We start from the raw sequence: 56,568 nt of genomic DNA, 5'->3' as shown, positions 1-56,568 counted from the left end.
GAAGCTGCTGGGACGGCGGGCGGGGGCATCGACGGGAACGGGCCTGTGGGCGGCGTTCCGGATCATCTCCGAGATGCGTGAGCGCGGCGAGCGCGGCAGCGTCGTCGGGCTGCTGTGCGATCCGGGCGAGCGTTACGTGGAGAAGTACTACGCGGACGCGTGGCTGCTGAAGCAGGGCCTGGATATCGGGCCGTATCTGGAGTGTCTGGAGCGGTTCCTGGCCACCGGGCGGCTGGAGGGGCCGTAAGACGGGTAGCTCCGGTTGGACCGCACCGCCCTCTTCTGCTTGCTGTACTGGTCTCCTTCGTCGTCTGGTGATCCGGAGGCAGCGTTCGCCGGTTCCTGAGTGTGGGCCGGACCTGCCTCAGACCCCGGTGGCGCTAAGGAGCGTGCCAACGGCGTAGGTGACGGCCATCGCGATGACGCCGCCTGCGACGTTACGGACGACGGCTGGGCGTACCGGGGCGTTGCCGAGAAGGGCGCTGATCCTGCCGCATGTGACGAGCGCGACGAGTACGGACACGACGGTGACAGCCAGGCGCCAGCCGTGGGGTGGCAGCACGATGGCGAGCAGCGGCAGCAAGGCGCCGGCCGTGAAGGAGACGAAGCTCGCCCAGGCGGCGTGCCAGGGGTTGGCGAGTTCGTTCGGGTCGATGCCGAGCTCGACACGGGCGTGGGCGCCCAGGGCGTCGCGGGCGGTGAGTTGCTTGGCGACCTCATGGGCGAGTTCGCGGGTGATGCCTTGTTCTTCGAGCAGGCCGGTGAGTTCGGCGAGTTCGGCTTGGGGGGTGGCGGCGAGTTCTTCGCGTTCGACGGCGAGCGCGGCCTGCTCGGAGTCGCGCTGAGTGCTGACGGAGACGTACTCGCCGGCGGCCATCGACAGGGAGCCGGCGAGCAGTCCTGCCAGGCCGGCGGTGAGGAGCGCGGAGCGGGAGTCGGTGGCTCCGGCGACGCCGACGACGATGCCGGCGGTGGAGACCACGCCGTCGTTGGCGCCGAGGACGGCGGCACGCAGCCAGTTCAGGCGGGCGCCGAGGCCGTTGTGGTGCGGCTCGTCGGGGCGTTCCCTGGGGTGGTTCGCCAGGTCCGGTGCGTCGGGTCTGTCGCTGTTGCCGGCGCGGTCGTCGCTCATGCCAGGCAGCGTCTCATTCCGCGCCCTGCAGGCGGTGGCAGGACAGGCCGAACCCCGGCGCGGGGGGGATGCACCGGGGCTCGGGTCTTGGGGGCCACGGGTTGCGTGGCGGTGGGTTATGCCGCTTCGTAGTCCAGGCCGGTGGCGCGGGCCATGCGCTTGAGGTCGGCGAGCGCGTGCTTTTCGATCTGGCGGATGCGTTCGCGAGTGAGGCCGTGTTCCTTGCCGACCTCGGTAAGGGTGCGTTCGCGGCCGTCCACGATGCCGTAGCGGGCCCGGATGATGGACGCGGTGCGGTCGTCGAGGCGGTCGATGAGGCCGTCGAGTTCCTCGCGGCGCAGCATGACGAGGACCGAGTCCTCCGGGGAGGGTGCGGCGCCGTCTTCGACGAGGTCACCGAATTCCGTCTCGCCTTCGGCGTCGACCGACATGTTGAGCGAGACCGGGTCACGGGCCCAGTCCAGGACGTCGGAGACGCGCTCGGGGGTGGAGCCGAGTTCGGTGGCGATCTCGGAGGGTTCGGCGTCTCGGCCGTTCTCACGGTTGAATTCGCGCTGGACACGGCGAATCCTGCCGAGTTCCTCGACGAGGTGGACGGGCAGCCGGATGGTGCGGGACTGGTCGGCGATGGAGCGTGTGATGGCCTGGCGAATCCACCAGGTTGCGTAGGTGGAGAACTTGAAGCCCTTGGCGTAGTCGAACTTCTCGACGGCGCGGACCAGGCCGGCGTTCCCCTCCTGGATCAGGTCGAGCAGCGGCAGACCGCTGCGCGGGTAGCGTCGGGCGACGGCGACGACCAGGCGCAGGTTGGAGCGGATGAAGATGTCCTTGGCGCGTTCGCCTGCGGCGACGAGCGCTTCGAGTTCCTCGCGCTTGGCGTCGCTGCCCGCGGACGCGGGCAATTCGGCGTCGGCGGTGAGTATGCGCTCCGCATAGACGCCTGCTTCGATGTCGCGGGAGAGCTCAACCTCCCTGGCGGCGTCGAGCAGCGGTGTGCGCGCGATCTCGTCCAGGTACATGCCGACGAGGTCGCGGTCGGCGACTTCCCCGCCTGCGGCGCGAACGCTGCTGGTCCCGCCTGCGTGACGACGGGCGACGGCACGGGTTGCCATGCGTGCTCCCTTTCGAAGGTGCGGTCGGTCTGTTTGTCGGATCGGTACGGTCGCTTCGTCGGCTTCCGCCGTGTGCGGCTTCCTTAGTTCTGCGGCTGCCCCATCCGTTCTGGATAACGACTGGAATACGGACACAATTCCCAAGTCGTCACCTGTTTTTTATGATCATGCAGTACCCTGTTCCGCCACACAGAGAGGCCACATGGTGGCAGATCGTATGAACGTGCAGGTCGACCCCGGCGGCGAGGCCGATCTGGCAGCCCTGACGGACATCTACAACCACTACGTCCGCGAGACGGCTGTCACGTTCGACGTCACTCCCCTCACGCCCGGCGAACGCCGTCCGTGGCTGCTCTCCCATCCGGAAGACGGCCCTCACCGGCTGATGGTTGCTCGGATACCCGGTTCGGACGGGCGGGTTCTCGGTTATGCGACCAGTAGCGCGTTCCGCCCGAAGGCCGCGTATGCGACGTCGGTGGAGACCAGCATCTACCTGGCGTCCGATGTCGGAGGGCGCGGCATCGGAACTCTGCTTTACGAGCGGCTTTTCGAGGCGCTGGCAGCCGAGGACGTCCACCGGGCGTACGCGGGCGTCACTCTCCCGAATGACGCGTCGGTGCGCATCCATGAGCGGTTCGGGTTCCGGCAGGTCGGGCTGTACGAGGAGGTGGGTCGCAAGTTCGGCGAGTACCACGACGTGGCGTGGTTCGAGAAGCGGCTCGCCTGACATCGCGCCCTACCCGGCCTCCAGGACGCGGACCACCCGAGGCGGCTCTTTGAAGTTTCAATCTCATGGGATACCGTCAAGGCATACGGTTGAAACTTCAAGGAGGCGTAATGACCACGGCGGCACCGGAGCGCATGCCCGCGCTCTATCTCTCGCACGGCGCGCCGCCGCTGGCGGACGACCCCGTGTGGCCGGGGGAACTCGCCGCCTGGGCGGCCACTCTGCCCCGTCCGAAGGCGATCCTGATCGTCTCGGCGCACTGGGAGGAGGCGCCTCTGGCGATCGGCGCCACCGGCCGCGCCCCCTTGGTGTACGACTTCTGGGGTTTCCCCGAGCACTACTACCAGGTGACGTACGACGCCCCTGGCGCCCCGGCGCTCGCCGAGGATGTGCGCAAGTTGCTGCGCGGCGCCGGGCGGCCGGTGCAGGACGTCCCTGAGCGCGGCCTGGACCACGGCGCGTACGTGCCGCTGGTGGAGATGTTCCCGGCTGCCGACATCCCGGTGCTCCAGGTGTCGATGCCGACGCTGGAGCCGCAGAAGCTGATGGAGATCGGGCGCAAACTCGCGCCGCTGCGTGACGAGGGCGTGCTGATCGTCGGCAGCGGCTTCTTCACGCACAACCTGGCGGCACTGCGGCATGCGGGCGACGGGCCGCCGAGTTGGTCGACGGAGTTCGACGACTGGGGGCATCGGGCGCTGGGAGCCCAGGACATCGACGGGCTGCTGGACTTCGAGCACGCCTCCCCTTCGGGGCGGCTGGCACATCCGCGTACCGAGCATTTCGCGCCGTTGTTCGTCACGCTCGGCGCCGCCGAGTCCGAGATCGGCGGTCAGCGCAGCATCATCGACGGCTTCTGGATGGGGCTGGCCAAGCGTTCCGTCCAGTTCGGCTGAGCAGTAGGACGCGTGTACCCCTGCCGATTCGACGTATCGCGAAGGGCACGGCTGGCGGATTGAACGGCTTCGGTGCCTCGTCGAGCAAGGCAGGAACCGAGGCGGACACGGCGGACACAAACGCCAGGTCCCCGTCGCATCCGGGAAAACCCGGGGCGACGGGGACCTGCCGTTTACGCGTCGGCGCCTGGGGCGCGGCGCTCGATCGTCAGTGTGCGACGACCGGGATGGCGATGTCCTCGAGGGAGTCGTCGCCGTCGGCACGGGTCCCCGTGTTCTGGACACCGGCGTTCAGGAAGGTGAACGCGATGGCCGAGGCCGCGAGCAGGATGCCCATCGCCACGTAGATGGCGACGGAGTAGCCGTGGACCGCGCCCTCGTTGATCAGCAGCGGGTTCGTCTTGTCAGCCGCACTGTGCATGTGGCTGGCCGCCCAGGAGGTGGTCGCGCTGGCCGCCAGGGTGTTCAGCAGCGCGGTGCCGATGGAGCCGCCGACCTGCTGCGAGGTGTTGACCATGGCGGACGCCACACCGGCGTCCTCCGGCCGCACCCCGTACGTCGCCAGGCTCATGGCCGGCATGAACGCCGTACCCATGCCCAGGCCCATGAGGACCAGGCCGGGCAGCAGCACCTCGGCGTAGCTGGAGTCGACCTTGATCTGGGCGAGGATGGCCATGCCGATCGCGGCGACCAGGAAGCCGGGCGCCATCAGCAGCCGCGGGCGGACCCGCAGCATCAGTCGCGCACCGATCTGGGTGGAGCCCACGATCATGCCGCCGACCATCGGCAGGAAGGCGAAGCCGGACTTGAGCGCCGAGTAGTCCTTGACCTGCTGGAGGTAGTAGGTCAGGAACAGGAACAGGCCGAACATGCCGATGACGGCGAGACCCAGCGAGAGGTAGATACCGCCGCGGTTGCGGTCGGTGACGACGCGCAGCGGCAGCAGGGGGCTGCGGACGCGCGCCTCGACGTAGGCGAACGAGCCCAGCAGCACCACGGAGGCGACGAACAGGCCGATCGTCATGCTGGAGGTCCAGCCGTCGGCCTCGGCGCGGCTGAAGCCGTAGACCAGGGCGATCAGGCCGGCGCTCGCGAGGACCACACCCGGGATGTCGAGGCGGTTGCGGTTGCGGCCCTTGGCGGGCTCGTGGATGTACATGACGGCACCGATGACGGCGACCACGGCGAACGCGATGTTGACGAAGAGCACCCAGCGCCAGTTCAGGTACTGGGTGAGGACGCCGCCGAGGATGAGGCCGACGGCAGCGCCGGCGCCGGCGATGGCGCCGTAGACGCCGAACGCCTTCGCGCGTTCCCTGGCGTCGGTGAACATGACCGCGAGCAGCGACAGGGCGGCGGGCGCGAGCAGCGCGCCGAAGGCACCCTGCAGGGCGCGGGCGCCGTAGAGCATCGCCGGGTTGACCGCCGCGCCGCCGAGGGCGGAGGCGGCCGCGAAACCGAGCAGGCCGACGACGAACGCGTTCTTGCGTCCCCACATGTCGGCGATGCGGCCACCGAACAGGAGCAGGCCGCCGAAGGCCAGGGTGTAGGCGGTGATGACCCACTGGCGGTTGCCGTCGGAGATGCCCAGCGCCTTCTGGGCGGATGGCAGCGCGATGTTCACGACGGTCGCGTCGAGCACGACCATCAGCTGGGCGAGCGCGATGAATATGAGCGCTGTCCAGCGCTTCGGATCAGGTTGGAGCTGTTCAGGCATGTGTGGTCTCACAGAACGAGTTGCGGAGTGACAGGACGTGGGGACGTGTGTCAGCAAGTGGTCCGGGTGGGATCGGCGTCCTCAACCCGGTTCCGGCGCACGGGGGAGACGAGCGGTCTTCTGTGGCGCCGGTCGGCCGCCGTACTGGTCGGCCGTTGCGTGCGGGTCGCGATCCGTGGAGTGATCGACGGCGCGGCGAAGTCGCCCACGCTAATACCCGCCCGGGGTGACAAGCGAACGGTTAATGGCAGCCTTGCAGATCCTCCAGGGTCGCGGCGGTCCCCTCGAGCGTCGACCGCGCGGGGGCGCGCAGTCCGTCGAGGAAGAGTTGCAGGTGCCGTCGCATGAAGCGGTCGAAGCCGATGCAGCCGGTGCCCGGCAGCGGCCGGGTGAGCTGTGTCAGCGCGACCATGAGGTCGCCGACCGCGATGTCGCCGCGTATCTGGCCGGAGCACTGGGCCCGGTCCATGATCGCGGTGATCGCGCGTTCCATGCGGCGTGCTTCGTGGTCCACCGCGGGCTCGGCGCGGTCGAACGCGGTTGACAGCATGGGACACAGGGCGCCGATGCGTTCTTCAGCGGCCTCGAAGGCGAACCGCTGGAGTGCCGAGAGGGCGTCGGGCTCCTCGGCGAGTGCGTCCTCGGCGCGCTGCGCGGTACGGGCCATCACCGACAGGGCGACCTGGCGGACCAGTTCGGTGCGGTCCGTGAAGTGGCGGTACAGCGTGGCGTTGCCGACGCCGGCGCGACGCGCCACTTCGTCCAGGGGGACGTCCGGGCCGAACTCCACGATCGCCTCGCGGGCGGCTTCGACGATCCGCTCGCGGTTGCGGGTGGCGTCCGCACGCAGCCTCGCGGTGCGCGGCTTGGCGGCGGTGCCGATGTCGAGCGTCACGACCAAGCTCCTTTCGGCGGTCTGGGTGCCGGTGTCAGCTGGGCCCGGGAGGGCCGGTGGCGAAGCGGAGGGTCTCCCCGTTTCCGTACGCAGGGTTAAACGGGGAGTCGGTCCCCGGATATTTCCCGCGTATAAGTGAGGCGCGTCACATCCGATGATCCGTTTTTATTGAAGCTTCAATGAGGGGCCCTACGATGGGCGCATGAAGTGGCTGACCGAAGACGAGCAGGCGACCTGGCGTGCCTTCCTGCAGGCCACGACCCTGCTGGAGGACCATCTCGACCGCCAGCTCCAGCGGGACGCGGGCATGCCGCACATGTACTACGCACTGCTCAGCACGCTCTCCGAGACGCCCCAGCGCCGGATGAGGATGACCGATCTCGCCGAGCGGACCAAAATCACCCGCTCCCGGCTCTCGCACGCCGTCGCGCGCCTGGAGGGCAACGGCTGGCTGCGCCGCGAGAACTGCCCCTCCGACCGTCGCGGGCAGCTCGCGGTGCTGACCGACGCCGGGTACGAAGAGCTGGTGCGCACCGCACCCGGGCACGTCACCGCGGTCCGCACGGCGATCTTCGAGCGGCTCAGCCCGGAACAGGCCGAGCAGCTCGGGGAGATCTCCCGGATCATCGCCGACGGCCTGCACCACCCGCAGGGCGCGGACCTGCCCTGGCTCCGCTGAGCGCGCAGCCGACTCCTCCACAAGCCGCTGAGCGGCCGTCTGCGGCGCTTTCGTCCCGAATCCGACCGCTGGGAGCCTGTCGGGCCCAGCAGGCCGTCAGCGGCGCCCTGAGCGGGCCAGCCACCGGCCTTCGTGGCGGCTGACCTCGATCGGCCGGCCGAAGCACTCGCTCATCCGCTCCGCGGTGAGGACGTCCCCGGCGGGACCCGCGGTGAGCACCCGGCCCTCCTTGAGGAGCAGCACGTGGCCGATGGCCGGTGACAGCTCCTCCAAGTGGTGGGTGACGGTGATCGTGGCCAGGGCGGTGCGGATGGTCGCGAGCCGGTGCATGGCGTCGATGAGGTCCTCGCGGGAGGGCAGGTCGAGCGCGTTGAACGGTTCGTCGAGCAGCAGCAGCGACGGGTCGGCCATCAGCGCCCGCGCCACCAGGATGCGCGCCCGCTGGCCGCCGGAGCACACGCCGAAGGCGCGGTCGGCGAGTTCCTTGATCTCCAACTCGGCCAGCAGGGCGTGTGCCCGCTCCCGCACCTCGTCGTCGTACTTGCGCCACAGCGGCTGCACGGTGCCGGTGTGGCCGGTCAGCACGATGGTGTGCGCGGTCGCGTCCTGCGGGACCTTCTGCGCGGAGGACACGAGGCCGATGTGGGCGCGCAGCTCTCGCATGTCGACGCGGCCCAGACGGTGGCCGAGCACCTCGACCGAACCGGTCGTCGGGTGCATGAGGGCGCCGATCAACCGGAGCATGGTCGTCTTGCCGGCACCGTTGGCGCCCAGCAGTGCCCAGTGCTCACCGGAGCGCACGGTCCAGTCGATGTCGTCGAGGATGACCTGGCCGGTGGTGTACCGGCGAACGCTGACCGCGTCGAGAGCCGCGACCACCGGCTGCGTGGGACCGGTCGTGTCCTTGCCGTTCGCTGCCATGGCGAAACGCTAGCTGTAGGCACCAACTGCCCGCACGGGCATTCCGCGATGTGGATACGGCCGCGTCGCGGCACGCCCATCGGCAGGCGGCCGCCGCCCCAGCCGCCCGGTTCACACCGCGGCGCCGCCCTGGGCGGTCGGGTCCGACAGGCTCGCGGGCACACCGCGCCGGTACAGCAGCAAGGTGACCACGAAGCCGACGGCGAAGAACCCGGAGGCCCACCAGTACGCGACCGAGTAGCTGTGCAGCTGCGCCTGGGCGGCGACCGCGGCGGACGGCGGCTTGCCCGCCGCGTACCGGGTCGCGGCGCTGGTGGCCAGGGTGTTGAACAGTGATGTGCCGATGGAGCCGCCGACCTGCTGCGAGGTGTTCACCATCGCCGAGGCCACGCCCGCGTCTCGGGGTTTGACGCCCGCCGTGGCGAGGTTCATACCGGTGGCGAAGATCATGCCCAGGCCCACACCCAGGACGAGCAGCGGGGGCAGCACATGGGCCGCGTAGGTGCTGTTGCGGTCGAGCGCCGTCAGCCACGCCATCGCGCCGGCGGACAGCAGCATGCCGGTCGGGACGATCGGCTTCGCGCCGTAGCGCGGCACGAGGAGGTTCGTCGTGGTCACCGACACGATCATGATGACGGCGACCATCGGCAGGAACGCCAGGCCGGTCTTCACCGGCGAGTACAGCAGCGTCCGTTGCAGGTAGTAGGTCAGGAACAGGAACACGCCGAACATGCCCGCGCCCGAGATGAACATCGCGAGGAACGACGCGCCCCGGTCGCGGTCGCCCACCACGCGCAGCGGCAGCAGCGGTTGGCGTGCGCGCCCCTGCCACCACACGAAGGCGACGAGGAGCACGACCCCGACGAGCAGGAAACCCCAGGTGCTCGGGGCGCCCCACGGGTGGCGTTCGGCGTTCGAGAAGCCGTAGACGATGCAGAACAGACCGCCGGAGACCAGGATCGCGCCGGGAAGGTCGAGGGTGGGGCGGTCGGGCGGGGTCCCCGCGCGCAGCAGGCGCATGCCGCCGATGAAGGCGATGACGGCGAAGATCAGGTTGACGTACAGGCACCAGCGCCAGTTCAGGTACTCGGTGAGCAGGCCGCCGAGGAGCAGGCCGACCGCGCCGCCCGCACCGGCGATGGCGCCGTAGATGCCGAACGCCTTCGCGCGCTCTCCGGGGTCGGTGAACGTCGTCGTCAGCAGCGACAGAGCCGCGGGGGCGAGCAGCGCCCCGAACATGCCCTGCAAGGCGCGGGCCACGACCAGCACCTCGAAACTCGGCGCGCCACCGCCGATGGCCGACGCGACCGCGAAACCGACCAGACCGATCAGGAACGTCCTCTTGCGCCCGATCAGGTCGGCGAGCCGGCCGCCCAGCAGCAGCAGGGAGCCGAACGCGAGCGCGTAGGCGGTGACGATCCACTGCCGGTTGCCGTTGCTGAATCCCAGTGCGGTCTGGGCGGAGGGCAGCGCGATGTTCACGATGGTCGCGTCCAGGACGACCATCAACTGGGCGAGGGCGACGACGCCCAGCACCCACCAGCGGTGGTTCGGGGAGTCGACGACGCTCGGACGCCGGGGCCGTTTCGTGCCGCCGCCCACGTCCGAGCCCGCAGAGGTTCCCTGGGTGCCACGGGCCATGAGGTGCTCTCCTTAGCGCGAGTGGCGCACCCCCCGAGGTCGGTCCCACGCTAGGCGCAGGTCGGAGGGGCTGCCACGTGGGAGCGCCACCGCGCCCACGTCTGCAGGGCCGGTCCTCCGACTCGTGGTCCGGGGACCGGCCCTTGCGCGCGGCTCGCGTCAGGTGGGCGGCGGCGCGGGTGCGGTGAGGGGCAGGGCGGATTCGGGGGGCCGCCCGCGCCCGGGCCCCGTCCCGGGCGTGGGGGCAGATCCTCCGTCCCCGGATTCGCCGCCTGGTGCTGGTGCGGGGAACCGGAGATCACCCGCGACCGCCATCGGGCGACCGTCCCGGGAGGCGATGACGGTCACGGAGCGGTCGGCCGCGCGGTGGTCGGCGGGGCGCGCGAGCGGGTTGCGGGCCGGCGGCAAGGCGGGCGAGCGGCCTGCGGCGCGGGCCGACGGAGCCGGTCCTGTCACGGCCCTGTGTGCCCTGAGCAGCAGACGAACGTCCACCGGCGTGCCCTTCGTGTGACCGACCGCCGCGCGACCCGTGCTTCACCGGGTGTGCGGCACCGACAAAACGATCTTTATCCGAGGGCTCCGTGCGGCTAACGCCGTGTCACCCGGATGGCGCGGCCCGATGAGCACATCGGCGCACGGCGGTGTACGGCGCTCCCGGGTTGCCATGTGCCGGTGCGATGGTCCGCCGATCAGCAGATCCGCGTGATCGACGGTCACCCGTACGTGAACGACTGCGGCTGTTCACGTACGCACTAACACCGCGCGCGGTACGTGCGCCGAGGCCGTTTTCTGGGGTCGGGGGGGGACGGAGTGCCCGAGCGTTCGGCGAGGTGGCGAGGGGAGGGTGCGGATGGCCGGCGACGCGGACGGCACGCACTCCGAAGGCGCGAGCCAGGCACCGCTCGGCGCCGGGGAGCGGGCGGAACTCGACGCCCTGCGGGCCGGCCTCCCCGCGCGCCACAGGCTGCGGTCGGCGCTGTCGGCCGTCCTGATCGTCCTGGCCGCGCTGCTGGCGCCGCTGAGCGCGGTCGCCGTGTGGGTGGCGGACGACATGGCGAACACCGACCGCTATGTGCGTACGGTCGCGCCGCTGGCGTCGAAACCCGAAGTCCAGGCGGCGGTGGCCACCACCGTCACCGATGCGGTCATGCAGCGGATCGACATCGACACCCTGCTGTCGCAGGTGGCGCCGGACAAGCGGCCCGGCCTCAAGGCGGCGCTGGGCGCGTTGGGCGGTCCGATCACCGAAGGCATCAGGGACCTCGTGCACCAGACGGTCGCCTCCTTCGTGGCGAGCGACGCCTTCAAGACCTTGTGGACGCAGCTCAACCGCCGCACGCACGCCGCTTTCATCGGCGCTCTCACCGGGAACAGCGACAGCGCGGTGCGGATCAACGGTGACGCGGTGACGCTCGACCTGGCGCCGGTCGTCGAGCAGGTCAAGCAGCGGCTGGTGGATCGCGGACTGACGGTGGCGTCGCACATTCCGCGGGTGCACACGGACTTCACGCTGCTGGAGTCGGATGACGTCAAACGGGCCAGGACGGGGTTCCGGGTGCTGCAACTGGCCGGGAACTGGCTGCCCGTGGTCACCGTGCTGCTGGCCGGCGGCGGGGTGCTGCTGGCGGCACGCCGGCGGCGGGCGCTGGTGACCGCGGCGCTGGCGATCGCCGCGGGGGCGGCGGTGCTGGGGATCGGCCTGACGGTGTTCCGGATCGTCTACCTGGACCACCTTCCGACGGACGTCGACGAGCGGGCGGCGGGCGTGGTCTACGACCAGATCGTGCACTTCCTGCGGGAGACGGTGCGCACGGTCATCGTGTTGGGGGTGGTCGTGGCCCTCGGCGCGTGGCTGAGCGGCGCCGGGCGGTGGGCGGCGCGGGTCAGGTCGGTGTGGGAGTCGGGGCTCGCGGCGGCCAGGGAGGCCACAGGGGTGTCGTTGGGGCCGGTGGGTCCGTGGGTGCACCGGTATCGCCACCTGCTGCACTGGTTGGTGGTCCTGGTGGCGGTGGTCGTCCTTCTCCTGTGGTCGTACCCGACCGGGATGGTCATCTTCTGGATCGCGCTGGCGGCGCTCGCGGCGCTGGCGGTCGTCGAGTTCCTGGACGACCGCCGTCGGGGAGGCGGCCCGAAGGCCAGCGCCCCTTAGCGCGCGCCTTCGTGGCCTTCCGCCGTCAACCCGCCGCCCGGGAAGTCACCCTTGCGAAGACGCGCGTCATCTTCCGTCCCGCGACGTCACCCTTCCACGGCGAGCGCGGCGAGCTGCTGCGCGAACGGCACCACTTCCATGACGTCCGCCCGGGCCGGCTCCCGCGGCTCCCCCAGGTGCTCCGTCCCGTCGGCGGGGTGCAGCGGCCGGCCGGGACGGGCACCCAGGAGCGCGGCGAGTTCGGCCGCGGCACGGTCGACGCGGGCGGCCAGCGCGCCGTCGCCGTCCGACGCCCAGTCCTCGGAGGCGGCGTACACCGCGGTGGGTACGACCACTGCCCGCAGGTAGGCGAACAGGGGCCGCATCGCGTGCTCGAGCACCAGGGAGTGCCGGGCGGTTCCGCCGGTCGCCGCGGCCAGCACGGGCAGGCCGGTGAGGGCGTCCTTGTCGATGACGTCGAAGAACGACTTGAACAGTCCGCTGTAGGAGCCGGTGAACACCGGGGTGACGGCGATCAGACCGTCGGCGGAGGTGACGGCTTCGACGGCGTCGCTCAGTGGCGGCGAGGGGAAGCCGGTGACCATGTTCTGCGCGATGTCGGTGGCGAGTTCGCGCAGTTCGATCACCTGGACGTCGACGTCGGCGTGCCGCGCGGTGGCGGCCGCCAGGCGGTCGGCGAGCAGCCGGGTCGACGACGGCTTGCCGAGGCCCGCGGTGACCACGACCAGTTGCTTCGTCATGCCCGCACCTCCTGGGTGTCGGCCGGGGCGCCGGCCGGGTCCTGGTCGCCCTGGTCGCGGCGTGCGACCAGCGCGTCGTGGGTGGGGCCGTCCGGAACCTGTGCCGGGCGCCCCTTGGCGAACTCCTCGCGCAGCACGGGAACGACGTGCTCGCCGAGGATGTCGAGCTGTTCGAGGACCGTCTTCAGCGGCAGGCCCGCGTGGTCCATCAGGAAGAGCTGCCGCTGGTAGTCGCCGAACGACTCGCGGAAGGTCAGCGTCTTGTCGATGACCTCCTGCGGCGAACCGACGGTGAGCGGGGTCTGCTCGGTGAACTCCTCGAGGGACGGCCCGTGCCCGTATACGGGCGCGTTGTCGAAGTACGGGCGGAACTCGCGCACCGCGTCCTGCGAGTTCTTCCGCATGAACACCTGACCGCCCAGGCCGACGATCGCCTGCTCGGGCGTGCCGTGTCCGTAGTGGGCGAAGCGGTCGCGGTACAGGCCGATCAGCCGCTTGAAGTGGTCCTTGGGCCAGAAGATGTTGTTCGCGAAGAAACCGTCGCCGTAGTACGCGGCCTGCTCGGCGATCTCCGGGCTGCGGATGGAGCCGTGCCAGACGAACGGGGGCACGCCGTCCAGCGGCCTGGGCGTGGCGGTGAAGGACTGCAGCGGGGTGCGGAAGCGACCGGCCCAGTCCACGGACTCCTCGTGCCACAGCTTGTGCAGCAGTGCGTAGTTCTCGACCGCGAGCGGGATGCCCTGGCGGATGTCCTTGCCGAACCACGGGTAGACCGGGCCGGTGTTGCCCCGCCCCATCATCAGGTCGACGCGGCCGCCGGCGAGGTGCTGGAGCATCGCGAAGTCCTCGGCGATCTTCACCGGGTCGTTGGTCGTGATGAGGGTGGTGGACGTGGACAGGATCAGATGATCGGTCCGCGCGGCGATGTAGCCGAGCATGGTGGTCGGGGAGGACGGCACGAACGGCGGGTTGTGGTGCTCGCCGGTCGCGAAGACGTCCAGCCCGACCTCCTCGGCCTTCGAGGCGATCGCGACCATCGCCTTGATCCGGTCGTGCTCGCTCGGCGCACGGCCCGTGGTCGGGTCGGTCGTGACGTCGCCGACCGTGAAGATTCCGAACTGCATCTCTGTCCCACCGTCCCATCTGGTTGATTGTTCAACCACACGAACATTCCACCACAGCGCGCTATTCCCGCAGCCCCCATCCCCACCGACCGGCCCACCGGCCCACCGGCCCACCGGCCCGTTTGCCCGTCGACCGCGCCACCCGGCCACCGCTCCGCGCCTCGGCTCCGGCCGCCCCCTCCACCGCCACCCGCCGCGGCCGACCCCCGCGGTTGTCCACAGCTCCGCGGTTATCCACAGGCCCGCCCTCCCGTGCTTGCGCGGGCCGCCGGAATCGGCGAGACTCGAACCGAACGAATGGTCGGTTGGGAGGCAGCGATGACCGCAGGACCCGCGCGCGCCGCGGACCAGGACGAAGGCCGGGACCAGGACCCCGAGGGCCGGCGGTTCCAGGCCGGCTTCGACGCGACGATCGACAGGGATCAGCGGATCGAGCCGCGCGACTGGATGCCCGAGGGGTATCGCCGCACGCTGGTCCGGCAGATCGCGCAGCACGCGCACTCGGAGATCATCGGCATGCAGCCCGAGGGCGAGTGGATCACGCGGGCGCCGTCGCTGCGGCGCAAGGCGATCCTGTTCGCGAAGGTGCAGGACGAGGCCGGCCACGGGCTGTATCTGTACTCCGCGGCCGAGACCCTCGGCGCCTACCGCGCGGACCTGACCGAGCGGCTGATCTCCGGCCGGCAGAAGTACTCGTCGATCTTCAACTACCCGACTCCCACGTTCGCCGACGTCGGGGTGATCGGCTGGTTCGTGGACGGCGCGGCGATCTGCAACCAGGTGCCGCTGTGCCGCAGTTCGTACGGTCCCTACGCGCGGTCGATGGTCCGGATCTGCAAGGAGGAGTCCTTCCACCAGCGCCAGGGTTACGAGCTGCTGCTGACGATGATGCGCGGGACGCAGGCGCAGCGCGCCATGGTCCAGGACGCGGTGGACCGCTGGTGGTGGCCTTCGCTGATGATGTTCGGGCCGCCCGACGGCGACTCGCCCAACTCGGCCGCCTCCATGGCGTGGAAGATCAAGCGGCACAGCAACGACGAGCTGCGCCAGCGGTTCGTCGACATGACCGTCCCGCAGGCGGAGAAGCTCGGCGTCACCCTGCCCGACCCGCAGTTGCGGTGGAACGAGGAGCGCGGGCGGCACGACTTCGGCACGCCCGACTGGTCGGAGTTGCAGCGGGTGATAGCCGGCGACGGACCGTGCAACACCGAGCGGATCGAGCGGCGCGCGGCCGCGCATGAGGAAGGCGCCTGGGTGCGCGAGGCGGCCGCCGCCCACGCGGCGAAGCAGGCCGAGCGGGCCGAGCGCGCGGCCGCGGGGACGACACGGGAAGGGGCGGCGGCATGAGCGGCACGGACAACGGCAACGGCGTCGGCGACCGCTCCGGCGGGCCCGGCGAAGCCGCCGGTGCGGCGCCCGCGGGCAAGGGCGACTGGCCGCTGTACGAGGTGTTCGTGCGGGGCAAGCGCGGGCTGAACCACGTCCACGTCGGATCGCTGCACGCCGCCGACGACAGGATGGCGCTCACGCACGCCCGTGACCTCTACACCCGTCGCAACGAAGGGGTGTCGATCTGGGTGGTCCGTTCCTCGAACATCGCCGCGTCCACCCCCGACGAAAAGGACCCGTTCTTCGCGCCGAGCGCCGACAAGGTCTACCGCCACCCGACGTTCTACGACATCCCCGACGACGTCCCCCACATCTGAAGCGCACCCGAAAGGAGGCAGACCGCATGGACCGCACCGAGACGGCCGACGACGACCACGTCTACCTCTCCCTGACCGAGGAGCACGGCGACACGGACACCCGCTGGGCGTTCGGCACCGGCTTCGCCGATCCGCTGCACGGCGTCGACACCACGCTGCCCGACGGCGTGGACGCGGCCGAACTCGCCGCGGTCTGCCTCGCCTTGGGCGACGACGCGCTGGTCGCCGCCCAGCGCCTCGCCGAGTGGTGCACCAGGGCTCCGGAGCTGGAGGAGGAGGTCGCGCTCGCGAACATCGGCCTCGATCTGCTCGGCCAGGCCCGGATGCTGTACGCGCGCTGCGGCCAGGTCGACGGCACCGACCGCGGCGAGGACGCGTACGCCTACTTCCGCGATCCCGGCGACTTCCGCAACGTGGCCCTCGCCGAACTGCCCAACGGGGACTTCGCGTTCACCGTCGCCCGGCTGCTGGTCCTGGCGACCTGGCGGCTCGCGCTGCTCGGCCGTCTCGCCGCCGGCCCCGACCCGGTGCTCGCCGCGATCGCGGCCAAGGCGGTGCCCGAGCTGACCTACCACCGGCAGTACGCCGCCGACTGGGTGGTGCGGCTCGGCGACGGCACCGAGGAGTCGCACCGCCGGATGCGCGCCGCCCTGGAGGACCTCGCGCCGTACATCGAGGAAGTCCTCAACGCGACCGGCACCGCCGTCCGAGGCGCCCAGGCCGGCCCGGCCGCCGATGCCGACGCCGCACAGATCTCCGGGCCCGTACGCGAGGAGACGCTGGGCGTACTGCGGCAGGTGCTGGCAGCTGCCGGTCTCGACCTGCCCGAGCGGCCCGCGGCGCCCTACCGGGGCCGGCACGGCGAGCACACCGAACATCTGGCCCCGCTGCTGGAGGAGTTGCAGAGCGTGGCCCGCGCCCATCCGGAGGCGACATGGTGACCGCACCCACCCGGCTCGACGAGCAGCGGGCCCGACGGATCGCGGCGGAGGTCCCCGACCCCGAGCTGCCGATGCTCACCCTCGCCGATCTCGGGGTGCTGCGCGAGGTGCGCACCACGCCGGACGGCACGGTGGTCGCCAGCCTCACACCGACGTACTCGGGCTGCCCCGCACTGGCGGAGATGCGGGCCGACGTGGCGGCGCGGCTGCACGCGGCCGGGTTCGCGCATGTCGAGATCCGCACGGTGCTCGACCCGCCGTGGAGCACCGACCGGATCAGCCCCGAAGGCAGGCGCAAGCTGCGCGAGCACGGCATCGCGCCCCCCGGCCCGGCGCCGCGCAGGGCCGCAGGGCCGGTGCCGCTGGTCCTCGGCGCCACCCGGCAGGCCGTCCCCTGTCCGCGCTGCGGCAGCACCGACACCGAGCAGACGTCGCGCTTCTCGGCGACCGCCTGCCGCTCGCTGTGGCGCTGCCGCGGCTGCCTGGAACCCTTCGAGCACGTCAAGGAGTTGTGATGGCCCCCACCACCACGACCGGCACGGCCGCCGCCGACACGGCGGGCGGGACCGTACGCGCGCGGCGGCGTCCCGCGTTCCACTCCCTGCGGGTGAGCGAGGTGCGGCCGCTGTGCGAGGACGCCGTGACCGTCGGTTTCGACGTACCCGCCGAGCTGGCCGAGGAGTTCGCCCACCGGCCCGGGCAGTCGCTGACCCTGCGGCGGATGGTGGACGGGCGCGACGAGCGCCGCTCCTACTCGATCTGCTCGCCCGCGGGCGAGGCGCCCCGTATAGGGGTACGCGTCGTGCCCGACGGGCTGTTCTCCTCGTGGCTGGTGAACGACCTGCGCCCTGGCGACAGGGTCGAGGTGATGGCGCCCAGCGGGGCGTTCACCCCCGACCTCGGCGCTCCGGGGCATCATGTGCTCATCGCCGCCGGCTCGGGCATCACCCCGATGCTGTCCATCGCCGAGTCCGTGCTCGCCGCCGACGCCGTCTCGCAGGTCACCCTCTTCTACGGCAACCGCCGCAGCGACACGGTGATGTTCGCCGACGAGCTGGCCGACCTGAAGGACGTGCACCCGGCACGGTTCCAGATAGGGCACGTGCTGTCGCGCGAGCCGCGCGAGGCGGAGCTGCTGTCCGGGCGCCTGGACGCGGACCGGCTCGCCGCGCTCATCGACGGCCTGGTCGACGTGCCGAGCGTCGACCACTGGTGGCTGTGCGGCCCGCACGGCATGGTCACCGACGCCCGGGATCTGCTCGCGCGGCTGCGCATACCCGACGAGCGCGTCCACCAGGAGCTGTTCTTCGCCGACGACGAGCCGATCACGCCGCTGCGCCACGCGGACGACACCGTCGAGGGCCCGGTCAGCCAGGTCACCCTCATCCTCGACGGTCGCACCACGACCACCGCCCTGCCCACCGGCACGACGCTGCTCGACGGCGCCCAACGCACCCGCCCCGACCTCCCCTTCGCCTGCAAGGGCGGCGTCTGCGGCACCTGCCGCGCCAAGATCACCGAGGGCCGGGCCGACATGCGCCGCAACTTCGCCCTCGAACCCGCCGAGGTCGACGCCGGCTACGTGCTGACCTGCCAGTCCTTCCCCGCCTCCGACACGCTCACCGTCGACTACGACGCCTGATCCGCGGGAGCGAGCCGCCTCTGCCGTACGGGCCCGCCCCCGCCGTACGACCGGCCCCGCCCCGGCGCGGCCGGCTGCCCGCGCGGTCGCGTACCGCGAGGCGCACCGCGAGGTCCGTACGGCTCCGCGGCGACCCGCCGGCAACCGGTACAGTGTCACCGCACCACTTCGGTGGTGCGCACATCCCCGCCCCAGTAGCTCAGGGGATAGAGCACGGCTCTCCTAAAGCCGGTGTCGCAGGTTCGAATCCTGCCTGGGGCACAACGTCAGAGCTGTCCTGACCTGCGTCTTCGTCGGCCCGATGGTCGATTTCCCGGTCTTGGGCCCACGCAGTCGGCGGCGGCCGGCGCCGACTCCCGGGCGGCGGTGGCCGACGGAGGGCTGGAGCACGTCCGGGAGTTCCCCGCGGCCCCCGGGCATACGCGATCACCCGAGAGCGGTGGAATTCCTCAAGTCCGGCGCCATGCGGGCCTGTACGGCGGCTGCGCACCCGGCGGCGGGTCCCGGCGCGGGCTGCGCGGGCGGGCTTGGGGTGCTGCAACGCGGTTTCGGTGGCGGCGAGTTGCTCGTCACACAGGGTCGCCCGGTTGCCCTGGTGACGTCCCGCCGCCCCGGCTGTTGTGGGGGGCCTGGCGCTGGAGCTCGGCCACACGATGGAGGGCGGTCTTGAAGGCGGCGTACTCCTGCGCGCCCAGTGCCGCCGCGTGGCGCTCCTCGATGGCGCGCATGATGGAGGCGGCCGCCTCCATCTGGAGCAGGCCGCGCTCGGTGGGGTAGATCAGCTTGGCACGGCGGTCCGCGGGATCGGGTTTGCGTTCGACGTAGCCCATGCGTTCGAGGTCGTCGATGAGGGTGCCGATGACCTGCTTGTGCTGCCCGGAGGCGCGGGCGAGTTCGCTGGCGCGGATGCCGTCGGCACGCAGGTGGGCGAGGACGGCGCCGGTGCGGGGGTGGATGTCGTCGAAACCCTGCTCGGCGAGCGTGGTGAACAGCTCGCGCTGAACGGACGTGAGGACCCGGGCGGCGAGCACGCCGAGGTCCGGCTCGGGGGCCGGGTGTCCTGACAACGTCTCTCCCGTCCTGGCGCTCGTCCGCCACCGTGGTGTGTGACCAGCGATTCTAGCGACGCCCGCCCCCGGTGGGCCGGGCATCGCCCCGGATTCCGGGCGGCCCTTCCCCAGCATTGCTTGCACCCCAGGGGGCCGAGGCATAGCATCAAAGTAGTCACCAAGTTTGACTATCAAGTTTGGTGACCAATATGGAGCACGGCCCAACCCTGAAGGAGCGGATGATGAGCGAGCGCAGCAGGTTCCAGGAGTCGATCACCAGGGAGAACGCCGCCGTCGTGCTGGTGGACCACCAGGTGGGCCTTCTGTCCGGCGTCCGGGACATCCCGGTCGGCGAGCTGAAGCACAACGTGGTGGCACTGGCCCGGGCGGCGACCGTGCTGGACATCCCGCTGGTCGTCACCACCACCGCGGCGGACAGCATGTGGGGGCCGACCACTCCCGAACTGGTCGAATCCCTGCCCGCCGGGCAGAAGATCATCGACCGCAGCACGGTCAACGCCTGGCACGACGACCGGGTCCGCGAGGCTATCGAGGCCACCGGCCGGCAGAAATTGATCATCGCCGGGGTGTCGCTGGAAGTGTGCGCGGCACTGCCCGCGATCTCCGCGACGGCCGCCGGGTACGACGCGTACGTCACCGTGGACGCCTCCGGCACCTTCAGCCGGACCAAGCGGGAGGCCGGACTGCTGCGGATGCAGCAGGCGGGCGTCATGGTCAGCGACTACGCCACTCTCATGGTCGAGGCCCTGGCCGACAACGCCGCCCCCGAGTCCGGCGCCCTCTACGCCGCCCTCGACATGCCGTTCGCCGTCCTGGTCGGCCAGATCTCCGCCGCCTACCAGGCGTAGGGCCCACAGACCGCCGCCCGCCCGCACACCGGCCGACGCGCTCCCGACGCGCACCGGCGCGGGAGGCGCGGCGACCCGAGGGCAAGCACGATCAGCCACCCGCTCGGGTGCCCCGGCGGCTGCCGCCGGTCCGCGCTGCCGGGGTTTTCCCCCTCCACCAGGAAGGTCGGACATGAGTCTCAGGTCATACGGCAGGATCATCTCGGTGGGCGCGGCAGCCACGGCGGTCCTCGCGGGGGTGCTGGGCACCCCGGGAGCGACCGCGGCCTCCGCCCACACCCCGGCCCCTGCGACCTCGGAGCCCTCGGGGGTCGCCGCTCCGGCCAAGGCCACGGCGCTGGGCCCGCAGTACAGCGCCGTCCACGTCTACGTGCAGCCGGGACGACTGGAAGCCTTCGCCAGGAGCTGGGTGGGACGTTCGGCGGCAGCTACGTCAAACCGTTCACCACGCAGCTCACCCCCACACCGAGCTCCGCCCTGGCCACCCAGGTCTTCTCACCCGTGGCCCTGCTGTCGGTGTTCGACTTCACCACTCCCGTGCCCTACCCCTTCGGCCAGGAACGCACCGGGTGGGGCGTCACCGACACCGCCGCGGCAACCCGGCAGGCCCAGGCGGCCGGAGCCAGTTCCCTGGTCGCGACCTTCGCCGACCCGATCGGCCACGACAGCGTCATCCAGTTCCCCGGCGGCATCGACACGCAGCTCTGGCACGAGACCACGCTGTCGCCCGACCCCTTCCCGGCTCTGACGACAGTGCCCGACAACCGGGTCTACGTTCCCCGGGACACACTCCCCGCCTTCCTCAAGTCGTACCTGGCCTTCACCAAGGGCCGCGTCGTCCTGGACGACCCGCACGCCGACGGCGCCCAGATCGGCGCGCCGGGCACCACCTACCACCGCATCTCCATCACCTCGGCGTACGGCGACACGGTCGTCATCTCGACCAAGGACGGCTACTTCAACCACCCCTTCGGGGACGAGGTCAGCGGCATCGACGTGCCGGACCTGACCGCCACCCTGGCCAAGGCCCGGGCCCACGGCGCCACCGTCCTGTGGGGCCCGTACACCGGTCGGGGCGGACACAGCGCCGTAGTCCGCTTCCCCGGAGGCTTCGTCACCGAAATCCACGACGGCGCCCTGCGCTGACCAGCCGGACCTCGACAGGACGGAAACAGATGACCGAACAGGCGCCGACGCGCTACCAACCCCTCGACGAGGACTGGCACACCGCCCTGGCGATCGTCGCCCACCCGGACGACATGGAGTACGGCGCGGCCTCGGCCGTGGCCCGCTGGACGGCGCAGGGCAAGACCGTCGTCTACGTGATGGTCACCAGCGGCGAGGCCGGCATCGCCTCCCTCGACCCTGCCGAGTGCGGCCCCCTTCGGGAGGCCGAGCAGATCGCGTCCGCGGCGCTGGTGGGCGTCGACATGGTGGAGTTCCTCGGCCACCCGGACGGCGTGGTCGAGTACGGGCTGCCGCTGCGCCGCGACATCGCCCGCTGCGTGCGCCGGCATCGGCCCGAGGTCGTGGTCACCACGAACTTCCGAGACACCTACGGGGGGTCGTTTCCCAACCAGGCCGACCACATCGCCGTCGGCCGGGCGGTGCTCGACGGTGTCAGGGACGCGGGCAACGGCTGGGTGTTCCGGGAACTCGCCGACGAGGGCCATCCGTCCTGGAACGGCGTTCGCATGGTCCTCGCGGCGGGCTCGCCGGAGGCAGCGCACGCGGTCGACACCACCGGCCACTTCGCGAGCGGTGTCGCCTCGCTCAAGGCGCACCGGGCCTACCTTGCCGGGTTGGGCGGGGACATGGCCGACGCCGAGGGGTTCCTGGAGTCGTCCGGGCGGACGGCCGGGAGCCGGCTGGGTGTGACCTACGCGTCGGCGTTCGAGGTCCTTCGGCTGAGCTGACGTCGGGGCGACCGCGGGCGACGCAGCGCTCAGGTCCGCTCGGCCGGCGGTGCCGGGCCCGCGTGGGCCGTCATCCGGCCAGGATTTCCACCCGAGTTGGCGGTGGGGCCCGATCCCGGCTCGATGATCTGCCGGACGGGCAGGGGAAGTAGCCGCTCAGGGTGCGGGGAGCGAGCTCGACGGACGGCCCGGCCCCACGTCCAGGGCAGCCCGCAGCCCGCAACCGGCAACCGGCAACCACCGTGTGACGTGATGCGCGGTCCTGACCAGCCGCGGAAGGGCCCAAGTCCCCGACTGCGCCGACGATCGAAGCTTCTGCCGCCGCCCCCTGCGGCCGGAGCTTCCGCTTCCCCGGCCGGCAGCGGGAGCGGCGTCGCGCGACAACAGCCTTGTGACGCACGGCTCTTCCGCGATTCTCGACGCGCGTTGCGCCGTTCGAGCGAAGCCCCGGCGGGCCCAGCGGCGCTTCCGACCGGTCATCGCCATCCTGATCCCCGTGGCCATTTCGGCCCAGGCGAAGGAGCGTTGAGGTGACCGATCGGGCTGCCGCGGATGTGGCAGAGCAGGACGACTCGTACGAGGACGAAGTACCCGTCCGCCCCAAACGGGCCGGTTCCGCGGTGGTGTCGTGGCTGAGCACCACCGACCACAAGACGATCGGCAGTCTGTATCTGGTGACGTCGTTCGCGTTCTTCCTGATCGGCGGCGTCATGGCGCTGCTGATGCGGGCGGAGTTGGCGCGTCCGGGGAACCAGTTCCTGTCCAACGAGCAGTACAACCAGGCGTTCACGATGCACGGCACCGTGATGCTGCTGATGTTCGCGACGCCGCTGTTCGCGGGTTTCACCAACTGGATCATGCCGCTGCAGATCGGCGCGCCCGATGTCGCTTTCCCGCGGCTGAACATGCTCGCCTACTGGCTCTATCTCTTCGGCTCACTGATCGCGGTGGGCGGATTCCTCACCCCGCAGGGCGCGGCCGACTTCGGCTGGTTCGCGTATTCGCCGCTGTCGAACGCGGTGAACTCGCCCGGTATCGGCGCCGACATGTGGATCATGGGTCTGGCGCTGTCCGGATTCGGCACGATCGTGGGTGCGGTCAACTTCATCACCACGATCATCTGCATGCGCGCCCCCGGCATGACGATGTTCCGGATGCCGATCTTCTGCTGGAACGTGCTGCTGACCGCGGTGCTCGTGCTGCTCGCCTTCCCGGTGCTGGCCGCCGCGCTGCTGTGCCTGGAGGCCGACCGGAAGTTCGGGGCGCACGTCTTCGACGCGGCCAACGGGGGCGCGATCCTGTGGCAGCACCTGTTCTGGTTCTTCGGCCATCCCGAGGTGTACATCATCGCGTTGCCGTTCTTCGGGATCGTCTCCGAGATCATCCCGGTGTTCGCCCGCAAGCCGATGTTCGGCTACATCGGCCTGGTCGCCGCGACGATCTCGATCGCCGCCCTTTCGGTGACGGTGTGGGCGCACCACATGTACGTCACCGGGGCCGTGTTGCTGCCCTTCTTCTCGTTCATGACCTTCCTGATCGCGGTACCGACCGGGGTGAAGTTCTTCAACTGGGTCGGCACCATGTGGAAGGGCTCGCTGAGTTTCGAGACGCCGATGCTGTGGTCCATCGGCTTCCTGATCACGTTTCTCTTCGGCGGGCTGACCGGTGTCATCCTCGCCGCGCCGCCGCTGGACTTCCACGTCTCGGACTCGTACTTCGTGGTCGCGCACTTCCACTACGTCGTCTTCGGCACCGTGGTGTTCGCGATGTTCGCCGGATTCCACTTCTGGTGGCCGAAGATGACCGGCAAGATGCTCGACGAGCGGCTCGGGAAGATCACCTTCTGGACGCTGTTCTTCGGCTTCCACGGCACCTTCCTCGTCCAGCACTGGCTGGGCGTCATCGGGATGCCGCGCCGCTACCCGGACTACCTCGCGGCCGACGGCTTCACCACGCTGAACACGGTCTCCACGATCAGCTCGTTCCTGCTCGGCCTGTCGATGCTGCCGTTCCTCTCCAACATCTGGAAGACCGCGAAGTACGGCAAGAAGGTCGAGGTCGACGACCCCTGGGGATACGGCCGTTCCATGGAGTGGGCGACCTCCTGCCCGCCGCCGCGGCACAACTTCCTCACCCTGCCCCGGATTCGCTCCGAGTCCCCCGCGTTCGACCTGCACCACCCGGAGATCGCTGCCGCCGACGACGAGGCCAACCGCCCCCACACGTCGACGGCCGCCGCCTCCGGCGACAGCCGCGGATAACCCGCGCCGACCACCGAAGGCACGCCCATGCAGCCGGACAAGAACGACGACCACGGGCTGTGGCGGATCGAGGGATACCTCATGGGCCACGCGGAGGTGGAGCGGGCCCGCAGCCAGGCCCGCTCCTTCACCGACCAGTTGCCCTGGCTCACCACCGCCCAGCGCGAGGAGGTCGAGCGGGTCTACGTCGTCGAGCGCACCGCCGCCGCGCACGCGATGTTCCAGCGGATCTGCGAACGCGCCGCCGAACTCCGGGCCGAGTACACGGAACGCTACCTGCGGCTCAAAGCGCGCTGCGTGGCGGTGACGGCCACCGGCACGTTCCTGCTCGCCGGAGTCGGCACGCTCGCGCTCCGGCTGAGGTGACAACCAGCTTGCTGGGCAGCCAGGAGTCCGCCGGACCCTGTGACCGGCTTCGCCGAGCGGCGGGCGGACCGGGCACTCGACGGCGTGCGTCCGGCCCGGCCCGGCGGCCGCGCGGTCAGGACCCCGCGGTACGGCGGCGCAGGACGCGCAGCGCGGCCCAGGTCAGCACGGCCGCCACCGCGAGCACGACCGCGCTCTGGGCGATCTGGTAGGGCCAGTAGTCGCCCGGCTTCAGGGAGTCGACGAGGAAGGTGTCCTGCGGGAGCACGTCGTAGAACTGCAGGCCGAGCACACCGCCGGCGTGCCATCCGCTGACCCGCGACCAGGCCGGGAAGTCGATCAGCAGTGCCACCCGCGAGCGCACCAGCAGGGCGGTCAGCAGCCAGGTCAGCGCGGGTGCGGCGATCAGCGCGGGCACGGTGCGGCGCAGCACGGTTCCGGTCAGGGCGCCGGCGGCGACGCCGAGCAGCACGTAGGCGACGGTGACCGGGCCGATGGTGAAGTAGGCGGTGTGCCGGTCGATTCCGTGGGTCAGCAGGTCGAGGTGGACGGCGTGCACGGTGCTGTGCCGGTACAGCACCACCAGCGGCAGGACCAGGACCAGGACCACCGCGGCCAGCCCGGCCCAGCGGGCGGCGAACCAGCGCCGCGCGGAGACGGACTGCGCGAGGGTGAGAGCGACCCGGCGGGACTGCCACTCGCGGCCGGTGACCACGCCGGTGAGCGCCGCGGCGTACAGGGCCGGCTGGAAGGCGAGGCGCGCGCCGTCCTGGAGCAGTTGGGCGGTCCGGACGTGCGCGTCGCCCGGGTGCCGTCCGAAGTCGTACTCCTGCTTGCCGATGCGTGCGCGCAGGTCCACGGCGTGGGACCAGCCGAAGTAGTGGAACACCAGGTAGGCGCCGATGCGCAGCGCGACCAGCAGGAGCAGGGCGGCCACGGGCCACATCTGGCGCGAGACGATCCGGGTGAGCGGCCACCGCTCCCCACGGGGGCGGGACTTGGTCGACGTCACGGTGTCGGTGGCGGCGCTCACGCGGCGGACTCCTCGGGGTGGGGCTGCTGGGCGAGTACGAGGTCGGGGGCGTCCGGGGCGGCGAGGTGGGCCAGCACCAGTTCCTCCAGCGTGGGCTGCCGGACCTGCCAGTCGGCGGGGATCGCGGCTCCCGGGCGGATCAGCGCGCTGGTGCCGCGGCCGGCCGGGCGGGACTCGACGACGGTGTGGCCGGCGAGCCGATCGGCGCCCCCGGAGTAGGTGACCATCGCGTGGGACGCGGTGAGGTCGTCGATGTCGCCGCAGAGGCGGGCCCGGCCGCCGTCGAGCAGCAGCAGGTGGTCGCAGGTGTCGGCGAGGTCGGAGATGATGTGCGAGGACATCACCACGGTGCTGCCCGTCTCGGCGGCGTGGGCCAGCAGCAGGCCCATCAGCTCCCGGCGGGAGAGCACGTCCACCTCCGCCATCGGCTCGTCCAGCAGCAGCAGGTCGGCGCGCTTGCCGAGGGCGACGGCCAGCGCGATCCGGGCGCGCGCGCCGCCGGACAGGTCCCGTATCCGCTCGTCGCGGTCGTACCGCGCCAGGTCGGCGACCCGCTCGGCCAGCTCGCGGTCCCAGTTGGCGCTGTTGGCGAGCGCGCCGAAGCGCAGGGTGTCCGCGGCGGTGAGCCGGGGGAACAGCGGCCGGTCCTGGGCCAGGTAGGAGACCCGCGGATGGCCGGCCCTGGGCGGCTTCCCGAAGATCTCGACGGTGCCGGCGCCGGGCTGCTCGAACCCGGCCGCGATCTCCAGCAGGGTCGACTTGCCCGCACCGTTGGGTCCGACGAGAGCGCAGACGGCGCCGGCCGGGATGCTGAAGGTGCAACCGCCGAGCGCGTCCGGGCCTCTGCGCCGATATCTCTTGGTGACGCCGCGCGCGGTGAGCGCCGGGTCAGCGCTGCTGGTGGGGAACAAGGCCGGAATCCTTCGGTGGATGGAGATCGTCGAGTACGGCGGCGAACAGCGCGGCGAGGTCGTCGCGTTCCAGTCCGGCCGCGTGGGCACGTGCGGCCACCTCGGCGAGTTCGGCCCGCCAGGGTGAGTCGGCGCCGGAGGAGCCGAGGGTGCCCACCACGAACGTCCCGTGCCTGCGTCGGGTTTCGACCAGGCCCTGGGACTCGAGTGCGCGGTACGCCTTGAGCACGGTGTTGGGGTTCAGCGCGGTCGCCTCGACCACCGCGCGGGCGGTGGGCAGGCGGTCGCCCGGCTCCAGAAGGCCCAACCGCAGGGCCTGCTGGACCTGCTGGACGATCTGCAGGTAGCTGGCGACCCCGCTCTGCCGGTCGATCCGGAAGGCGAACATCGCCACCGCACCCCTCATTCCACTAATCAAGTAGTGGAATCATGCACGGGCTTTCCGTGCACGTCAAACGGCACCTCACGGGTGCGCGAGCGCGGTGGTGGGGCGATGGCGGGGCGATGGCGGGGCAGCGGTGGTCGGTGGCGTGTGCGTCGGCCGGACGGTGGCGCGGGCGACGGCGGGGCGGCGGAGAGGGTGCGGCGAGGGGGCGCCGTACGGTCAGCGCGGCCGGCCCCCGCCGCGGACCCGTTCCAGCCGCCCCTCCTCGTGGAGCCGCCCGAGGTCACGCCGGATGGTGACGGTCGAGACACCGAAGCGCGCGGCCAGGCGCGCGGTCTCGACCGCGCGATCGGCGGCCAGGATCGCCAGGATGGCGCGCTTGCGCTGGATCGGCAGCAGCGCGCCGCGGGCGTGCGCCGGTGCGTCGGGGACGGGGTGGGGCCGGCCGCCGGCCAGGGCCGCGGCGCGCTGTTCGGGCATCGGCTCGACTCTCCTCCGGGGACGGGGCAAACGCCTCGCAGGGAGCATCGATGGAAAGTTTTAGAAAGTCAAGGGTCGGCGAAGCCTTCCGATGCGGGCCCGAGACCGCCCCGCCGGAACCCGCCCCCGGGCCCTTGGAAGGCGGCGCCCGCCCGCGCGCACGCGCCCACCCCGCCGCCGGCCGTCCGCCCGCCGAACCCGCCAACTCCTGCTACCGCCAAGGGCACTGACGCACCGACAAAGTGCCAGCTCGGACGCCCGCCAGAACCGATCCGGCCGGCGCCGCCCCCACAACCGCGGCGCCGCTCCCCCACCGTTCGCCCCGACCCCGGCAAACCCCACCGCCGCACCGGAACTTCGGCGATCGTTGCCGACGAGAGCCTTGACAACGCCGGGCCGAAGGTCGTTACTTCTCTCCAAGCGATGAGAAGAGAAAGTTATGGAAAGTCGTACTGAAGGAGTCTCCGTGGCCGGTGGTGCGTCGCAGACCCGCGAACGGGCGGGAACAGCGCGAGAGGCGCGAGCCGAAGCCCGGGACCGTACGGGGCACCGACCGCGGCCCGGCCCCCGGCGCCGCGGGGACGGACCCGTCGCGCTGCTGTTCCTCGCGCCGGTACTGCTCGGCTTCGCGGTGTTCTACGTGTACCCGGCGATCCGCGGCGCGTACTTCTCCACGACCGACTACAACCTGCTCTCCGCTCCGCACGGCGTGGGCGCGGCCAACTACTCGACGCTGCTGCACGATCCGCTGTTCTGGAACTCGCTGAAGGTCAGCGCCTACTACGTCGTCCTCAACGTCGGCTCGCAGACGGTGCTGGCGGTGGTGCTGGCAGGTCTGATGTTCCGGCTGACCCGGTCGGTGGCCATCCGCGTGATGCTGCTGCTGCCCTGGCTGGTGCCGAACGTCACCGTGGGGCTGCTCTTCCTGTGGCTGTTCGACGCCGACCTCGGACTGGTCAACCACGTGCTGAGCTCGGTCGGTGTCGGCACGCACGGCTGGTTCTCCTCGACCACCTGGTCGATGCCGACCATCGCGCTCACCAACACCTGGGCCTACACCGGCTACACCGCGCTCCTGCTGTACGCGGGCATGCTCCAGATCCCCGACCCGATCTACGAGGCCGCGCTGCTGGACGGCGCCGGCGAGATCCGGATGTTCTTCCGGCTCACCCTGCCGCTGATCCGGCCGGTCCTCGCGCTGGTGCTGGTCGTGTCGGTGATCGGCTCGTTCCAGATCTTCGACACGGTCGCGATCACGCCCAGTCCCGGCGGCCCGGTCAACTCCACCCGCGTCATCTACTACTACATCTACGAACTGGCCTTCAAACACTTCGAAATGGGCTACGCCAGCGCGGTCGCGATGACGCTGGTCCTCATCCTCGGCGTGCTGACCATGGTGCAGATGCGGCTGCTGCGCGCATCGCGCTCGGACCTGGCCTAGGAGTCCCGACGATGCCCCGCCGCTCCCTCTCCCCGCGCCTGCCCACCGGACGTACCCTCGCCTGGGCCGTGCTGATCCTGGCCCTGCTGGTCACGGTGTTCCCGTTCTACTGGATGCTGCGCACCGCGCTCACCCCGGCCCACCAACTGCTCGCCGACAACTCCGGGTTGTGGCCGCACCACCCGACGCTGATCAACTTCAGGCGGGTGATCGGCCTGACCAGCCTGGCCCAGAACCAGGCCGCCGGCGGGTCGGGCGCCCAGCTGAACTTCCTGCTCTACCTGCGCAACTCCCTGATCTACTGCGCGCTGATCGCCACCGTCCAGACGTTCTGCTGCGCCATGGCCGGCTACGCGCTCGCCCGGCTGCGCTTCCGGGGCCGGAACCTGCTCTTCTCGCTGTTCGTGATGTCGCTGATGGTCCCGCCGATCTTCACGCTGCTGCCGAACTTCGCGCTGATGAAGAACCTGGGCTGGCTCGGCTCGTTCGCCGGCATGGTCGCGCCCACGCTGCTGATGACGCCGTTCGCGGTGTTCTTCCTGCGCCAGTTCTTCCTGTCCATCCCGCGCGAGATCGAGGAGGCGGCCACGATCGACGGCGCGGGCAAGTGGACCCAGTTCTGGCAGGTGATCGTGCCCATGAGCCGCGGGCCGCTGTTCACCATCGGCCTGATCACGGCCGTCTGGGCCTGGAAGGACTACCTGTGGCCGCTGCTGGTGGGCCCCGACCCCAGCACCCGGGTGCTGACCGCCGGACTCGGGATCTTCCTGCAGCAGTCCCCGAACACCGCGCCGGACTGGACCGGGCTGATGGCCGCCTCGGTGCTCACCGTGGTCCCCGTCGCCCTGCTGCTGATCTTCTTCGGCAAGCGGCTGGTGGAGTCGATGGGCTTCACCGGCATCAAGTAGCCCACGCCCATCCCGCGCCCATCCCGCACCGGTCCCGGACCCATCCCGCACCGATCCCGCAGCGAACCCGCGACAGGCAGCACGTAGCCCGCGACGACGCCCCCGAACCCTCGCGGCGCACGCCCTCTCCCCGCACCCTCGTGCGCCCCTCCGCCGGGACCGCCCCGGCCCAAGGAAGGAACGATCCCCCATGAGACGCAACGTCCGCGTCGCGGTCGCCATCTTCGCCGCCGCACTCCCCGTCACCCTGGCGGCCTGCTCCAGCGACTCCTCGAAGGCCGGCGGCCCCGTCACCCTCGACTACGCGCTGTGGGACAGCGCCCAGCTGCCCGCCTACCAGGCCTGCGCCGACGCCTTCACCGCGGCCAACCCCGACATCAAGATCAAGATCACCCAGACCGCGTGGGGCCAGTACTGGACCAACCTGACCACCGAGATGACCGCGGGCAACGCCCCCGACGTGTTCACCGACCACGTCGCCTACTACCCGAACCTGGTCAAGAACAACCAGATCCTGGACATCTCCCAGCAGGTCGCCGCCGACCACGTCGACCTGTCGCAGTACCAGAGCGGGCTGGCCGACGCCTGGGTCAAGGACGGCAAGCGGTACGGCCTGCCCAAGGACTGGGACACCGAGGCCATCGCGTACAACACCACCATGGCCGCCAAGGCCGGCTACTCCGCCGCGGACCTGGCCAAGCTGACCTGGAACCCCGACGACGGCGGCACCTTCGAGCAGTTCATCGCCAAGATGACCGTCGACACCAGCGGCCGCGACGGGCTCGACCCGAAGTTCGACAAAAAGCACGTCAAGACGTACGGCATCGAACTCGCCTACGACGACGGCTCGACCGGGCAGAGCAGCTGGGGCAACCTCGCCGCCTCGGCCGGCTTCACCTTCCTGGACAAGAACCCGTTCGGCACCAAGTACCACTACGACGACCCGGCGCTGGCCAAGACCGTCGACTGGGAGGCGAGCCTGGCCAAGAAGGGCTACGCGCCGGCCTACGACAAGAACTCCAGCCTCGGCCCTGACGCGGTGCTGAACGCCGGCAAGGCCGCGATGACGATGACCGGGTCGTGGAACATCAACACCTACCTGGGCCCGACCGCCACCCAGAAGTTCGCCTTCGCGGCGCTGCCGGTGGGCCCGAAGGGCCGCAAGACCTTCCTCAACGGCCTGTCCGACGCCATCTACGCCGGCACCAAGCACCCCGACCAGGCGTGGCAGTGGGTGAAGTTCCTCGGCTCGACCGGCTGCCAGGACATCATCGCCGCCAAGGGCGTGGTCTTCCCCGCGCTCAAGACCGACAGCGACAAGGCGCTGGCCACCCACAAGGCCGCCGGCCAGGACGTCAAGGTCTTCGTGGACGAGGCCACCGCCCCCGGCGGCACCTTCACCTACCCCATCACCGACCACGCCGACCAGGTCACCCAGGAGGTCCAGACCGACCTGGAACGGGTCTGGCTCGGCCAGTCCGACGGCGCCGACGCGCTGGCCAAGGCGCAGAAGGCCGTGAACGGGTACTTCGCCCAGCCCTGACCGACCCGCCGGCACCGATCCCCGCCGGCACCACCCCCGCCGGCACCGATCCCCGCTGCCACGACGCACCCGTGACCGGGCCGGGGACGCCGTCCCGACCACGGCGCCCCGGCCCTCCCCGAAGTGAAGGGACACCATGCCCCACCTCCTGGACCTCGGTCCTCTGCACCTCCCCGCGCAGCTCAGCGGCCCACCGCAAACCGTGGAAGGGGGCCTGCTGCTGCCGCCGGGCCGGGTGGCGCTGCTCCACGGCCTGCCCGACGCCCAGGTCTACCGGCACGGCTGGAACTCCTGGAGCCCGTCGGGCTGGCGGGCCATGGACGAGCCGCCGCTGCGCATCGCCAACCCGATCCGCCGCCTCACCGCCGACGACACCGTCTGGGACGAGGAAGGGCGCCACCACTCCTCCGCGGTGACCGCGCTCACCGCCGGCGACGGCAACGTCCTGCTGCTGGGCGCGCTCGGCCTGGACGTGCCGCGGCTGAGCGTGGACCGCGACACCGTCACCGGCTGGTACGAGCAGGCGGGCGCGCCCTGGTTCTGCGGCTACGGACCGGAGTTGGAGGTCTTCGCCCGCTACGCCGAACTGCTGGGCGAGCACCTGGGGCGGGCCGGCCGGCGGGCGGGCAACGTGTGGTCCAGCTGGTACGCGTACTACGAGGACATCGACGAGCGCACCCTGCACGCGAACCTCGACGGGCTGGCCGGGCTGCCGTTCGACGTCTTCCAGATCGACGACGGCTGGGAGCGGATGGTCGGCGACTGGCAGCCGAACGCCAAGTTCCCCTCGGGCATGGCCGACCTCACCGCCCGGGTCACCGGCGCCGGACTGACCCCGGGCCTGTGGATCGCGCCGTTCATCGCCCGGCCGGACGCGCGGATCGTCAAGGAGCGGCCGCACCTGTTCCTCACCGACGACGCCGGCACCCCGGTCCCGGCCGGCTACAACTGGGGCGGGCCGTACTACGCCCTGGACGTCACCCTGCCCGAGGCCCTCGACCACCTGCGGCAGACGATCGAGACCGTGGTCGGCTGGGGATTCCGCTACCTCAAGCTCGACTTCGTCAACGCCGCCGCCATCACCGCGCGGCGCCACGACCCGACGGTGGGTCGTGAGAGCGCCTACCGCGACGCGATGCGGCTGATCCGGCAGACCGCCGGCGAGGACGTCTACATCCTGGGCTCGGGTGCGCCGGTGCTGCCGTCGCTGGGGGTGTGCGACGGCATCCGGGTCGGGCCCGACGTCGCCCCGTTCTGGTCCCACTACGCCACCGAGGACCCCTCCGACGCCACCGCGCAGAACGCCCTGGTCTCCTCGGTGAACCGGCTCTGGCTCAAGGGCCTGGTCGAACTCGACCCGGACGCCGCCTACTTCCGCGACCGGCAGAGCCTGTTGACGGCGGCGCAGCGGCGGTTGCTGGTGGACCTCGCCCATGTCTGCGACTTCCGGGCCACCTCCGACCCGCCCGCGTGGCTGGCCACGACCGAACGCGCGGCGCTCGCCGACTTCCTCAAGTCCCGCCCCGAGGTGCGCCAGTTGGACCGCTACCGGTTCGAGATCGGTGCGCAGGAGGTGGACTTCACCGCGGCCGCGCTGCGCCGGGGCGACTGACCGCCGCCATGTGACCTGGGGGCGCAGGGAGTTCAGGGACCGGGGGGAAGAGGGGCGGGGACCGGGACCGGGGGCAAGGGCCGGGGGCCGGGGGGTTCAGGGGGGCGATTCTTCCGGGGTCGGGCCGGAGGGCACCACGCGCACCGTTCACTGCGATCGACCAACGGAGGTCGACACGATGCAACCACGCACGAGACCAACCGGGCACGCCAGGACGCGCCTTGCGATGGCGCTGGCGGCGCTCTTCGCGCTGCTGGCGGCGACCATGGCCGGCACGCACAGCGCGTCCGCGGCCCCGGCCGCGCCGGCCGCCGCCGGCGCCCCGGCCCGCCCCGCACCGCCCGCCACCCCGGACCCGTCCCTGACCGACCACCCGCTGACGTACGCGCCGGGACCGCTGGACAACCCGGACAAGGGCCTGGCGGTCTACTACAACGCGGGCACCGACCAGAACACCGGCTACCCGCACAGCATCACCTGGAGCTACTTCCCGCTCTCGGCGGTGATGACCGACGCGAGTGACTGCACCGCGCTGGACTGGTCCCCGGTGGAGAAGATGCTCGACGAGACCGCGTCGTACGGCAACACCGCCGCGATCCGGTTCTATCTGGACTACCCCAGCGGGAACCCGACCAACGGCATCCCCGCCTGCTGGAACGGCAAGGTGCCGACCAACGACGACACGTACTGGAACACCCAGAGCCCCGACTACAACAACGCGTTCCTGCTCAGCTCGCTGCAGCAGTTCATCGGGCAGTTCGGCGCGAAGTACGACGGCGACCCGCGGATCGGCTTCATCCAGATGGGCCTGATCGGCTACTGGGGCGAGTGGCACACCTGGCCGGAGAACGGCACCGGCGGCTACCCGGACTTCATGGCCACCGACGCGAACGCGGCACTGATCGTCAGGGCCTTCGCCAACGCCTTCCACACCACCAAGATCGAGGTCCGCTACCCCACGTCCGGCGGCGGGGCGGCGAACGACCTCGACGTGGGCTACCACGACGACTCGTTCTGCTACCGCGAAGGCGACCCGCTCGCGGGAGTCACCCTGCCCCAGTCGATGGGCGGCGCCGACTACTCCCAGCTCCAGTACGCGCTCGACGAGGGCGTGGAGAACAAGTGGGTCACCGACTCGATGGGCGGTGAGGTCCGGCCCGAGATCCAGGGCTCGGTCTTCGGCACCTGGGGCAGCGGCGCGAGCGGCTCCGACGACGACATCAAGGCGTGCATCGAGATGGAGCACACCACCTGGAAACTCGACCAGGGCAGCACCGGCTACAGCCCCACCGATCCCGACGTGGGGGCGGCGGTCCGCGCGATGGGCTACGACCTCACCGTGCCGGACGCGTACTACGACAGCAGCGTCTCGGGCACCGCGAAGATCGGCGTGAAGATCTCCAACGACGGGGTGGCGCCCTTCTACCACCCCTGGACGGTGCGCCTGGGCCTGAAGGACTCCTCGGGGAAGGTCGTCAAGACCTGGGACACCTCCTGGGACCTGACCAAGGTGATGCCGCTGAAGATCCGGGCGTTCCCGGACTGGAACGCCGGCACCGACCCGACATACCTGCCGTACGGGTACCCGGAATACTTCGACACCAGCGTGGACACCTCCTCCGTGGCGTCGGGCTCCTACCAGTTGGTGATGGACGTGGTGAACCCGCTCTCGGCGGTGAACGCCGCCGCCAAGAGCCTGCGCTTCGCCAACGCCACCCAGAACGCCGACGGTTGGCTGGGGCTCGGCGCCATCGCCGTGGGCTCCGGCAACAGCGGCGGCGGGGACGGCGGTTCCACCTCCTACGAGGCCGAGGCGTCCGCCAACACCCTGACCGGCGGCGCGGCCGTCGCCGACTGCACCGGCTGCTCGGGCGGGCAGAAGGTCGGCTACCTGGGCAACGGCGCGACGCTCACCTTCGACAACGTGGCCGGCGGCAGCGGCGGCGCCACCCAGGTGACCGTCGCCTACACCAGCGCCGTCGCCCGCACCCTGCAAATCAGCGCCGACGGCGGCACCCCGGTGAGCGTGTCCGTCACCCCGACCGCCGACTGGCAGACCACCGCCACCGCCACCGCGACGCTCGACCTGAAGGCGGGGAACGCCAACACCGTCACCCTCGCCAACCCGGATGACTGGGCACCCGACATCGACCGCATCACCGTCGGCTGACCTCGTCCATCGCCCGTATCGGGACCGGGGCGCCGGTCACGTGGTCCGCGCGCGGATCATGTGGCCGGCACCCGGCTCGGCGTACGCTGAGTGCCGCTTTCACCCCGAGGTCCACCCACGGATTCACCCGCAGGTGCACCACGAGACGCACCGCCGGCTTCATCACAGCCGCACCACCGGGTGCGCCATCAGGACGACCGGAACGACACTGACCGAAACGACACTGCCGGAGGAGGACGGGGGCATGGCCGACATCGTGCTGACCGGCGCGGGCAACGTGAAGATGACCCGGCGCATCCTGTCCGACCTGTTCCTCGTCCCCGCCCTGGCCGGCCGCCTGCGCATCCGGCTGCACGACATCGACCCGGACCGGCTGGCCACCGCCCTCACCCTGGCCCGGAGCCTGGACGCGGAGGCCGGCGCCGGAGCGGTGATCGAGTCGTACACCGACCGCAGGGCCGCCCTGTACGGCGCCGACTACGTGGTCTGCCAGCTGGGCGTCGGCGGCTACGACACCGCGCTGCGCGACTTCGAGATCCCGGCCCGGCACGGGCTGCGCCAGACCATCGCCGACACCATCGGCATCGGCGGCATCTTCCGCGGCCTGCGCACCATCCCGGTGATGGTCGGGCTCGCCCGGGACATGGCCGAGCAGTGCCCCGACGCGTGGCTGCTCAGCTACACCGACCCGCTGGTGATGACGCTGTGGGCGGTGCGCGAGGTCACCGGCATGAGCCGCGTGGTCGGCCTGTGCCACGCGGTCCGCGACACCCACGCGTTCCTCGCCGACGCGGTCGGCCGGGAGGCCGAGGACCTCACCTTCCTCACCGCGGGGCTGACCCATCAGGCGTTCGTGCTGCGCTTCGAGGCCGACGGCAGGTCGCTGTACCCGGAGCTGGAGGCCGCGGTGCGGGCCGACCCGAAGCTGGGGCGGCATGTGCGGATGGAGATGTGGCGCCGGTTCGGCTACTTCCCCACCGAGTCCAGCGAGCACGCGGCCGAGTACGTGCCCTGGTTCATGCGCCATGACGACGAGATCGCCCGGCTGGGCATCCCCGTCGGCGAGTACCTGGGGGTGCTCAGCCGGAGCCTGCACGCCTACGAGGAGATCCGCCGGGGGCTGGCCCAGGGGCGGCCGATGCTGATGCGCTGGCTGGAACCCGAGATCGCCTCCGAGGTGCTGCGGGCGATGATCACCGGCGAGACCCGGCGGGTGAACCTGACCCTGCCCAACGAGGGCCTGATCCCCGCGCTGCCGGCCGAGTGCTTCGTCGAGGTGCCCGCCGACATCGACGCCGGCGGCGTCACGGCCGCCCCGATCGACCGCTATCCCGCGCAGCTGGCCGCGCTCAACCGCGCGTACGTCAACGTCGCGGAACTGACCGTCCGCGCCGTGCTGGACGGCGAACCGCGTCATGTGCGGCACGCTGCGATGCTGGACCCGAACACCGCGGCGACGCTCTCGCTGGCCGCGATCGAACAGCTCTGCGACGAGATGACCGAAGCACACCGCGACCTGCTGCCCGCCGGTCTCGCGGACCGGAAGGGCCAGGCGTGACCAGTACCCATGAGCCGATGCCGGCCGAGGTCCGCCGCGAGCGCATGCTCGCCCTGGTCCAGGAGCAGGACTTCGTGCGGATCGCGGCCCTCGCCGAGGCGTTCGGCGTCTCGGTGGTCACCGTCCGGGGCGACCTGGACGTGCTGGAGGAACACGGCCTGATCCGCCGGGTCCGCGGCGGCGCCCGGGCCGCGCCGCTGGACACGCGGAACGAGCCCTCCTACGAACAGTCGCTGGGCTCGGCCGCGTTGGAGAAGGCCGCCATCGCCAAGACCGCGGCCCAGCGGGTCGGCAGCGGCCAGTCCCTCGTCATCGACGCCGGGACCACCACGACCTTCTTCGCCCGCGAGCTGGTCGCGCGCCGGGATCTGACCGACCTGATGGTGTTCACCAACAGCACCAGCGTCGCCCACCAGCTCGAACCCGCCATCCCGCGCTTCACCGTGGTGCTGTCCGGGGGGACGCTCCGCCCGCTGCAGCGGTCCCTGGTCGACCCGATGGGCGGGCGCATCCTGGAGAACATCCACGCCGACACCGCGTTCCTGTCGTGCAGCGGCATCCACCCCGACACCGGCGTCACGAACATCAACATCCAGGAAGCCGAGATGAAGATCAGGATGCTGCGCGCCACCACCCAGCACATCCTGCTCGCCGACTCGACCAAGCTCGGCAGGACCGACCTCGCCCCGGTCTGCCCGCTCAGCGATCTGGACCTGCTGATCGTCGGCGACAACGCGACCGGCACCCAGGTCGCCCAGCTGCGCGAGTACGGCCTGACCGTCGAACTCGGGGTGCTGACGGACCAGTCGTAGGGACTGGTCGTGCGGACCGGCTTTACGGACCGGCTTTACGGACCGGTCGTACGGTCCTGGCAGGTCGCGGACCGGGGCGGGGATCACGGCGTGCGGTCGCGCAGCGCCTGCTCGACGGCGTCCCGTACCCGGGTGTCCTCGCGCAGCTCGCGCCGCGCGCGGGCGCGGCGGGCCAGGACGAGCGCCGCGGCGATCCCTGCGGCGAGGGCCACGACCAGCAGGGTCAGCAGCCACGGGACGGCCCAGCCGCCGCCGGTCGCCCGGACCGGCTCCAGTTCGGTGGTGGAGCCCGACGCGTCGACGGCCACGGGGGTGAGGGTCACGCGCGCCGACAGCCGGAATCCGGGCTCGACGCCGTGCACCGGCACCGTCACCTTCCGGCTCTCCCCCGGGAGCAGGTCCGGCATCGCGGCGACCTTGCCCGCCTCGGTCCGCAGCAGGCCGAAGGGGCCCGCGACGGAGACCGCCTGGCGCGCCGACAGCACGGCGTTGCCGGTGTTGTGGACCCGGTAGGTGACGACCGTGTCGCCCTTCGCGAAGGGGGTGAGCGGGCCGGAGTAGCCGACGTGGACGTCCTCGACCGCCAGGCCCGGGGTGAGTTCGCCGCTGACCCGCAGCTTGACCCGGATGCCGAGCCGACGGTCGACGTTGATGCCCGCGGCGTCGTCGGGCTGGGTCAGGGCGGTGAGGACGCCCCCGACGTAGTCGCCGGGTGTGGCCCGGTCCGGAACGGTCACCGTGAAGGGGACGTCCACGGACTTCCCGGGCTTGATCTCGACGCTCTTCCGGTCGGTGTGCAGCCAGGCGCCGACGGCGACCGACTTCTTCGCCCGGGGGAGCAGGTCGAGTTGGCCGGCGTCGGAGGTGAAGCCGTCGGCGGCGTAGAGGTCGAGGGTGAGCGGCGCCTTGCCGCGGTTGGCGACGACCAGGGTGTCCTCGACCCGGCCGCCGGGGTTGACGGTGTAGCTGTAGCTGGACCGGTCGTCGCCGTGGCTGCCCGAGCCGGTACGCACCGTCCAGGTGGCGTCGGTGTCCGCCGCCAGGGCGGAGCCGGCCGGCAGCCCGGCGACCGCGAGGAGGGTGAGCAGGACCAGGGCGACGGTACGGATGAGGGCGGCGGCGGAGGTCGTCCGGCGCGTCACGGGCGGGTGCATCTCGGGTCCTCGGGCGGTCGGTGGGGTGAGACCGGCGGGGCGGGCAGCTGGGTGCCCGCCCCGCCGGGTGGGACGGGTACGGTCAGCTGCTCAGCGCGGTGATCGTGAGGGTGGCGCGGTAGGAGCCCTTGTCGGCGCTGCCCGGGATCTTCAGATCCAGGTCGGCGCCCAGCTCGGCCTTGCCCTTGGGGTGGCCCTGGTCGGCCCAGCCGAGGCCGCGCGAGACGGACAGGCCGGGACCGTGGTCGTCATAGGCCGAGGCGACCGAACCGCTGGCCTTGGCGCCGGCGCCGCCCTCCAGCACCTTCGGCGTCCAGCCGAGGTAGGCGCCGGAGAACGTCTTGCCGGCGTCCTTGAAGTCGCCCACGCTCGCCGATATCGACCACGGCGCGAGCGAACGGCGGCTGTCGGAGACGGCGATCGGGTTGATCCGGCCGGTCGCGTCGAAGTAGTCACCGTCGTGGTCCTTGGCGGTGCCGAGGTCCACCAGGCCGTTGTAGCCGTCGATGGTCCAGCCGAACTCGCCCGGCGCGGCGGCGGGCACGTCGACCTGCAGGTCCTGGCCCGAGCCGTGGTACGGGTGCACGCTCACCTTGTCGACGAGCGAGCCGACCGGCTGGCCGGTGGTGGTGTTCTTGCACCAGTCGCCGCCCTCGACGGCCGCGTTGGGCGCCGCGCAGGTGCCGCTGCGCACGTCCTCGACGACCAGCTTGTCGTTGCGGACCTGCACCTTGACGTAGCTGCGCACGTGCTCCTGGTTCTGCACGGAGCTGTACCAGTAGTTGCCCGGGTTCAGCGGGTCGGCGCCGTTGCCCGCGCCGCTGGTGCCGCTGGAGTCCGGGGCGGTGATGTCGTAGTACTTCGAGCCCGAGGCCGAGTTGGCGGTCACGTAGAGCACGCCGCCGGGGCCGGGGTAGACGTCGGAGGCGCCCGGCTGCTCGGCCGCGTCCGCCTTCTCGCCGTTCTTGATCAGGTAGCTGCGGGCGTAGCTGTGGTCGTGGCCCTGGAGCACCAGGTCCACGCCGAGCTTGGACACCGCGGTCGGGAAGTCCACGCGGCGGACCTTGTTGTCGCTGTCCTTTGCGTGCGAGGCCGGCGAGTAGATCGAGTGGTGGAAGACGAGCACCTTCCACTTGGCCTCGGAGCCGTGCTGGTTGATGACGTCGGTCACGTACTTGACGTGGGCCTCGTCACCGCCGCCGCCCTGGGAGGTGGTGTAGCTGTTGCTGTTGACGTCGATGAACAGCACGTCCTTGTAGATGTACCAGTAGTCGCCGCCCGAACTGTCAGACTCCGGCTTGCCGTTGGAGTAGTACGGGGCGGTGCGGTCGGTGTTCGGGGTGTACAGGTGCTGCTCGTACGCCTTGCCGCCGACGTCGTGGTTGCCGATGGTGGCCGCCCACGGGTACTGGCGCAGCTTGTCGGGCGCGAGGAAGGCGTTCCACTGGGACTCGGTGTTGGCGCTCTCCACCTGGTCGCCGCCGGAGACCAGCAGTTCGGCCTTCGGGTTGGCCGCGAGGGAGACGTCCAGGGTGTCCTGCCAACCGGCCTGGTCCTTGGCGGTGTTGCCGGAGGAGCCGATCTGCGGGTCGCCGTAGAACAGGAAGTCGTAGTCGCCGTCGAAGTCCTGCGTGGTGAACGCGTACGTCGCGGACCAGTCGCCCGCGGAGCCGACCCGGTAGGAGTAGGCGGTGTTCTCCTTGAGGTCGGTGATCGTCGCGTGGCGGTTGTAGCCGCCGCTGGAGGCGATGTTCGCCCCGCCGGCGGCGTCGAAGGTGGCGGCGCCGGCCGGGAACTCGCCGGCGGTCAGCTCCGCGGTCGGGGCGACCTGGATCTGCTGCGCGGTGTCGGCTGAGGAGTACCAGGAGACGGTGCGCTGCGCCTCGTTGGCGCCCACTCCGAGGATGACGCCGCTGAGCGTGGTGGGCGACGCGGCGCCGGCGGGCGAGGCCGCGGCGCCGCCGAGGGCGATCGTCATGCCCAGGAACGCCGCGGTGACCCCGGTGGCCACGCGGCGCCGCGCGGGCCCGCGGGCCTGCGTCGAGCTGCTCGATTTCATGGGTTTTTTCGTTCCCTTTACTAAGAGAAAACCAGAACTTGGCGATCGTCAAGCTGTCGCGGGAGGGTGAACCGCTCGCGAATACGACCTTTGGAGCGGCTGAACTTCCCACAGACCTATGCCTCAGAACATGAACACCCGTTGCATGAACCACATGAGTCCCATAACCGTCACACCGGCGGAGATCGCACCGGTCGCCCAGCGGCCGGCCACCGGCGCGCGGCGGCGCAGCAGGGCCAGCAGCGGGAAGACGGCGGCGATGATCGTCAACTGGACGGCCTCGATGCCGACGTTGAACACCAGCAGGGACCACAGCAGCGTCCACGAGAACGCCTTGTCGATGCCGAGCGCGCCGGCGAAGCCCAGGCCGTGCACGAGGCCGAAGCAGAACACGACCGCGAGGCGGGTCCAGCCGGCCCGGTCCAGGGCGAAGTGGCCGCCGCCGGAGGTCTCCAGCTCGGTCGCCTCGCCCCCGCGCCGCCACAGCCGCCACAGGTACCAGCCGGCCACCACCGCGATCGACAGCGCGATGACCGGCTCCACGACCCGCGCCGGCACGTCGACCAGACCCAGGGCGGCGAGCATGAAGGTCACCGAGTGGGCCAGGGTGAAGCTGGTGGCCGCGAGCACGATCTCGCGCAGCCGCCGCGACCCGGCGATGAGGGCCAGCAGGAACAGGATGTGGTCGATCCCGGTCAGCAGGTGCTCGGCGCCCAGCCGGAAGAACTCCCCGAACTGGTCGTACCACGGCTGCGCGAGCGAGACCGACGGGTGGGCGGCGTCGAGCGCGGCGCTGCCCGACCGGCCGTCGAGGTGGTAGGTGACGATCGTCTTGGTGCCGGTGACATACGTCTCGGCGTCGGGGAACAGCCCGCTGCGCAGCACCGGTTCGCCGGCCCGCCCGGAGCAGTCCCAGTCCAGCGGCAGCACGGCGTACGGCACGCCCTGCCGCCGGGTCATCGTGAAGCCGCCGGCCCGGGCGGGCGTGCAGGCCCTGCCGCCGGCGGTGACGGAGAAGCGCCGGGTGACGTAGCCGACGGCCGACCGGGCGTGCGCGTCGAGCGCGGCGGCCTGCGCCTTGGTGTCGCCGGCGTCGAACGCGGCGTTCCCGGCCCGGAAGAGGGCGTCGTCGTGCTCGTAGTCGGCGGTGGAGATGACGTAGAGGTCGTACTCCAGCTCCAGCGTCGTCCGCAGCCGGCGCCCGCCACTGTCGCCGTCACCGTCGCCTTCGCCCTCGGTGACGTGGACGTAGGCGACCGACGTGAACCCGTGGGCCGACGCGGGCGGGGCGAGACTCAGGAAGGCGATCACCGCTACGGCGATCGCGACGGCGGTGCGGCGGGCACGTGCTGGCATGGGGCTCCTTCGGGGTTGCCCGTGCACGGTGCACGCCTTGGATGAACAAAGACCATCCCTTTGCCGAATCATTAAAGAACAACCGCGCGAACGGCGCCTCAGGGCCTATTCGGCGCCAAAGGAATCAGCAGGATGGGACGCACCATTCCGCCATCACTCGGAGGACGATCGCCTTGCGCCCCCCGCTCCGGGCCGCCGCCCTGCTGGCCGCGGCCGCCGCGCTGGTCACCGGATGCGGTTCCGGCGACGACTGGTCACGGCCGCACCCGGCACCCAGCGCCGTCGGCACGCTGGAGGCGGGGTTCGCCGATCCCTCCGCCCCGCCCGCGCCGGAGGCGACCATCACCCCGCGGCCCGGTTCCTGGAACGGGGTCCACCCGTCGAAGGGCTACCGCGTGGTCCTGCTCACCGCCGGGGACGACCGCCCGACCAGGTCGCTGGTCACCGCCGTCAAGGACTGGGCCGCGAAGGAGCACGTCAGCCTCAGGACGGTGGTCGCCGACGGCCCCTCCGACCTGCTTCCCGCCATCACCAGGTCCCTCGCCGCGCGACCGGACCTCGTCGTCAGCGCGGGCGACGGCCTGGTCGACCCCCTCGCGACCGCCACCGCGAACCACCTGTCCCAGCAGTTCCTGGTGGTGGGGGCGGAGTTGGCCGAGCCGACGCAGAACGTCACCTCGGTCGACTGGTCGGGGGCGTCGTTCCGCGGCGAGGGGCTCGGCATGTCCTCGACCTACGACGCCGCCTCGTTCACCGCCGAGCGCTGCACCGCCGCGATCGGCGCGGGCACGGCGGCCGTGCTCAACCACCTGACGGGGATAGTGATCTGGCTCGACGAGATCTGAACCGGCCGCCGCCCGCGTCGCGGGGAAGGCGTCAACTGCGGTGACCGCGAGGACGGGTGACTTCGCGTCAGGTGACGCCGGTCAGCGGTCGTCGTGGGTGATGGCGGCGACGGGGACGTCGAGAGCGTGGGCGCAGCGCCGGATCGTGTCGTCGCTCGCACCGACCAAGCCGCGTTCCAGGCGGGAGAGATGGCCCCGGTCCAGCCCCGTCAGCACCTGCATCTCGCGAAGGCTCATCTTCCGAGCAATGCGAAGTGCCCTCATTGCCGCGCCGTTCGGTCTCACGTCTCGAAAGTATCCGCCAACCACCGCGCTTGCAAGTCCAACAGATCTTAAATGTGAGCTTTCCAAGCTCGATGGCGTCATTCGATCGCCTTCTCCCGAGCCGCATCACCGCCATTCCACGCAACCAATGGGCGAGTTCCGGCCGTATCGGCCGCAGGTCGAAGGCTCGGAAGATGGCTGCGTGGTTGCGTGCAGTCCGGCATGATGTGGGCCATGGACGGAGATTGGTTGCGGCTGGGCGGCGTCATCCGGGCAGCGCGCAAGCGCAAGGGACTCAGCCAGGTGCGCCTCGGCGACTCGATCGGCGTGAAGCGGACCGTGATCCAGACGATCGAGCGCGGGCACGAGTTCCAGAGCGTCACGGCGACCCTGCGGGACATCGAACGCATTCTGGAGTGGGGCCAGGGCTCGATCGAGCACATCCTCGACGGCGGCGACCCGCTGCCGCCGGACTCCCCCGGCAACCGCTACTACACCCGGCACGCGCGGCCGGATGCCGGCGGTGAGCTGCCGGTACGGATCTCCCGCGCGCTCGCCGAGGGCGTCACCCTGGACACCGCGGTCGTGCCGCTGTCGCCCAACACCGAGATGGTGGTGGTGGTCAAGGGCAAGCCGGACGCCACGCACGACCAGATCGAGGCGGCCCTGGCGGCATGGGAGAAGAGGGGCGGCCACCTGGACCGGCTCCGGGAGATCGCGGACGCCCGCGAGGACTGAGTCCGGCGGCGGCCCGGCCACGGCCCGGCGACGTCGTACGTCGTAACCTGGCGGTGTGCGGCCTGGAAAAGACCAGGTCGCGGCGGCCGGGTCGGACGGACCGGGTCGGCTCGGGGCCGGAGAGCCGGGGGACACGCGATGGCGCGCAGAGCGGGGCGCGGGGCGCCTGCCGCCCCGTTGGGGCAGCGCCAGGGCGTCGATCCGGTGCGCGTGCGCCTGCCCGACCCCGCCGACGGCGACAGCGACGCCGACGGTGCGGCGGGGCGCGCGGCCTGGACGACGATCGGCGGGTACCTGCTGGAGCGGTACGGCGCGGCGGTCGGCCGGGAGCGGATCGAGGCGATGCTCGCCGCGGGGCGGTTCGTCACCGCGGACGGGCCGGTGGGCGCGCTGACGCCGTACGCACCCGGGGCGTGGGTCTGGTTCCACCGCGACTTCCCGCCGGAGCCGGCCGTGCCGTTCCCGGTGGAGGTGCTCCACCGGGACGAGCGGATCGTGGTCGCCGACAAGCCGCACTTCCTGGCCACCACCCCGCGCGGCCGCCATGTCACCGAGACCGCGCTGGCCCGGCTCCGCCGCGAGCTGGACCTGCCGCTGCTGTCCCCCGCGCACCGGCTGGACCGGTTGACCGCGGGAGTGGTGCTGTTCGTCGTACGTCCCGAGGACCGCGGGGCGTACCAGACGCTCTTCCGGGACCGGCTGGTACGCAAGGAGTACGAGGCCGTCGCGGCCTACGACCCGGCGGTCGCGCTGCCGGCGACGGTGCGCAGCCGGATCGTGAAGGAACGCGGGCAGATGGCGGCGCGGGAGGTGCCGGGGCCGTACAACGCGGAGAGCGTGGTCGAGCTGCTGGCGCGGCGCGGCGGGCTCGGCCGCTACCTTCTGCGGCCCCTGACCGGCCGCACCCACCAGTTGCGGCTGCACATGCAGGCGTTGGGGCTGCCGTTGTTGAACGACCCGATCTACCCGGAGGTGTGGGCGGAGGCGGCGGCCGAGGAGGGCGCGGACCCGTACGCACGGCCGCTTCAACTGCTGGCGCGGACGCTGGAGTTCACCGATCCGCTGACCGGCCGGGAGCTGCGGTTCGCCAGCGCGCGCCGGCTGTCCGCGTGGCCGCCCGACGCCGACGAGCCGGGCGGCGAACGCGGACGGCTGACGGCTGACGGCTGACGGCTGACGGCAGCAGGGGGCCGCGGGTCAGGCCATCTGCGGGTCCGGCTGGAGGACGGCGAAGAACGCCCCCTCGGGGTCCCTGAGCAGCGCGACCCGGCCGATGCCGCCCACCTGTGTGGTGGGCATCAGCACGGTCGCGCCGTGCGAGGCGGCGGTGGTCACCACGCCGTCGGCGTCGGCGACGCCGACGTAGGGCTGCCAGTAGCAGACCCCGTCCGGCAGTTGCTCGGGCGCGAGTTGCATGATGCCGCCGTGCGAGCCGGCCTGGCCGCCGCCGGCGCGGGAGACCACCGTGTAGACCCCGGCGTCGGCGGCCAGCGGCATGTCCGCGGTGTCCCAGCCGAAGAGGCTGCCGTAGAAGCGCTTGGCCTGCTCGGCGTCCGTCGTGTACAGCTCGGTCCAGCACAGGGCGCCGACGCCGGTGCGGTCCAGCCCCTTGAGGGTGCCGGGCTGGTAGACGGCGAACTGGGCGCCGGACGGGTCGGTGTACCCGGCGATCCGGCCCTGGTCCCCGATGTCGAGCGGCGCGAACCGGACCGAGCCGCCGGCCTGCTCGACGTCCTTGGTGGTGGCGTCGGCGTCGGCCGTCTCGAAGTACAGCGTCCAGGCCGGGCTGACCCCCTCCTCGGTGATCGGGCCGAGGCCGGCGACGGTCTGCCCGTCGAGCTGGAACATGCCGTACCCGCCGGCGTCGGGGCCCGCCGAGCGGAACTCCCAGCCGAACAGCGCGCGGTAGAACGCCGCCGCGCCCTCGACGTCGCGGCTGCCGAGGTCGAGCCAGCTCGGTGCGCCGGGCACGTAGTCGTTGGTGAGCATGGTGCGGTCCTCCGTGATCGTGAGCCCGAACGCGCGCGCGACGTGCGGAACGCGGGAGGGCGGAGCGGAATGCGCCAGGTGCCGGATTCCGTGGGATATGCAGCCGATACGGCCGCTGTGTCCTCCCTCACACTCAGCATGCCAGCAGACTCCGACAACCGCCGTTCGTGCCAGGTCACAGCCTGGTGAACGACCCGGGGCCGGTCCGGCCGAGCACGCGCGGTGGTCAATCGGTTCGGGATTGTCAGTGGGCCGGTCTAGGGTGGATCACATGTACGGGGGAGATCTCGATCAGGCGAACGCGGCCCTGCGCGCTTATGTGCAGGAGCACGGCGACCGGCCTTGGACGGCCGAGGAGTTGACCGAACTGGCGCGGCTGCGCGCCCAGTGGACGGCGGCGGCGCGCGGTGTTCGGGTGGAGATACGTCCGGTGGCCGGGCCGGTGCGGGGCGCCTCGGTGGTCACCGCCGCTTGAAGGGGCGCGCGGCCCACGGGTTCAGCCGTGGACGACCGCGTGCGGGGGTCGCAGGGCATCGGTGCCGGGAGCGGGCTCGGCGGTGTCGTCGCCCAGCTTGACGATCCGGTTGCCGGCGTCGACGTGGACCACGGCCGGCCGCAGCGCGCGGGCCTCGGCGTCCTCGACCTGGGCGTAGCTGATCAGGATGACCAGGTCGCCGGGGTGCACCAGGTGGGCGGCGGCTCCGTTGATGCCGATGACGCCTGAGCCGCGCTCGCCCTCGATCACATACGTCTCCAGCCGGGCGCCGTTGGTGATGTCCACGATGTGCACGAGCTCGCCGGGCAGCAGGTCCGCGGCGTCCATCAGCTCGGCGTCCACGGTCACCGAACCCACGTAGTGCAGATCCGCCTGGGTCACGGTGGCCCGGTGGATCTTGGACTTGAACATGGTGCGCAGCACGGCGTCGCCTCCTGGCGGGTGGGTGGGTCGCGTTCCCTGCCGGGATACGCGCCGTCGCCTCCAGGGTAGGGCCGCCGGGCCCGGGCGCGGTGGGGGGTGCGGGGCGGAGTGCGGAAGATCTCAGCGACCGGGTCGGGGTTCGCGGGAGCGCGGGTCCCGGCAGTTCGAAGGAGCGCGGGTCCCGGCAGGCGGGCACACCGCCGCGGTCCCGGGCGGAGGTGTCAGCCGGCCGCGGTCGCCGCCGGCGCCTGCGAGGACGGCGGTGGCGGCGCGGGCAACCGGTCGTAGAGCTCGACGAGCGCGGCGTCGAGGCGGATCACGGCGGGCGGTCCGGTGCGGACCGGCCGCGGGGGTGCGGCGTCCGGGCGGTTGCCGAGGCGGCGGCGCACCTGGCCGAGGTTGCGTGCGGCCAGGCCGAGTTGGGGTCGGGCCGCGGCGAGTCCGGCCGCGTCGCTGAGCGCGAGCGCGCGGCCGGCGTGCGCGCAGGCGGTCAACGCGTCCACCCAGTCGGCGGCGTGCTGCGGCGCGGGCGCGGCCCGGCGCGTCCCCCACGCGGGGTGGCCGAGGGTGCCCCGGATCAGGGTGCGGTGGGCGCGGGCGGGTGCGGCGGCCACCGCGAGTTCACGGGTGGCGCGGTCGAAGCGGCGGGCCAGCCGCCGGATCTCCGCGGGCCGCGGCTCCGGCGCGCGGGCCGCGACCAGCAGGTCGGCCAGCACCCGCAGGGCGCGGGCGGCCCGGCCGCGCAGGACCGTGGCGGTCGGCAGCGGCAGCACGAAGTACGCAGCCGCGATCCCGCAGGCCGACCCGAGCAGGATGCCCTCGGGGCGCTGCACGAGGAGGGCGCCGCCCTGCTCGCCGTTCAGGCCGTAGAGCACCGCCAGCAGGCTCGTGACGCAGAACGCCCAGGCCGCGTAGGTGGTTTCGCGCAGCCACAGGCCGACCAGCAGGTAGCAGAAGATGACGGTGATCGCCGCGGCGTCGTCGCCCGCGACCAGGTGCGCCACGAGGGTCCCGGTGACCGCGCCGATGAACGCGCCCGCCACCCGCAACCCGCTGCGGTGCACGACGTCGCCGCGCCCCCGTGCCGCGCTGCACACCACGAACGCGGTGATCATCACCCACGACCAGTGCCGCGGGAACACCAGGTGGCCGACGGCGAAGGCCGCCGCCATCGCCACCGCGAGCTGCGCGGCCAGCCGTGCCTGCGGCTGCGGGTTCCGCCAGCCGCCCGGCCGCGCCGCGGGCGCCGGGGGTTCGGGGGCCGGCCCCTGCACCGCCCGCACCCCGCGTACCGCCGCGGCGGCGGCCCGCACAGCGGCGAGCGCGTCGTCCAGGGCGCCGCCTCCCCCCGGCCCGTCCGCCCCGGGTCCGCCCGTCCCCATACCGCCGGTCCCCGCGCCGCCCACCGCGGCAGGTGTCCCGGCGACCCGGGACCGTACGACCCGGGACCGTACGACCGGGGCACGTACGCCCTGCGCGGGAACGCCCTGCGCCGATACGCCCCGCTCCGGTGCGGCCCGGTCCGAGATGGTCGGCTGCTCCGGTGCGGCCTGCGCGGCGCCGGCGCCGGCCGAACCGCCCGCACCCGCGGGCTCGTCGCCGGGGCCGGGCCGTACGACGGGGGCCGGGGCGGCCGCCGGCTGCCCCGCGGTGACCTCGGCGGTGAGGACGGCCGCGGCGAGGGTGTCGAGCGGGGTGCGGTCGGCGCCGGCGGGGAGGCGGGCGGCGTCGAGGCGGTCCTCGACGGTGAGGGCGGTGCGGTGCAGGGTCAGCGCGGCCTTGGCGTGCCGGGCGCCCCCGGGCGCGAGGGCGCGCAGGCGGACGGCGCCGCGTACGAAGTCGCCCGCCGCCGCGGCCGCCTCGCGGGTGGGGCGGGACGGCAGCAGCTGCTGGGACCCGAGCACGCAGGCCACCGCGATGACCCCGCACACCGCACCCCACAGCGGCCCGGTGGCCTTGGCCGCGGACGGCGGCACCGGCGTGACCAGCACGGCGATCAGCGGGGTGAGCGCCAGCCGCCCGAAGCGCCGCACCTTGCCGCCGAACCGCATCAGGTAGCGGGACCCGCCGACCGCGGCCACGAAGACGCCCGCGCCGAACCACGCGTTCTGCACCATCAGCCGCCCGACGAAGGCGGCGAGGACGCCGACCAGGGGGACGTACGCGAGGGCCGACAGCCGGTGCGGCAGGCTGGTCGCGTGCAGGCTGCGCGACACCATCACCGCGACGACGGTCGCGATCACCACCATGCCGCCGGGCAGGCCGGCGGCATGGCCGACCGCGCCCGACACCAGCAGTGCCGCGACGGCGGCGAGCACGGTGCGCACGGCGATCCGCAGCCGTACCCGTCCCGGGTCCAGCAGGCGCAGCCGGATCAGCATCCTTCGTCCCCCCTCGTCCCCGCCATGACGTCTCCTCGCGCGGGCCGTACCCGGTCACGCGCTCCAGATTGATAAGCCTTGCGTATGACTTTCGGCCGCACGCCGACCGCTCGTCCGCTCGGATAGCCAGATCATGCCCGTGTCAGGGTAGAAAAATCATACGCCTAGCTTAGGAAACAGCACGATGTCGTTCCCTCCCCCGCCGTCCGACGACAGCGCCGTGGTCCGCCGCTCGGTGAACCGGCTGGCCCGGCGGATGCGCGCCGAGCGGCTGCCGGACGGGCTGCCCAGTGCCCGGCTCGGCGTCCTCGCGCAGCTGTACCGCGGCGGCCCGAGCACGCCGGGCGCGATGGCCGCGGCACTCCACGTGCAGCCGCAGTCGCTGACCCGCACGCTGGCCGCACTGCGCGAGGACGGCTACGTGACGCACTCACGCAACGCGGGCGACGGCCGGCAGCGCCTGGTCGAGCTGACCGCGAGCGGCTTCGAGGCCATGGCGCGCGACGTCGCCCACCGCGACGAGTGGCTGCGCCGGCGGATGGCCGCGGAACTGAACGACACGGAGGTGGCGCTGCTGCGGCTGGCCGCCACACTGCTCGACCGGCTCGCCGACGACGACGGCTGAGCGGCGGGCGGGAAAGCCACCGCGGGCAACGGGGGTCGATCGGGATCGACCCACCCCTTGGGAATACCCCTAGGGGGTATATGGTTGCCACCAGTGAGAGCGGGAGATTCGCCCGCTCGCCGCGGCGCGGCCCAGCGACATCGACCGCAGCCGCACCAGCCGTACGCGTCGCGCGTACCCGTGGATGAGGAGCACAGCATGAGCGAGGCCGTCTACTCGGTGTCCGGTATGACCTGCGGGCACTGCGAGTCCGCGGTGAGCAAGGAGGTCGGCGCGATCCCCGGGGTCACCTCCGCGACCGCGGTGGCCGGCAGCGGCCTGCTGACCGTCGCGTCCGAGCAACCGCTGGACGACGAGGCGGTGCGCGCGGCCGTGGACGAGGCGGGTTACGAGCTCGTCGGCCGGGCCTGACCGAGCAGCCCCACCCGCGGCGGACCGCGTCCGGACGGACCGTACGGACGGATCGGACCTGACCGGGCCGGGCCGGAGTCGACCGGGCCGGACTCGACCGGACCGGCCGCCTCCGCGGGCACGGCTGCGGGCCGCACGCACCGGGCGCACCGGGAGCACATCGAACGCCGCACGGATCGACCAGGGAGTGAGCAGTGGCGACCAGCACAGCACACACGCACAGCGAACCCGCGGGAAAGCGGGTCGAATTGGCGATCGGCGGCATGACCTGCGCGTCCTGTGCCGCCCGGATCGAGAAGAAGCTCAACCGGATGGACGGGGTCACCGCGAGCGTCAACTACGCGACCGAGAAGGCCAGGGTCGAGTACGCGGGCGAGGTGGCGGTGGGCGACCTCATCGCGACGGTCGAGGCCACCGGATACACCGCCGCGGTGCCCGCTCCCCCGGCCGCCCCGGCGCCGTCCGCGCCCCCGGGCGCACCGTCCGGCTCCGCGGCCGAAGGCAACGGCCCCGCCGACGCCGGCGACCCCGAACTCACCACGCTGCGCCAGCGCCTGACCACGGCGGTCGTCCTCGGCCTGCCGGTGATCCTGCTGTCCATGGTGCCCGCGCTGCAGTTCACCAACTGGCAGTGGCTCGCGCTGACCCTCGCCTCCCCCGTGGTGGTCTACGCCGGCTGGCCCTTCCACCGCGCCGCGTACACCAATGCCCGGCACGGCGCCGCGACGATGGACACCCTGGTGTCGGTCGGCACCCTCGCGGCCTTCGGATGGTCGCTGTGGGCGCTGTTCTTCGGCGACGCGGGGATGCCCGGCATGACCCACCCCTTCGAGTTCACCATCTCCCGTGGCGACGGTGCGAGCGAGATCTACCTCGAAGCGGCCGCGGGTGTCACCGCGTTCATCCTCGCCGGGCGGTACTTCGAGGCCCGGGCCAAGCGCCGGGCCGGCGCCGCGCTGCGCGCCCTGCTCGAACTCGGCGCGAAGGACGTGGCGGTGCTCCGCGACGGCATCGAAGTACGCGTGCCCATCGGCGAGTTGGCGGTCGGCGACCACTTCGTCGTCCGCCCGGGCGAGAAGATCGCCACCGACGGGGTGGTCCGCGAGGGCGGCTCCGCGGTCGATGCCTCACTGCTGACCGGTGAGTCGGTGCCGGTCGAGGTCGGGCCCGGATCGCCCGTCACCGGCGCTACCGTCAACGCGGGCGGCCGGATCGTGGTCGAGGCCGTGAAGGTCGGCGCCGACACCCAACTCGCCCGGATGGCCCGCCTGGTGGAGGACGCGCAGAACGGGAAGGCGGCGGCCCAGCGGCTCGCCGACCGGATCTCCGGGGTGTTCGTGCCCGCGGTGATCGCGCTGGCGCTCGGCACGCTCGTGGTGTGGTTCGCGCTCGGCGAGGGCGCCACGGCGGCGTTCACCGCGGCGGTCGCCGTCCTGATCATCGCCTGCCCGTGCGCGCTCGGCCTGGCCACGCCCACCGCGCTGCTCGTCGGTACCGGGCGCGGCGCCCAACTCGGCATCCTCATCAAGGGACCCGAGGTGCTGGAGTCCACCCGGGCCGTGGACACCGTGGTGCTCGACAAGACCGGCACGGTCACCAGCGGTTCGATGACGCTGACCGCCGTGCACCTCGCGGACGGCGAGGACGAGGCCGCGGTGCTGCGGCTGGCCGGCGCCCTGGAGGGCGCCTCCGAGCACCCGATCGCCCGCGCGATCGCGGCCGGCGCGACGGAGCGGCTCGGGACCCTGCCGGTGCCCGAGGACTTCGCCAACGTGCCCGGGCTCGGCGTGCAGGGCATCGTCGACGGGCACGCGGTGCTCGTGGGCCGCGAGCGCCTGCTGCGCGAGTGGTCGCAGGAACTGCCGTCCGCGCTCGCCGCGGCCAAGTCCGCCGCCGAGGAGCGCGGCGCCACCGCGGTCGCCGTCGGCTGGGACGGGCAGGCCAGGGCCGTGCTCGTGGTCTCCGACGCGGTCAAGCCGACCAGCCGGGAAGCGGTACGGCGGCTGCGGGCGCTCGGGCTGCGGCCGGTCCTGCTCACCGGTGACAACACGCAGGTCGCCCGGTCCGTCGCCGCGCAGGTGGGGATCGACGGGGAGGACGTCCACGCGGAGGTCCTGCCCGAGGACAAGGTGGCCGTCGTCCGGCGGCTGCAGGAGCAGGGGCGGGTCGTGGCGATGGTCGGCGACGGCGTCAACGACGCGGCCGCGCTCGCCCAGGCGGACCTGGGGCTGGCGATGGGCACCGGCACGGACGCGGCCATCGAGGCGGGCGACCTCACCCTCGTACGGGGCGACTTGCTGGTGGCGGCCGACGCGATCCGGCTGGCGCGGCGCACCCTCGGCACCATCAAGGCGAACCTCTTCTGGGCGTTCGCGTACAACCTCGCGGCGATCCCACTGGCCGCGGCCGGGCTGCTCGACCCGATGATCGCGGGTGCGGCGATGGCCTTCTCCTCGGTCTTCGTCGTCGCCAACAGCCTGCGCCTGCGCAGGTTCTCACCCCTCGCCTGACCGCTCAACGGACCTGTACGAGGGACCCGCGCAACGGACCCGCGCAAGGGACCCGCGCACCTGGCCTGCCCGACACGCACCGCTCGCGACAAGGCCGTTGACACACGTCGTCCCCCGACCGACCGCAGGAACGCGGTCGAGCGGGGGACGACGTACGAACGCTCAGAACCGGGTGAGCTTCGCCCCGAAGCCGGGCGCGTCCAGGTCGCTCTGCAGCACCACCGGCACCGACGTACGGGCCGAGCCGCTGCCGAAGCTGAGCGTGCCCACCTGCGTGCCGGCCGCGGCGTGGTGCGGCACTCCGCTGCCGTCCGCCGCGAGCGTGAGGTCCTGCTTCATGCCGGCCCAGCCGATCGCCGTGAGGTCCTTGCCCGTGACGACCGGGGTGCTGCCGCCGAGTCCGTCGTCGACCTTGCCGACGACCGTGCCCTTCTTCACTATCGTCGACGAGCCGAGCCCGCCCTGCACGGACTCGATCAGCGCCTGGCTGCGGGCGAGCGCGGTCTGGAGGCTGTCGTCCACGGTGGTGCCGCCGTGCTGCTGGAGCACCACGCCGAGCACCAACTGCTGCTTGCCGTCGACGGTCTTGTGCGCCGCCCACATCAACGCGCCGCCGGCCGGGGTGCTGGAGCCGGTCTTGATGCCGACCACGCCGACCTTCACCAGGTCGTTGTTGTTGTTGTAGATCCGGCCTACGCCGGGGATGTCCACGTTCGGCATGGCGACCACCGAGCGGAACACGTCGTTCTTCATCACCTCGCGGGCGAGCTTGAGTTGGTCCACCGCGGTGCTGACGGTGGTCTCCTCGATGCCGCTCGCGCCGGTGTAGGTGGTGTGCGTCATGCCGAGCTGCGCGGCCGCCTTGGTCATCTTCGCGACGAAGGCGTCCTGCGTGCCGGAGTCCCAACGCGCCAGCAGGCGGGCGATGTTGTTACCCGACGGGACCAGCAGCAGCTGGAGCATCCGCCGCTCGTCGAAGCGCTGGCCCTCCTTGACCGGCGCCGTCGACTGGTCGTCGGACCCGGCCTCCTTCGCGGCCTGCGCGTCGACCTTGATCGTCGGCCCGCCCTGGCTGCCGGTGAGCGGGTGGTCGTGCAGGATCACGTACGCCGTCATGACCTTGGTGAGGCTGGCGATCGGCACGGGCGACTGGGTGCCGTGCACCCCGAGCGAGCCCAGCCCCTCGACCTCGGCGACCGCCTGGCCCTCGTTCGGCCACGGCATCGTCTGCGGCAGCGGGGTGCCGGCGAAGGTGTACGTCCGCGCCGCGGTCAGCGACAGGTGTGGAGACGGCAGCGGGCGCAGCGCCTGGACCACGACGAAGACGATCGCGAGCAGCACGACCAGCGGCGTCCAGATCTTGAACCGGCGTGCGACGGTGCGCAGCGCGGTGTCCGGCGGCGGCGGGGTGTTGGTCAGCTCGGCGAGCAGCTTCAGCGGCTGCTTGTCGGGGGGCGGCGGCACCGGCATGGAGCGGGTGCTCCCGGGGCCGGCGGCCTCCTCGGCGGAGCGGTCGGCACCGCCGGGGGCGGGGGGAGCGGAGGGCGCGGGGGGAGTGGAAGGCGCCGCGGGTCCGGAAGCGGACTTGGCGGGCGCGGCGGGGGGCTGCGCGGGGGGCAGCGGAGCCGGGCGCGGCGGCGCGGTCTCGGCCCGCGTCGGGCGGCCGGGAGCGCCGAACGCCACGGAGGACCCGCTGGAAGGGGCCTGACGGCCGTTCTGCGGCTCTTCCGGCCACTCCGCGGGGATGTCGGAGACGAGCGGCTTCACCGTCGGCCCAGGGCGCTCCGGGGGCGCGGAGGGGGGCGCGGGGGCGTCGGCCGGGCGCCCGTCCTCGATGTCCGCGCCGGCGGACGGGATTTCACCCGCCCGGGCGTCGGCCGTCCGGGAAGCCTCTGCACCCGTTCCAGCGACGGAACCGGAACGGGAAGCGGAATCGGCATCGGCGTCGGCATCGGTGCCGTCGTCCGTGGCGGTGCTGTCGTCCGCGTCGGTGCTGTCGTCCGCGTCGGCAGCGGAGTCCGTGTTCGCGGTGGAGGTGGCGGCGGCGTTGAAGGTGAAGGTGAAGGTGGCGGAATCAGCGTCGGCCCCGGCCTCGTCCGGCTCGTCCGCGGCTTCGGCGTCCTCCGCCGCGGCGACCGGAGCACCGTCCTCCTCCTCGGCGGAGTCCGCGTCGGAGTCCGCGTCGGAGTCGCCGTCGGAGCCGACGGAGCCCTCGTTCGCCTCCGCGTCGGCGTCCTCGCCCGCGTCCTCGGCGCCACCCGCCCCGGACTCGTCGGACCCACTGGCCCCACCAGCCCCAGCGGCCTCCTCAGCCTCATCCGTCTGGTCACGATTCGGTTCCGTTTTCCCGCTCTCCTCCTGCGCCGAACGGGGCGCGGGAGGTGCGGCGGGGGGCGCGGAATCGGTCACGGCGTCCACGGTCACTACGTCGTCCGACGTAGCGACCGCGCCCGCCCGGGACCGTCCGGACGAGGCGTCCGACGGCTCCGCGGAAGCGTCGTCAGACGGGTGCGATCGGGGCTCTGAACTGGGATCTTCGATGTCGTCCTGGGCGTGCGAGGGCGGCGCGTCCGCCGCGTCGCCCGCCGTCTGCTCCTCGGGACCGCCCTCGGTCACCCGCGCCTCCGGCGTCTCCATGGGCACTCGGAACACCGCCAGCCTCGGATCTGTGGCCGGGCGGATACCCGGCTCCCCCGACGTCTCGTGCTGCTGCTCCCTGCCGGGGGCGTCGCCCGCCACGCAGACCTCCTCCACACATCGTGATGACTCATGCACACACTCGGGCAAAAGCGGCCGGATACGGCGCCTTTACCGGTCCTCGACCACACTGGCAAGTGTCCCGCGAGAGGCGCGCAGGCCGTCTGCGACACCCCATCCACCCCGTAGACGAGAACGACATACCAGCCGGTTCCCGCCGATATGGCGAAGGCGCTCTCGACAGGCCGGTGTGAGAGGCGTCACCCTGTCATTCATCCACGCGGGGAGGCATGGATGGGCAAGAGCCGCAGAACAATTCCGGAAGAGCTGTTGCTGCTCGCCCTGGACCCGACCACCGGGACCACGGCGCAGCCGCAATCGCTCGACCTCGGCCTCGCCGGGGCGCAGCTCGTCGAGCTGGCCCTGGCCGGACGGATAGCCCCTGACGGGGATCGTATAGCCGTGGTGCACCCACGGCCGACAGGAGATCCGACTCTGGACTCCGCGCTCGAACTGCTGCGACGCCGCGGCAGCCCGGTGCGTGCCGTCCACTGGATCGGCGGGCCCCGGCTGGGGTTGCGCCAGACGTATCTCGCACACCTGGAGCGGTGCGGCATGGTGCACGCCGTGCCGGGTCAGATGTGCGGGGTGCTGCCGACCACGCGGTACCAGGCGACCGACAGCGCGGTCAGCCGGGAGATCAGGTCCCGGCTGGACAGCGCGATCCGCACCGGCGTGCCGCCGGACCCGCGGACCGCGGCGCTCGCCGCGCTCGCCCACGCCGTGGGACTCGGCAAGCACCTGTACCCGGGCAACGAGGGCCGGTCATCGCGATCGCGCCTGCGTGACCTGATCAGGTACGACCCGATGGGCGGTCTCGTGGCGCACGCCGTCATGGATGTGCAGAACGGGGTGGCGGCGCAGCCGAAGCGTCCGCCGGCCCAGGCGCAGCGCTCCGCGGGGCACAGCGGGATGGCGCGGGCGGGAGCCCGGTGACCTGACCGACGGCAGGCCGACAGCATATGTCGTTCACGCGACACACAGTACACATCAGGTTGCTACCCGTACACATGGCGGTGGCGGTGCCCTCCGGGCCTTTCGGCGGGAGTACGCACCGCGACCGTGAATCCGGCCCGGGGCCAAGGGCGTTCGGGAGCGGCTGTGGCGGGGGGGGGGGGGGGGGGGGGGGGCCGCGCCCCCGCCCCCCCCCCCCCCCCCCCCCCCCCCCGACCCCCCCCCCCCCCCCCCCCCCCCCCCCCCCCCCCCCCCCCCCCCCCCCCCCCC

51 protein-coding genes and 1 tRNA gene (1 of these 52 only partly in view) are annotated in these 56,568 nt (G+C 71.9%); 31 read left to right on the top strand and 21 right to left on the bottom strand.

Annotated elements, in window-relative coordinates; genetic code table 11:
• Nucleotides 1-247: the end of a PLP-dependent cysteine synthase family protein gene (locus ACIPAE_RS38205; RefSeq protein WP_402451867.1), read on the top strand. Its footprint begins 845 nt before the window's first position; the window shows 247 of its 1,092 coding nt (coding positions 846-1,092); the start codon falls outside the window, past its left edge; the stop codon is at nt 245-247.
• A 117-nt stretch (nt 248-364) separates the two neighbouring features.
• Here ACIPAE_RS38205 and ACIPAE_RS38200 read toward each other — a convergent pair whose 3' ends face one another.
• Both ACIPAE_RS38200 and ACIPAE_RS38195 read right to left on the bottom strand, forming a co-directional pair.
• Nucleotides 365-1,132 carry a VIT family protein gene (locus ACIPAE_RS38200; RefSeq protein ID WP_402451865.1) on the bottom strand — a complete coding sequence of 256 codons (768 nt, stop codon included), beginning with the start codon at nt 1,130-1,132 and terminating at the stop codon, nt 365-367.
• A gap of 116 nt (nt 1,133-1,248) precedes the next feature.
• On the bottom strand, nt 1,249-2,244 hold the full coding sequence (locus ACIPAE_RS38195) for a sigma-70 family RNA polymerase sigma factor (protein WP_328464954.1): 996 nt from the start codon (nt 2,242-2,244) through the stop codon (nt 1,249-1,251).
• A gap of 217 nt (nt 2,245-2,461) precedes the next feature.
• Here ACIPAE_RS38195 and ACIPAE_RS38190 point away from each other — a divergent pair, with 217 nt between their 5' ends.
• Both ACIPAE_RS38190 and ACIPAE_RS38185 read left to right on the top strand, forming a co-directional pair.
• Entirely contained in the window at nt 2,462-2,971 is a 510-nt protein-coding gene (locus tag ACIPAE_RS38190) for an N-acetyltransferase family protein (RefSeq protein WP_329368440.1), read from the top strand.
• A gap of 110 nt (nt 2,972-3,081) precedes the next feature.
• Nucleotides 3,082-3,867 (top strand): dioxygenase, encoded by a 786-nt coding sequence (locus ACIPAE_RS38185; RefSeq protein ID WP_402451861.1) that lies wholly within the window; start codon nt 3,082-3,084, stop codon nt 3,865-3,867.
• A gap of 208 nt (nt 3,868-4,075) precedes the next feature.
• Here ACIPAE_RS38185 and ACIPAE_RS38180 read toward each other — a convergent pair whose 3' ends face one another.
• Both ACIPAE_RS38180 and ACIPAE_RS38175 read right to left on the bottom strand, forming a co-directional pair.
• Nucleotides 4,076-5,584: an MFS transporter gene (locus ACIPAE_RS38180; RefSeq protein ID WP_329368436.1), complete on the bottom strand. Its 1,509-nt coding sequence runs from the start codon at nt 5,582-5,584 to the stop codon at nt 4,076-4,078.
• Nucleotides 5,585-5,825: 241 nt separating this feature from the next.
• The gene (locus ACIPAE_RS38175; protein ID WP_366409908.1) at nt 5,826-6,479 is read right to left on the bottom strand and encodes a helix-turn-helix domain-containing protein; all 654 of its coding nucleotides are present in this window, start codon (nt 6,477-6,479) and stop codon (nt 5,826-5,828) included.
• A 202-nt stretch (nt 6,480-6,681) separates the two neighbouring features.
• Between ACIPAE_RS38175 and ACIPAE_RS38170 the strand changes: the two genes are divergently transcribed.
• A complete protein-coding gene (locus ACIPAE_RS38170; protein ID WP_329368432.1) occupies nt 6,682-7,158 on the top strand; it encodes a MarR family transcriptional regulator in 477 nt (158 codons plus the stop codon).
• A gap of 96 nt (nt 7,159-7,254) precedes the next feature.
• Here the strand turns inward: ACIPAE_RS38170 and ACIPAE_RS38165 are convergent, their stop codons facing one another.
• Nucleotides 7,255-8,079, bottom strand: a complete 825-nt coding sequence (locus tag ACIPAE_RS38165; protein ID WP_366409907.1) for an ATP-binding cassette domain-containing protein — start codon at nt 8,077-8,079, stop codon at nt 7,255-7,257.
• Nucleotides 8,080-8,190: 111 nt separating this feature from the next.
• Complete coding sequence (locus ACIPAE_RS38160) at nt 8,191-9,720, bottom strand: MFS transporter (RefSeq protein ID WP_402451856.1); 1,530 nt, start codon at nt 9,718-9,720, stop codon at nt 8,191-8,193.
• A gap of 850 nt (nt 9,721-10,570) precedes the next feature.
• On the opposite strand from ACIPAE_RS38160, the gene ACIPAE_RS38155 reads away from it, so the two are divergent.
• The gene (locus ACIPAE_RS38155) at nt 10,571-11,869 is read left to right on the top strand and encodes a hypothetical protein (RefSeq protein ID WP_402451854.1); all 1,299 of its coding nucleotides are present in this window, start codon (nt 10,571-10,573) and stop codon (nt 11,867-11,869) included.
• Nucleotides 11,870-11,955: 86 nt separating this feature from the next.
• On the opposite strand, the gene ACIPAE_RS38150 is transcribed toward ACIPAE_RS38155, so the two are convergent.
• Entirely contained in the window at nt 11,956-12,609 is a 654-nt protein-coding gene (locus ACIPAE_RS38150) for an FMN reductase (RefSeq protein WP_402451852.1), read from the bottom strand.
• Nucleotides 12,606-13,733, bottom strand: coding sequence for an LLM class flavin-dependent oxidoreductase (locus tag ACIPAE_RS38145; RefSeq protein WP_402451849.1), 1,128 nt, complete (start codon nt 13,731-13,733; stop codon nt 12,606-12,608). The genes ACIPAE_RS38150 and ACIPAE_RS38145 overlap by 4 nt, the downstream gene beginning before the upstream one ends.
• Before the next feature lie 318 nt (nt 13,734-14,051).
• Between ACIPAE_RS38145 and paaA the strand changes: the two genes are divergently transcribed.
• The 6 genes from paaA to ACIPAE_RS38115 all read left to right on the top strand — a co-directional run bounded on the left by paaA (nt 14,052) and on the right by ACIPAE_RS38115 (nt 18,283).
• Entirely contained in the window at nt 14,052-15,080 is a 1,029-nt protein-coding gene (gene paaA, locus ACIPAE_RS38140; RefSeq protein ID WP_402451847.1) for a 1,2-phenylacetyl-CoA epoxidase subunit PaaA, read from the top strand.
• Nucleotides 15,077-15,439 carry a 1,2-phenylacetyl-CoA epoxidase subunit PaaB gene (paaB, locus tag ACIPAE_RS38135; RefSeq protein ID WP_366409903.1) on the top strand — a complete coding sequence of 121 codons (363 nt, stop codon included), beginning with the start codon at nt 15,077-15,079 and terminating at the stop codon, nt 15,437-15,439. Before paaA ends, paaB begins: the two co-directional genes overlap by 4 nt.
• A gap of 26 nt (nt 15,440-15,465) precedes the next feature.
• Nucleotides 15,466-16,380, top strand: a complete 915-nt coding sequence (paaC, locus tag ACIPAE_RS38130; RefSeq protein WP_402451843.1) for a 1,2-phenylacetyl-CoA epoxidase subunit PaaC — start codon at nt 15,466-15,468, stop codon at nt 16,378-16,380.
• On the top strand, nt 16,374-16,895 hold the full coding sequence (gene paaD, locus ACIPAE_RS38125) for a 1,2-phenylacetyl-CoA epoxidase subunit PaaD (RefSeq protein ID WP_329368415.1): 522 nt from the start codon (nt 16,374-16,376) through the stop codon (nt 16,893-16,895). The genes paaC and paaD overlap by 7 nt, the downstream gene beginning before the upstream one ends.
• Nucleotides 16,895-18,022, top strand: coding sequence for a 1,2-phenylacetyl-CoA epoxidase subunit PaaE (gene paaE / locus ACIPAE_RS38120; RefSeq protein WP_402451841.1), 1,128 nt, complete (start codon nt 16,895-16,897; stop codon nt 18,020-18,022). The genes paaD and paaE overlap by 1 nt, the downstream gene beginning before the upstream one ends.
• Nucleotides 18,023-18,210: 188 nt before the next feature.
• Nucleotides 18,211-18,283 (top strand) — tRNA-Arg (locus ACIPAE_RS38115).
• A gap of 308 nt (nt 18,284-18,591) precedes the next feature.
• On the opposite strand, the gene ACIPAE_RS38110 is transcribed toward ACIPAE_RS38115, so the two are convergent.
• Complete coding sequence (locus ACIPAE_RS38110) at nt 18,592-19,089, bottom strand: MarR family winged helix-turn-helix transcriptional regulator (protein WP_366409899.1); 498 nt, start codon at nt 19,087-19,089, stop codon at nt 18,592-18,594.
• 191 nt (nt 19,090-19,280) lie between these two features.
• On the opposite strand from ACIPAE_RS38110, the gene ACIPAE_RS38105 reads away from it, so the two are divergent.
• From ACIPAE_RS38105 to ACIPAE_RS38085, 5 genes are all read left to right on the top strand, one after another.
• A complete protein-coding gene (locus tag ACIPAE_RS38105; protein WP_402451839.1) occupies nt 19,281-19,940 on the top strand; it encodes an isochorismatase family protein in 660 nt (219 codons plus the stop codon).
• 501 nt (nt 19,941-20,441) lie between these two features.
• On the top strand, nt 20,442-21,086 hold the full coding sequence (locus ACIPAE_RS38100; RefSeq protein ID WP_402451837.1) for a VOC family protein: 645 nt from the start codon (nt 20,442-20,444) through the stop codon (nt 21,084-21,086).
• A gap of 29 nt (nt 21,087-21,115) precedes the next feature.
• Entirely contained in the window at nt 21,116-21,856 is a 741-nt protein-coding gene (locus ACIPAE_RS38095) for a PIG-L deacetylase family protein (RefSeq protein ID WP_402451834.1), read from the top strand.
• A 530-nt stretch (nt 21,857-22,386) separates the two neighbouring features.
• Nucleotides 22,387-24,117, top strand: coding sequence for a cytochrome c oxidase subunit I (gene ctaD / locus ACIPAE_RS38090; RefSeq protein ID WP_402451832.1), 1,731 nt, complete (start codon nt 22,387-22,389; stop codon nt 24,115-24,117).
• A 27-nt stretch (nt 24,118-24,144) separates the two neighbouring features.
• Nucleotides 24,145-24,483 (top strand): hypothetical protein, encoded by a 339-nt coding sequence (locus tag ACIPAE_RS38085; protein ID WP_329368403.1) that lies wholly within the window; start codon nt 24,145-24,147, stop codon nt 24,481-24,483.
• Between the two features lie 115 nt (nt 24,484-24,598).
• On the opposite strand, the gene ACIPAE_RS38080 is transcribed toward ACIPAE_RS38085, so the two are convergent.
• The 4 genes from ACIPAE_RS38080 to ACIPAE_RS38065 form a co-directional block, all read right to left on the bottom strand.
• Nucleotides 24,599-25,516, bottom strand: a complete 918-nt coding sequence (locus tag ACIPAE_RS38080; protein ID WP_366409891.1) for a hypothetical protein — start codon at nt 25,514-25,516, stop codon at nt 24,599-24,601.
• Nucleotides 25,513-26,427, bottom strand: a complete 915-nt coding sequence (locus tag ACIPAE_RS38075) for an ABC transporter ATP-binding protein (RefSeq protein ID WP_366409890.1) — start codon at nt 26,425-26,427, stop codon at nt 25,513-25,515. Before ACIPAE_RS38075 ends, ACIPAE_RS38080 begins: the two co-directional genes overlap by 4 nt.
• Entirely contained in the window at nt 26,405-26,815 is a 411-nt protein-coding gene (locus ACIPAE_RS38070) for a GntR family transcriptional regulator (RefSeq protein ID WP_329374223.1), read from the bottom strand. Before ACIPAE_RS38070 ends, ACIPAE_RS38075 begins: the two co-directional genes overlap by 23 nt.
• A 216-nt stretch (nt 26,816-27,031) precedes the next feature.
• On the bottom strand, nt 27,032-27,292 hold the full coding sequence (locus ACIPAE_RS38065) for a DeoR family transcriptional regulator (RefSeq protein ID WP_402451827.1): 261 nt from the start codon (nt 27,290-27,292) through the stop codon (nt 27,032-27,034).
• Nucleotides 27,293-27,758: 466 nt separating this feature from the next.
• On the opposite strand from ACIPAE_RS38065, the gene ACIPAE_RS38060 reads away from it, so the two are divergent.
• The 7 genes from ACIPAE_RS38060 to ACIPAE_RS38030 all read left to right on the top strand — a co-directional run bounded on the left by ACIPAE_RS38060 (nt 27,759) and on the right by ACIPAE_RS38030 (nt 37,336).
• Nucleotides 27,759-28,733 carry a sugar ABC transporter permease gene (locus ACIPAE_RS38060; protein ID WP_328464992.1) on the top strand — a complete coding sequence of 325 codons (975 nt, stop codon included), beginning with the start codon at nt 27,759-27,761 and terminating at the stop codon, nt 28,731-28,733.
• 11 nt (nt 28,734-28,744) lie between these two features.
• Entirely contained in the window at nt 28,745-29,641 is an 897-nt protein-coding gene (locus ACIPAE_RS38055; protein WP_329368386.1) for a carbohydrate ABC transporter permease, read from the top strand.
• Nucleotides 29,642-29,831: 190 nt separating this feature from the next.
• Nucleotides 29,832-31,184, top strand: coding sequence for a sugar ABC transporter substrate-binding protein (locus ACIPAE_RS38050; protein ID WP_329368384.1), 1,353 nt, complete (start codon nt 29,832-29,834; stop codon nt 31,182-31,184).
• A gap of 136 nt (nt 31,185-31,320) precedes the next feature.
• Entirely contained in the window at nt 31,321-32,796 is a 1,476-nt protein-coding gene (locus ACIPAE_RS38045; protein WP_366409888.1) for a glycoside hydrolase family 36 protein, read from the top strand.
• A 226-nt stretch (nt 32,797-33,022) separates the two neighbouring features.
• Nucleotides 33,023-34,966, top strand: a complete 1,944-nt coding sequence (locus ACIPAE_RS38040; protein WP_402451821.1) for a carbohydrate-binding protein — start codon at nt 33,023-33,025, stop codon at nt 34,964-34,966.
• A gap of 244 nt (nt 34,967-35,210) precedes the next feature.
• A complete protein-coding gene (locus ACIPAE_RS38035; RefSeq protein ID WP_402451819.1) occupies nt 35,211-36,524 on the top strand; it encodes an alpha-glucosidase/alpha-galactosidase in 1,314 nt (437 codons plus the stop codon).
• Entirely contained in the window at nt 36,521-37,336 is an 816-nt protein-coding gene (locus ACIPAE_RS38030) for a DeoR/GlpR family DNA-binding transcription regulator (RefSeq protein WP_328464999.1), read from the top strand. The genes ACIPAE_RS38035 and ACIPAE_RS38030 overlap by 4 nt, the downstream gene beginning before the upstream one ends.
• A gap of 83 nt (nt 37,337-37,419) precedes the next feature.
• On the opposite strand, the gene ACIPAE_RS38025 is transcribed toward ACIPAE_RS38030, so the two are convergent.
• The 3 genes from ACIPAE_RS38025 to ACIPAE_RS38015 all read right to left on the bottom strand — a co-directional run bounded on the left by ACIPAE_RS38025 (nt 37,420) and on the right by ACIPAE_RS38015 (nt 41,905).
• The gene (locus ACIPAE_RS38025) at nt 37,420-38,478 is read right to left on the bottom strand and encodes a WxL protein peptidoglycan domain-containing protein (protein WP_402451816.1); all 1,059 of its coding nucleotides are present in this window, start codon (nt 38,476-38,478) and stop codon (nt 37,420-37,422) included.
• A 94-nt stretch (nt 38,479-38,572) separates the two neighbouring features.
• The gene (locus tag ACIPAE_RS38020) at nt 38,573-40,549 is read right to left on the bottom strand and encodes a fibronectin type III domain-containing protein (RefSeq protein ID WP_402451813.1); all 1,977 of its coding nucleotides are present in this window, start codon (nt 40,547-40,549) and stop codon (nt 38,573-38,575) included.
• Nucleotides 40,550-40,672: 123 nt separating this feature from the next.
• Nucleotides 40,673-41,905: a HupE/UreJ family protein gene (locus tag ACIPAE_RS38015; RefSeq protein WP_402451810.1), complete on the bottom strand. Its 1,233-nt coding sequence runs from the start codon at nt 41,903-41,905 to the stop codon at nt 40,673-40,675.
• A gap of 173 nt (nt 41,906-42,078) precedes the next feature.
• Between ACIPAE_RS38015 and ACIPAE_RS38010 the strand changes: the two genes are divergently transcribed.
• Nucleotides 42,079-42,750 carry a hypothetical protein gene (locus ACIPAE_RS38010; RefSeq protein WP_329368369.1) on the top strand — a complete coding sequence of 224 codons (672 nt, stop codon included), beginning with the start codon at nt 42,079-42,081 and terminating at the stop codon, nt 42,748-42,750.
• A gap of 81 nt (nt 42,751-42,831) precedes the next feature.
• Here the strand turns inward: ACIPAE_RS38010 and ACIPAE_RS38005 are convergent, their stop codons facing one another.
• The gene (locus ACIPAE_RS38005; protein ID WP_329368367.1) at nt 42,832-43,014 is read right to left on the bottom strand and encodes a helix-turn-helix transcriptional regulator; all 183 of its coding nucleotides are present in this window, start codon (nt 43,012-43,014) and stop codon (nt 42,832-42,834) included.
• 234 nt (nt 43,015-43,248) lie between these two features.
• Between ACIPAE_RS38005 and ACIPAE_RS38000 the strand changes: the two genes are divergently transcribed.
• Together ACIPAE_RS38000 and ACIPAE_RS37995 are read left to right on the top strand one after the other, a co-directional pair.
• Entirely contained in the window at nt 43,249-43,752 is a 504-nt protein-coding gene (locus ACIPAE_RS38000) for a helix-turn-helix domain-containing protein (RefSeq protein WP_329368365.1), read from the top strand.
• A gap of 138 nt (nt 43,753-43,890) precedes the next feature.
• A complete protein-coding gene (locus tag ACIPAE_RS37995) occupies nt 43,891-44,922 on the top strand; it encodes a pseudouridine synthase (protein ID WP_402451806.1) in 1,032 nt (343 codons plus the stop codon).
• A 27-nt stretch (nt 44,923-44,949) separates the two neighbouring features.
• Here the strand turns inward: ACIPAE_RS37995 and ACIPAE_RS37990 are convergent, their stop codons facing one another.
• Complete coding sequence (locus ACIPAE_RS37990; RefSeq protein ID WP_402451804.1) at nt 44,950-45,741, bottom strand: VOC family protein; 792 nt, start codon at nt 45,739-45,741, stop codon at nt 44,950-44,952.
• 271 nt (nt 45,742-46,012) lie between these two features.
• On the opposite strand from ACIPAE_RS37990, the gene ACIPAE_RS37985 reads away from it, so the two are divergent.
• A complete protein-coding gene (locus ACIPAE_RS37985; RefSeq protein WP_329368359.1) occupies nt 46,013-46,216 on the top strand; it encodes a hypothetical protein in 204 nt (67 codons plus the stop codon).
• A gap of 21 nt (nt 46,217-46,237) precedes the next feature.
• Here the strand turns inward: ACIPAE_RS37985 and panD are convergent, their stop codons facing one another.
• Complete coding sequence (gene panD, locus ACIPAE_RS37980) at nt 46,238-46,660, bottom strand: aspartate 1-decarboxylase (RefSeq protein WP_366409880.1); 423 nt, start codon at nt 46,658-46,660, stop codon at nt 46,238-46,240.
• A gap of 221 nt (nt 46,661-46,881) precedes the next feature.
• A complete protein-coding gene (locus tag ACIPAE_RS37975; protein WP_402451800.1) occupies nt 46,882-49,041 on the bottom strand; it encodes an FUSC family protein in 2,160 nt (719 codons plus the stop codon).
• Nucleotides 49,042-49,225: 184 nt separating this feature from the next.
• On the opposite strand from ACIPAE_RS37975, the gene ACIPAE_RS37970 reads away from it, so the two are divergent.
• The 3 genes from ACIPAE_RS37970 to ACIPAE_RS37960 all read left to right on the top strand — a co-directional run bounded on the left by ACIPAE_RS37970 (nt 49,226) and on the right by ACIPAE_RS37960 (nt 52,587).
• Nucleotides 49,226-49,666 (top strand): MarR family transcriptional regulator, encoded by a 441-nt coding sequence (locus tag ACIPAE_RS37970; protein WP_328465024.1) that lies wholly within the window; start codon nt 49,226-49,228, stop codon nt 49,664-49,666.
• A 180-nt stretch (nt 49,667-49,846) separates the two neighbouring features.
• Complete coding sequence (locus ACIPAE_RS37965) at nt 49,847-50,077, top strand: heavy-metal-associated domain-containing protein (protein WP_328465026.1); 231 nt, start codon at nt 49,847-49,849, stop codon at nt 50,075-50,077.
• A gap of 194 nt (nt 50,078-50,271) precedes the next feature.
• On the top strand, nt 50,272-52,587 hold the full coding sequence (locus ACIPAE_RS37960) for a heavy metal translocating P-type ATPase (RefSeq protein WP_402451797.1): 2,316 nt from the start codon (nt 50,272-50,274) through the stop codon (nt 52,585-52,587).
• 162 nt (nt 52,588-52,749) lie between these two features.
• Here ACIPAE_RS37960 and ACIPAE_RS37955 read toward each other — a convergent pair whose 3' ends face one another.
• Nucleotides 52,750-55,326, bottom strand: coding sequence for a D-alanyl-D-alanine carboxypeptidase family protein (locus ACIPAE_RS37955; RefSeq protein WP_402451795.1), 2,577 nt, complete (start codon nt 55,324-55,326; stop codon nt 52,750-52,752).
• Nucleotides 55,327-55,578: 252 nt separating this feature from the next.
• Between ACIPAE_RS37955 and ACIPAE_RS37950 the strand changes: the two genes are divergently transcribed.
• Entirely contained in the window at nt 55,579-56,280 is a 702-nt protein-coding gene (locus ACIPAE_RS37950) for a GPP34 family phosphoprotein (RefSeq protein WP_328465032.1), read from the top strand.
• The last annotated feature ends 288 nt before the right edge of the window (nt 56,281-56,568 follow it).

Source organism: Streptomyces sp. NPDC087270, assembly GCF_044744625.1.
GTDB lineage: Bacteria > Actinomycetota > Actinomycetes > Streptomycetales > Streptomycetaceae > Actinacidiphila.
Note: the sequence above shows the minus strand (reverse complement) of the source record. Positions and strands in the feature narration are given on the sequence as shown.

Bases quoted from the DNA above. Each gene is read 5' to 3' on its own strand.
- ACIPAE_RS38020 (WP_402451813.1), bottom strand. From the start codon at position 40,549: ATGAAATCGAGCAGCTCGACGCAGGCCCGCGGGCCCGCGCGGCGCCGC.
- ACIPAE_RS38155 (WP_402451854.1), top strand. From the start codon at position 10,571: ATGGCCGGCGACGCGGACGGCACGCACTCCGAAGGCGCGAGCCAGGCA.
- ACIPAE_RS38160 (WP_402451856.1), bottom strand. From the start codon at position 9,720: ATGGCCCGTGGCACCCAGGGAACCTCTGCGGGCTCGGACGTGGGCGGC.
- ACIPAE_RS37970 (WP_328465024.1), top strand. From the start codon at position 49,226: ATGTCGTTCCCTCCCCCGCCGTCCGACGACAGCGCCGTGGTCCGCCGC.
- ACIPAE_RS38065 (WP_402451827.1), bottom strand. From the start codon at position 27,292: ATGCCCGAACAGCGCGCCGCGGCCCTGGCCGGCGGCCGGCCCCACCCC.
- ACIPAE_RS38185 (WP_402451861.1), top strand. From the start codon at position 3,082: ATGACCACGGCGGCACCGGAGCGCATGCCCGCGCTCTATCTCTCGCAC.
- paaE (WP_402451841.1), top strand. From the start codon at position 16,895: ATGGCCCCCACCACCACGACCGGCACGGCCGCCGCCGACACGGCGGGC.
- ACIPAE_RS37950 (WP_328465032.1), top strand. From the start codon at position 55,579: ATGGGCAAGAGCCGCAGAACAATTCCGGAAGAGCTGTTGCTGCTCGCC.
- ACIPAE_RS38195 (WP_328464954.1), bottom strand. From the start codon at position 2,244: ATGGCAACCCGTGCCGTCGCCCGTCGTCACGCAGGCGGGACCAGCAGC.
- ACIPAE_RS38085 (WP_329368403.1), top strand. From the start codon at position 24,145: ATGCAGCCGGACAAGAACGACGACCACGGGCTGTGGCGGATCGAGGGA.
- ACIPAE_RS38000 (WP_329368365.1), top strand. From the start codon at position 43,249: ATGGACGGAGATTGGTTGCGGCTGGGCGGCGTCATCCGGGCAGCGCGC.
- ACIPAE_RS38190 (WP_329368440.1), top strand. From the start codon at position 2,462: ATGAACGTGCAGGTCGACCCCGGCGGCGAGGCCGATCTGGCAGCCCTG.
- ACIPAE_RS37975 (WP_402451800.1), bottom strand. From the start codon at position 49,041: ATGCTGATCCGGCTGCGCCTGCTGGACCCGGGACGGGTACGGCTGCGG.
- ACIPAE_RS38095 (WP_402451834.1), top strand. From the start codon at position 21,116: ATGACCGAACAGGCGCCGACGCGCTACCAACCCCTCGACGAGGACTGG.
- ACIPAE_RS38045 (WP_366409888.1), top strand. From the start codon at position 31,321: ATGCCCCACCTCCTGGACCTCGGTCCTCTGCACCTCCCCGCGCAGCTC.
- ACIPAE_RS38105 (WP_402451839.1), top strand. From the start codon at position 19,281: ATGGAGCACGGCCCAACCCTGAAGGAGCGGATGATGAGCGAGCGCAGC.
- paaD (WP_329368415.1), top strand. From the start codon at position 16,374: ATGGTGACCGCACCCACCCGGCTCGACGAGCAGCGGGCCCGACGGATC.
- ACIPAE_RS38165 (WP_366409907.1), bottom strand. From the start codon at position 8,079: ATGGCAGCGAACGGCAAGGACACGACCGGTCCCACGCAGCCGGTGGTC.
- ACIPAE_RS37985 (WP_329368359.1), top strand. From the start codon at position 46,013: ATGTACGGGGGAGATCTCGATCAGGCGAACGCGGCCCTGCGCGCTTAT.
- ACIPAE_RS38145 (WP_402451849.1), bottom strand. From the start codon at position 13,733: ATGCAGTTCGGAATCTTCACGGTCGGCGACGTCACGACCGACCCGACC.
- ACIPAE_RS38035 (WP_402451819.1), top strand. From the start codon at position 35,211: ATGGCCGACATCGTGCTGACCGGCGCGGGCAACGTGAAGATGACCCGG.
- ACIPAE_RS38055 (WP_329368386.1), top strand. From the start codon at position 28,745: ATGCCCCGCCGCTCCCTCTCCCCGCGCCTGCCCACCGGACGTACCCTC.
- ACIPAE_RS38070 (WP_329374223.1), bottom strand. From the start codon at position 26,815: ATGTTCGCCTTCCGGATCGACCGGCAGAGCGGGGTCGCCAGCTACCTG.
- ACIPAE_RS38150 (WP_402451852.1), bottom strand. From the start codon at position 12,609: ATGACGAAGCAACTGGTCGTGGTCACCGCGGGCCTCGGCAAGCCGTCG.
- paaC (WP_402451843.1), top strand. From the start codon at position 15,466: ATGGACCGCACCGAGACGGCCGACGACGACCACGTCTACCTCTCCCTG.
- ACIPAE_RS38015 (WP_402451810.1), bottom strand. From the start codon at position 41,905: ATGCCAGCACGTGCCCGCCGCACCGCCGTCGCGATCGCCGTAGCGGTG.
- paaA (WP_402451847.1), top strand. From the start codon at position 14,052: ATGACCGCAGGACCCGCGCGCGCCGCGGACCAGGACGAAGGCCGGGAC.
- ACIPAE_RS38050 (WP_329368384.1), top strand. From the start codon at position 29,832: ATGAGACGCAACGTCCGCGTCGCGGTCGCCATCTTCGCCGCCGCACTC.
- ACIPAE_RS38170 (WP_329368432.1), top strand. From the start codon at position 6,682: ATGAAGTGGCTGACCGAAGACGAGCAGGCGACCTGGCGTGCCTTCCTG.
- ACIPAE_RS37990 (WP_402451804.1), bottom strand. From the start codon at position 45,741: ATGCTCACCAACGACTACGTGCCCGGCGCACCGAGCTGGCTCGACCTC.
- ACIPAE_RS37995 (WP_402451806.1), top strand. From the start codon at position 43,891: ATGGCGCGCAGAGCGGGGCGCGGGGCGCCTGCCGCCCCGTTGGGGCAG.
- ACIPAE_RS38005 (WP_329368367.1), bottom strand. From the start codon at position 43,014: ATGAGGGCACTTCGCATTGCTCGGAAGATGAGCCTTCGCGAGATGCAG.
- ACIPAE_RS38040 (WP_402451821.1), top strand. From the start codon at position 33,023: ATGGCGCTGGCGGCGCTCTTCGCGCTGCTGGCGGCGACCATGGCCGGC.
- ACIPAE_RS38200 (WP_402451865.1), bottom strand. From the start codon at position 1,132: ATGAGCGACGACCGCGCCGGCAACAGCGACAGACCCGACGCACCGGAC.
- paaB (WP_366409903.1), top strand. From the start codon at position 15,077: ATGAGCGGCACGGACAACGGCAACGGCGTCGGCGACCGCTCCGGCGGG.
- ACIPAE_RS38180 (WP_329368436.1), bottom strand. From the start codon at position 5,584: ATGCCTGAACAGCTCCAACCTGATCCGAAGCGCTGGACAGCGCTCATA.